The organism is Streptomyces sp. NPDC048504 (assembly GCF_043200035.1).
Taxonomy (GTDB): Bacteria; Actinomycetota; Actinomycetes; order Streptomycetales; family Streptomycetaceae; genus Streptomyces.
In genome coordinates, this window is sequence record NZ_JBICXA010000029.1 from 1 (window position 1) to 57671 (window position 57671).

42 protein-coding genes, 5 tRNA genes and 1 pseudogene (1 of these 48 running past the window's edge) are annotated in these 57671 nt (G+C 68.3%); 29 read left to right on the forward strand and 19 right to left on the reverse strand.

The features are described 5' to 3' along the window. The first annotated feature begins 141 nt into the window (after nt 1-141). From ACGFY9_RS46630 to purM, 4 genes are all read left to right on the forward strand, one after another. On the forward strand, nt 142-939 hold the full coding sequence (locus ACGFY9_RS46630; RefSeq protein ID WP_393764900.1) for a sterol carrier family protein: 798 nt from the start codon (nt 142-144) through the stop codon (nt 937-939). A 57-nt stretch (nt 940-996) separates the two neighbouring features. Then, complete coding sequence (locus tag ACGFY9_RS46635) at nt 997-1443, forward strand: META domain-containing protein (RefSeq protein ID WP_393764902.1); 447 nt, start codon at nt 997-999, stop codon at nt 1441-1443. 61 nt (nt 1444-1504) lie between these two features. Beyond that, nucleotides 1505-3031 carry an amidophosphoribosyltransferase gene (gene purF, locus ACGFY9_RS46640; RefSeq protein WP_393764904.1) on the forward strand — a complete coding sequence of 509 codons (1527 nt, stop codon included), beginning with the start codon at nt 1505-1507 and terminating at the stop codon, nt 3029-3031. 36 nt (nt 3032-3067) lie between these two features. After that, nucleotides 3068-4138, forward strand: coding sequence for a phosphoribosylformylglycinamidine cyclo-ligase (purM, locus tag ACGFY9_RS46645; RefSeq protein WP_393764906.1), 1071 nt, complete (start codon nt 3068-3070; stop codon nt 4136-4138). A 155-nt stretch (nt 4139-4293) separates the two neighbouring features. Here purM and ACGFY9_RS46650 read toward each other — a convergent pair whose 3' ends face one another. Then, complete coding sequence (locus ACGFY9_RS46650; protein WP_019061825.1) at nt 4294-4551, reverse strand: DUF3073 domain-containing protein; 258 nt, start codon at nt 4549-4551, stop codon at nt 4294-4296. Nucleotides 4552-4854: 303 nt separating this feature from the next. Further along, nucleotides 4855-5949, reverse strand: a complete 1095-nt coding sequence (locus tag ACGFY9_RS46655; protein WP_393764908.1) for a Leu/Phe/Val dehydrogenase — start codon at nt 5947-5949, stop codon at nt 4855-4857. A gap of 223 nt (nt 5950-6172) precedes the next feature. Between ACGFY9_RS46655 and ACGFY9_RS46660 the strand changes: the two genes are divergently transcribed. Both ACGFY9_RS46660 and bldC read left to right on the forward strand, forming a co-directional pair. Further along, on the forward strand, nt 6173-7018 hold the full coding sequence (locus tag ACGFY9_RS46660; protein WP_393764910.1) for a hypothetical protein: 846 nt from the start codon (nt 6173-6175) through the stop codon (nt 7016-7018). A 531-nt stretch (nt 7019-7549) separates the two neighbouring features. Beyond that, nucleotides 7550-7756 (forward strand): developmental transcriptional regulator BldC, encoded by a 207-nt coding sequence (bldC, locus tag ACGFY9_RS46665; protein WP_003949541.1) that lies wholly within the window; start codon nt 7550-7552, stop codon nt 7754-7756. A 402-nt stretch (nt 7757-8158) separates the two neighbouring features. On the opposite strand, the gene ACGFY9_RS46670 is transcribed toward bldC, so the two are convergent. The 9 genes and pseudogenes from ACGFY9_RS46670 to ACGFY9_RS46710 all read right to left on the reverse strand — a co-directional run bounded on the left by ACGFY9_RS46670 (nt 8159) and on the right by ACGFY9_RS46710 (nt 15728). Beyond that, the gene (locus tag ACGFY9_RS46670; protein WP_393764912.1) at nt 8159-8335 is read right to left on the reverse strand and encodes a DUF6274 family protein; all 177 of its coding nucleotides are present in this window, start codon (nt 8333-8335) and stop codon (nt 8159-8161) included. Nucleotides 8336-8637: 302 nt separating this feature from the next. After that, nucleotides 8638-8712, reverse strand: a tRNA-Asp gene (locus ACGFY9_RS46675). Between the two features lie 94 nt (nt 8713-8806). Continuing rightward, nucleotides 8807-12772, reverse strand: a complete 3966-nt coding sequence (gene hrpA, locus ACGFY9_RS46680) for an ATP-dependent RNA helicase HrpA (protein ID WP_393764914.1) — start codon at nt 12770-12772, stop codon at nt 8807-8809. A gap of 244 nt (nt 12773-13016) precedes the next feature. Next, nucleotides 13017-13265, reverse strand: a pseudogene (locus ACGFY9_RS46685) (hypothetical protein); the annotation flags it as partial. A gap of 70 nt (nt 13266-13335) precedes the next feature. After that, nucleotides 13336-13409: transfer RNA gene (locus tag ACGFY9_RS46690), tRNA-Phe, on the reverse strand. Nucleotides 13410-13433: 24 nt separating this feature from the next. Further along, nucleotides 13434-13508: transfer RNA gene (locus ACGFY9_RS46695), tRNA-Asp, on the reverse strand. 49 nt (nt 13509-13557) lie between these two features. Next, nucleotides 13558-13630 (reverse strand) — tRNA-Glu (locus tag ACGFY9_RS46700). A gap of 80 nt (nt 13631-13710) precedes the next feature. Continuing rightward, nucleotides 13711-15321 carry a metallophosphoesterase gene (locus ACGFY9_RS46705; protein WP_393764916.1) on the reverse strand — a complete coding sequence of 537 codons (1611 nt, stop codon included), beginning with the start codon at nt 15319-15321 and terminating at the stop codon, nt 13711-13713. A gap of 56 nt (nt 15322-15377) precedes the next feature. Next, nucleotides 15378-15728 carry a metallopeptidase family protein gene (locus ACGFY9_RS46710; protein ID WP_026179323.1) on the reverse strand — a complete coding sequence of 117 codons (351 nt, stop codon included), beginning with the start codon at nt 15726-15728 and terminating at the stop codon, nt 15378-15380. 287 nt (nt 15729-16015) lie between these two features. On the opposite strand from ACGFY9_RS46710, the gene ACGFY9_RS46715 reads away from it, so the two are divergent. The 5 genes from ACGFY9_RS46715 to ACGFY9_RS46735 all read left to right on the forward strand — a co-directional run bounded on the left by ACGFY9_RS46715 (nt 16016) and on the right by ACGFY9_RS46735 (nt 23706). After that, entirely contained in the window at nt 16016-16525 is a 510-nt protein-coding gene (locus ACGFY9_RS46715; RefSeq protein WP_393764919.1) for a hypothetical protein, read from the forward strand. A 220-nt stretch (nt 16526-16745) separates the two neighbouring features. After that, on the forward strand, nt 16746-18941 hold the full coding sequence (locus ACGFY9_RS46720) for a DEAD/DEAH box helicase (RefSeq protein ID WP_393764921.1): 2196 nt from the start codon (nt 16746-16748) through the stop codon (nt 18939-18941). A 165-nt stretch (nt 18942-19106) separates the two neighbouring features. Further along, nucleotides 19107-21872 (forward strand): FG-GAP repeat domain-containing protein, encoded by a 2766-nt coding sequence (locus ACGFY9_RS46725; protein WP_393764923.1) that lies wholly within the window; start codon nt 19107-19109, stop codon nt 21870-21872. Nucleotides 21873-21941: 69 nt separating this feature from the next. Beyond that, a complete protein-coding gene (locus tag ACGFY9_RS46730) occupies nt 21942-23501 on the forward strand; it encodes an amino acid permease (protein WP_393764925.1) in 1560 nt (519 codons plus the stop codon). 132 nt (nt 23502-23633) lie between these two features. Further along, a tRNA-Lys gene (locus ACGFY9_RS46735) sits at nt 23634-23706 on the forward strand. 128 nt (nt 23707-23834) lie between these two features. On the opposite strand, the gene ACGFY9_RS46740 is transcribed toward ACGFY9_RS46735, so the two are convergent. Both ACGFY9_RS46740 and ACGFY9_RS46745 read right to left on the reverse strand, forming a co-directional pair. After that, entirely contained in the window at nt 23835-24380 is a 546-nt protein-coding gene (locus tag ACGFY9_RS46740) for a flavoprotein (RefSeq protein ID WP_393764927.1), read from the reverse strand. Further along, nucleotides 24377-25648: a helix-turn-helix domain-containing protein gene (locus ACGFY9_RS46745; RefSeq protein ID WP_393764929.1), complete on the reverse strand. Its 1272-nt coding sequence runs from the start codon at nt 25646-25648 to the stop codon at nt 24377-24379. The genes ACGFY9_RS46740 and ACGFY9_RS46745 overlap by 4 nt, the downstream gene beginning before the upstream one ends. 176 nt (nt 25649-25824) lie before the next feature. Between ACGFY9_RS46745 and ACGFY9_RS46750 the strand changes: the two genes are divergently transcribed. The 7 genes from ACGFY9_RS46750 to ACGFY9_RS46780 all read left to right on the forward strand — a co-directional run bounded on the left by ACGFY9_RS46750 (nt 25825) and on the right by ACGFY9_RS46780 (nt 32167). Continuing rightward, on the forward strand, nt 25825-26256 hold the full coding sequence (locus ACGFY9_RS46750) for an ATP-binding protein (RefSeq protein ID WP_393764931.1): 432 nt from the start codon (nt 25825-25827) through the stop codon (nt 26254-26256). Nucleotides 26257-26295: 39 nt separating this feature from the next. After that, the gene (locus ACGFY9_RS46755; protein WP_393765007.1) at nt 26296-27579 is read left to right on the forward strand and encodes a UDP-N-acetylglucosamine 1-carboxyvinyltransferase; all 1284 of its coding nucleotides are present in this window, start codon (nt 26296-26298) and stop codon (nt 27577-27579) included. Then, the gene (locus tag ACGFY9_RS46760; protein WP_393764933.1) at nt 27576-28805 is read left to right on the forward strand and encodes a metallophosphoesterase; all 1230 of its coding nucleotides are present in this window, start codon (nt 27576-27578) and stop codon (nt 28803-28805) included. Before ACGFY9_RS46755 ends, ACGFY9_RS46760 begins: the two co-directional genes overlap by 4 nt. Beyond that, nucleotides 28802-29341 (forward strand): dCTP deaminase, encoded by a 540-nt coding sequence (dcd, locus tag ACGFY9_RS46765; RefSeq protein ID WP_393764935.1) that lies wholly within the window; start codon nt 28802-28804, stop codon nt 29339-29341. The genes ACGFY9_RS46760 and dcd overlap by 4 nt, the downstream gene beginning before the upstream one ends. Then, entirely contained in the window at nt 29338-29865 is a 528-nt protein-coding gene (locus tag ACGFY9_RS46770; protein WP_393764937.1) for a deoxycytidine triphosphate deaminase, read from the forward strand. Before dcd ends, ACGFY9_RS46770 begins: the two co-directional genes overlap by 4 nt. Further along, nucleotides 29862-30986 (forward strand): glycosyltransferase family 4 protein, encoded by a 1125-nt coding sequence (locus ACGFY9_RS46775; RefSeq protein WP_393764939.1) that lies wholly within the window; start codon nt 29862-29864, stop codon nt 30984-30986. Before ACGFY9_RS46770 ends, ACGFY9_RS46775 begins: the two co-directional genes overlap by 4 nt. Nucleotides 30987-31123: 137 nt before the next feature. Further along, nucleotides 31124-32167, forward strand: a complete 1044-nt coding sequence (locus tag ACGFY9_RS46780) for a serine hydrolase domain-containing protein (protein ID WP_393765009.1) — start codon at nt 31124-31126, stop codon at nt 32165-32167. Nucleotides 32168-32255: 88 nt separating this feature from the next. Here ACGFY9_RS46780 and ACGFY9_RS46785 read toward each other — a convergent pair whose 3' ends face one another. After that, complete coding sequence (locus ACGFY9_RS46785) at nt 32256-33503, reverse strand: hypothetical protein (protein ID WP_393764941.1); 1248 nt, start codon at nt 33501-33503, stop codon at nt 32256-32258. Nucleotides 33504-33651: 148 nt separating this feature from the next. Next, nucleotides 33652-37080, reverse strand: a complete 3429-nt coding sequence (locus ACGFY9_RS46790; RefSeq protein ID WP_393764943.1) for an AAA domain-containing protein — start codon at nt 37078-37080, stop codon at nt 33652-33654. A 601-nt stretch (nt 37081-37681) separates the two neighbouring features. Here ACGFY9_RS46790 and ACGFY9_RS46795 point away from each other — a divergent pair. The 9 genes from ACGFY9_RS46795 to ACGFY9_RS46835 all read left to right on the forward strand — a co-directional run bounded on the left by ACGFY9_RS46795 (nt 37682) and on the right by ACGFY9_RS46835 (nt 52148). Continuing rightward, the gene (locus ACGFY9_RS46795; protein ID WP_393764945.1) at nt 37682-38491 is read left to right on the forward strand and encodes a hypothetical protein; all 810 of its coding nucleotides are present in this window, start codon (nt 37682-37684) and stop codon (nt 38489-38491) included. Beyond that, nucleotides 38478-39647 (forward strand): helix-turn-helix domain-containing protein, encoded by a 1170-nt coding sequence (locus ACGFY9_RS46800; RefSeq protein WP_393765010.1) that lies wholly within the window; start codon nt 38478-38480, stop codon nt 39645-39647. Before ACGFY9_RS46795 ends, ACGFY9_RS46800 begins: the two co-directional genes overlap by 14 nt. Before the next feature lie 1204 nt (nt 39648-40851). After that, nucleotides 40852-42384, forward strand: a complete 1533-nt coding sequence (gene casA / locus ACGFY9_RS46805) for a type I-E CRISPR-associated protein Cse1/CasA (protein WP_393764947.1) — start codon at nt 40852-40854, stop codon at nt 42382-42384. Continuing rightward, entirely contained in the window at nt 42381-42998 is a 618-nt protein-coding gene (casB, locus tag ACGFY9_RS46810; protein ID WP_393764949.1) for a type I-E CRISPR-associated protein Cse2/CasB, read from the forward strand. The genes casA and casB overlap by 4 nt, the downstream gene beginning before the upstream one ends. Then, complete coding sequence (gene cas7e, locus ACGFY9_RS46815) at nt 42932-44248, forward strand: type I-E CRISPR-associated protein Cas7/Cse4/CasC (protein ID WP_393764951.1); 1317 nt, start codon at nt 42932-42934, stop codon at nt 44246-44248. The genes casB and cas7e overlap by 67 nt, the downstream gene beginning before the upstream one ends. Further along, on the forward strand, nt 44245-44988 hold the full coding sequence (cas5e, locus tag ACGFY9_RS46820; protein WP_393764953.1) for a type I-E CRISPR-associated protein Cas5/CasD: 744 nt from the start codon (nt 44245-44247) through the stop codon (nt 44986-44988). The genes cas7e and cas5e overlap by 4 nt, the downstream gene beginning before the upstream one ends. After that, nucleotides 44985-45647: a type I-E CRISPR-associated protein Cas6/Cse3/CasE gene (gene cas6e / locus ACGFY9_RS46825; protein WP_393764955.1), complete on the forward strand. Its 663-nt coding sequence runs from the start codon at nt 44985-44987 to the stop codon at nt 45645-45647. Before cas5e ends, cas6e begins: the two co-directional genes overlap by 4 nt. A 75-nt stretch (nt 45648-45722) precedes the next feature. Next, entirely contained in the window at nt 45723-48446 is a 2724-nt protein-coding gene (gene cas3, locus ACGFY9_RS46830; protein ID WP_393764957.1) for a CRISPR-associated helicase Cas3', read from the forward strand. A 2439-nt stretch (nt 48447-50885) separates the two neighbouring features. Next, a complete protein-coding gene (locus ACGFY9_RS46835; RefSeq protein WP_393764959.1) occupies nt 50886-52148 on the forward strand; it encodes a serine hydrolase domain-containing protein in 1263 nt (420 codons plus the stop codon). A gap of 97 nt (nt 52149-52245) precedes the next feature. Here the strand turns inward: ACGFY9_RS46835 and ACGFY9_RS46840 are convergent, their stop codons facing one another. Beyond that, the gene (locus ACGFY9_RS46840; protein WP_393764961.1) at nt 52246-52737 is read right to left on the reverse strand and encodes a hypothetical protein; all 492 of its coding nucleotides are present in this window, start codon (nt 52735-52737) and stop codon (nt 52246-52248) included. Between the two features lie 50 nt (nt 52738-52787). Between ACGFY9_RS46840 and ACGFY9_RS46845 the strand changes: the two genes are divergently transcribed. Both ACGFY9_RS46845 and ACGFY9_RS46850 read left to right on the forward strand, forming a co-directional pair. Beyond that, nucleotides 52788-53507 (forward strand): leucine-rich repeat domain-containing protein, encoded by a 720-nt coding sequence (locus ACGFY9_RS46845; protein WP_393764963.1) that lies wholly within the window; start codon nt 52788-52790, stop codon nt 53505-53507. Nucleotides 53508-53542: 35 nt separating this feature from the next. After that, the gene (locus ACGFY9_RS46850) at nt 53543-53989 is read left to right on the forward strand and encodes an NUDIX domain-containing protein (protein ID WP_393764965.1); all 447 of its coding nucleotides are present in this window, start codon (nt 53543-53545) and stop codon (nt 53987-53989) included. A gap of 78 nt (nt 53990-54067) precedes the next feature. On the opposite strand, the gene ACGFY9_RS46855 is transcribed toward ACGFY9_RS46850, so the two are convergent. The 3 genes from ACGFY9_RS46855 to ribA form a co-directional block, all read right to left on the reverse strand. Beyond that, entirely contained in the window at nt 54068-55015 is a 948-nt protein-coding gene (locus tag ACGFY9_RS46855; protein ID WP_393764967.1) for an SGNH/GDSL hydrolase family protein, read from the reverse strand. A gap of 178 nt (nt 55016-55193) precedes the next feature. Continuing rightward, a complete protein-coding gene (locus tag ACGFY9_RS46860) occupies nt 55194-57410 on the reverse strand; it encodes an MMPL family transporter (RefSeq protein WP_393764969.1) in 2217 nt (738 codons plus the stop codon). 169 nt (nt 57411-57579) lie between these two features. Continuing rightward, nucleotides 57580-57671, reverse strand: the end of a protein-coding gene (gene ribA, locus ACGFY9_RS46865; RefSeq protein ID WP_393764971.1) for a GTP cyclohydrolase II. 550 nt of this gene lie beyond the right edge of the window; 92 of the gene's 642 nt are visible here — the last part of the coding sequence; the start codon falls outside the window, past its right edge; it ends in the stop codon at nt 57580-57582.

Consider the following 57671-nt stretch of genomic DNA (forward strand, 5'->3'; position numbering starts at 1 on the left):
CCCCCCCCCCCCCCCCCCCCCCCCCCCCCCCCCCCCCCCCCCCCCCCCCCCCCCCCCCCCCCCCCCCCCCCCCCCCCCCCCCCCCCCCCCGACCCCACCCACCACCCCCGGCGGGCCCACCCGAGGATTAGGCTCCCCGCCATGCCCCCGGCCAAGAAGCGCGCCCGCACCTACGACCCCGCCAAGACCCGCACCGCGGTCCTGGCCCAGTTCGGCAACGTACGAAAAGCCGTAAGGACGCTCACCCCCGACCAACTCGCGCTCCCCACCCGCCTGGGCGACTGGACCGTACGCGAACTCGTCGCGCACATCGGCATGGCGATCACCGCAGTCCACCGCGCCCTGGACCGGCCGGCCCCGCCGACCCAGGACGCCGTGATCCTCGACTGGCCCTTCGCCACCGGAGCCAACTCCTCCGCCATCGCCGACTTCACCCGCGCGCTCGCCGCACAGCACCCCGACCTCGACGCCTACCTCGCCGACGTCGAGCAGTCCCTCACCACGCACCTCGACACCCACCCCGGCACCCGGCTGCTCGAAACCAACGTCGGCGCGATGCCCCTCGCCGACTACCTGGTCACCCGCACCGTCGAGCTCTGCGTCCACACGGACGACCTCAACGCAGCCGTCCCCGGCCTGGACATCCCCCTCGACCGCCAGGCCCTCGCCGCCTGCACCCGCCTCCTGGCCGACGCCCTCGCCGCGAAGGCCCCCGGCGGTTCCACGGAGGTGCGCATCCCCCCGTACGCCGTCGTGCAGTGTGTCGAAGGCCCCCGGCACACCCGAGGCACCCCGCCCAACGTCGTGGAGACCGACCCCCTGACCTGGTTCCGGCTCGCGACCGGGCGGACGCGGTGGAAGGACGCCGTAGAAGAGGCGAAGGTCAGCGCGAGCGGGGAACGGGCGGATCTGGGCGGGCTGCTCCCGATCATGGGGTGAAGTAGCCCGGGGGAACCCTGAAGGGAACCCGTCTCCCACCCCTCCCGTCCCACCCCCATGGACAAACAGCGATTCACCCTCGCCGTCCTGACCATCGTCCCGCTCGTGGTGGCGTGCGGCAGCGAGAAGGCGACCAGCGGCAGCGGATCCGTAGCGGAACAGCGCCCCGTCACCGGCGTCGACTGGCAGGTGCAGGGCATCACCGCAGCCGGCGCGACCACCAAGGCGCAGGGCAAGCCGCACCTCACCTTCGACGCCAAGAACGGCAAGGTCGGCGGCCGTCTCGGCTGCAACGCCGTCAACGCGACGGCCACCGTAGACGCCACGCAGATCACCCTCGGCCGCCCGTCCACCACCCGAATGATGTGCGACGCCTCACTCATGGGCACCGAACGCGCCCTGCTCGCCCTCTTCGACGGGCGGGTCGGCTACCGAGTGGATCACGACACCCTGACGCTGACCAGCGAAAACGGCACGACCGTGCGCGCCGTCGCCGACAAGTGATCCACTACCGACGAGTAACCCGAATTCGGACCAGTGGTCGATCTCGCCTACACTCGGTGCCGTGCCACGTGGTGACGGTCGACTCAGTCATGATCTGCTCCCCGGCGAGAAAGGACCCCAGGACGCTTGCGGCGTCTTCGGAGTCTGGGCTCCCGGTGAAGAGGTCGCCAAGCTCACTTACTTCGGGCTCTACGCCCTCCAGCATCGAGGCCAGGAATCCGCGGGAATCGCGGTCAGCAACGGCTCGCAGATCCTCGTCTTCAAGGACATGGGCCTGGTCTCCCAGGTCTTCGACGAGACCTCGCTCGGTTCGCTCCAGGGTCACATCGCGGTCGGTCACGCCCGCTACTCGACCACCGGCGCCTCCGTGTGGGAGAACGCCCAGCCGACGTTCCGCGCCACCGCGCACGGATCCATCGCGCTCGGCCACAACGGCAACCTGGTCAACACCGCGCAGCTCGCGGAGATGGTCGCCGACCTCCCCAAGCAGGAAGGCCGTACGCCCCGCGTCGCGGCCACCAACGACACCGACCTCCTCACCGCGCTCCTCGCGGCCCAGGTCGACACCGACGGCAAGCCGCTGACCATCGAGGAGGCCGCCCACGCGGTCCTCCCGCAGGTCCAGGGCGCCTTCTCGCTCGTCTTCATGGACGAGCACACCCTCTACGCGGCCCGCGACCCGCAGGGCATCCGCCCGCTGGTCCTCGGCCGCCTGGAGCGCGGCTGGGTCGTCGCCTCCGAGTCCGCCGCCCTCGACATCTGCGGCGCCGCGTACGTCCGCGAGATCGAGCCGGGCGAGTTCGTCGCCATCGACGAGAACGGCCTGCGCACCTCCCGATTCGCGGAAGCGAAGCCCAAGGGCTGCGTCTTCGAGTACGTCTATCTCGCCCGCCCCGACACCGACATCGCCGGGCGGAACGTCTACCTCTCCCGTGTCGAGATGGGCCGGAAGCTCGCCAAGGAAGCTCCGGTCGACGCCGATCTGGTGATAGCGACTCCGGAGTCCGGCACCCCGGCCGCGATCGGCTACGCGGAGGCCTCGGGCATCCCGTTCGGTGCGGGTCTGGTGAAGAACGCCTACGTCGGCCGTACGTTCATCCAGCCTTCGCAGACCATCCGGCAGCTCGGCATCCGCCTGAAGCTGAATCCGCTGAAGGAAGTCATCAAGGGCAAGCGCCTGGTCGTCGTCGACGACTCGATCGTGCGCGGCAACACCCAGCGCGCGCTGGTGCGCATGCTCCGCGAGGCCGGCGCCGCCGAGGTCCACATCCGGATCTCCTCGCCGCCCGTGAAGTGGCCCTGCTTCTTCGGCATCGACTTCGCCACCCGGGCGGAACTCATCGCCAACGGCATGACCATCGACGAGATCGGCACCTCGCTGGGGGCCGACTCCCTGTCGTACATCTCCATCGACGGCATGATCGAGGCGACCACCATCGCCAAGCCGAACCTCTGCCGCGCCTGCTTCGACGGCGAGTACCCGATGGACCTCCCGGACCCCGAGCTGCTCGGCAAGCAGCTCCTGGAGACCGAGCTGGCGGCCGGTCCGGCCGCCACGGCCGCGGCCGACGCGATCCGTCGCCCGTAGAAGCCCCGTATCAATCAACGCGAAAGATCCCAGGCAATGTCTGAGACCCCCTCTCCCGGTGCTTCCTACGCGGCTGCCGGCGTCGACATCGACGCGGGCGACCGCGCCGTAGAACTCATGAAGGAGTGGGTGAAGAAGACCCAGCGCCCCGAGGTCCTCGGTGGCCTCGGCGGCTTCGCCGGGCTCTTCGACGCCTCCGCCCTCAAGCGGTTCGAGCGCCCCCTGCTCGCCTCCGCCACGGACGGCGTCGGCACGAAGGTCGACATCGCGCGCCAACTCGGCGTCTACGACACGATCGGCCACGACCTGGTCGCCATGGTCATGGACGACATCGTGGTGTGCGGCGCCGAGCCGCTCTTCATGACCGACTACATCTGCGTCGGCAAGGTGCACCCCGAGCGTGTCGCGGCGATCGTCAAGGGCATCGCCGAGGGCTGTGTGCTCGCCGGCTGCGCCCTGGTCGGCGGCGAGACCGCCGAACACCCCGGTCTGCTGGGCCCGGACGACTTCGACGTCGCCGGCGCCGGTACGGGCGTCGTGGAGGCCGACCGGCTGCTCGGCGCGGATCGCATCCGGACGGGTGACGCGGTCATCGCGATGGCGTCCTCGGGACTTCACTCGAACGGGTACTCGCTCGTCCGGCATGTGCTCCTGAACCAGGCCGGTCTCGCCCTGGACGCGCGCATCGAGGAGCTCGGCCGCACGCTCGGCGAGGAACTCCTCGTGCCCACGAAGATCTACTCGCTGGACTGCCTGGCGCTGACCCGCACGACCGATGTGCACGCCTACTCGCACGTCACCGGCGGCGGACTGGCCGCCAACCTCGCCCGGGTAGTCCCGGACGGCCTCCACGCGATTGTGGACCGCTCCACCTGGACCCCGGCCCCGATCTTCGACCTCGTCGGCAGGACGGGCCAGGTCGAACGCCTGGAGCTGGAGAAGACCCTGAACATGGGCGTCGGCATGATCGCGATCGTGCCGGAGGAGTCCGCGGACGTGGCCCTGGAAACCCTGGCCGACCGCGGGGTCGAGGCGTGGGTCGCGGGCGAGATCACCGAGCGGGGAGATCACGCGACGGGCGCGGAGATGGTCGGCGACTACGCGTAAATCGGCCTAAAACCAGCCCCTCCGGCCTTGAGGAGCGGGGTCCGGGGCGGAGCCCCGTGGCGGCAGCACAAAACCCGGTCCGGTGTTACTGCCCCGGACCGGGCGAGGTGCAGTCAGCTGACGGGAAGTTTTAACCGCTGAGCGCGCTGCAAGCGTTACGCACCGCGACGTTGAGACTGGGGACCGGACTCGTCGTCCTCGTCCTCGTCATCGTCGTTATAGAGATCCGCGTACTGAGCGTACGGGTCGTCTTCTTCCTCGTCGTCGTCCTCGAACGGCTCGCCATTCGGCGGCTGGCTCGAAGTCGAAGCGCCCAGCTCATTGGCCAGACGCGAGAGGTCAGTCCCGCCGCTGCTGTACTTCAGCTGGCGGGCGACCTTCGTCTGCTTGGCCTTTGCCCGGCCGCGCCCCATGGCTCGACCCCCTCGGATACGGGGCTCGGTGGCCCCAGAGTCTTGACACGCGTTCATGATCTGGAACGGACTCTCCGTGGAGAGACCGGTCCGTAGGGCTTCCACGGTACCTGAGCCCGCGCCCATACGGTACGTCGCCCGCAGCACGTGCCGGGCTCCAGGACCCGCGAGGTGCCCTGTACTCGCTGGTCAACCGCGATTTTAACCACTTCTTGGCAGGCGACCCGCCGACGAACGTGAGAGTTCTCTCTAAGTCGTCGCCGACGGGTACCGAAGACGCCTGCCGAGCGGCTTAACGGAACCTCAGCGTCCGCGTGCGCCGGCCGCCTCGTGCATCCGCTGCTCGGCGATCCGGTCGGCCGCGGCGGCCGGCGGAATACCGTCCTCCTTCGCACGTGCGAATATTGCCAGCGTCGTATCGAAGATCTTCGCGGCCTTCGCCTTGCACCGCTCGAAGTCGAACCCGTGCAGCTCGTCGGCGACCTGGATCACGCCACCGGCGTTCACGACGTAGTCCGGCGCGTAGAGGATCCCGCGGTCGGCGAGGTCCTTCTCGACGCCCGGGTGCTCCAGCTGGTTGTTGGCCGCGCCGCACACCACCTTGGCGGTCAGCACCGGCACGGTCGCGTCGTTCAGGGCGCCGCCGAGGGCGCAGGGGGCGTAGATGTCGAGCCCCTCGACCCGGATCAGCGCCTCCGTGTCGGTGACGGCGCTCACGCCCGTCGGGTGCTTGTCGAGGATCCGTCGTACGGACTCCTCGCGCACGTCCGTGATCACGACCTCGGCGCCCTCGTCCCGCAGGTGCTCCACCAGGTGGTGCCCGACCTTGCCGACCCCGGCGATGCCGACCGTACGGCCGCGCAGCGACGGGTCGCCCCACAGGTGCTGCGCGCTGGCCCGCATGCCCTGGAAGACGCCGAAGGCGGTCAGCACGGAGGAGTCGCCCGCGCCGCCGTTCTCGGGGGAGCGTCCGGTCGTCCAGCGGCACTCGCGCGCCACGACGTCCATGTCGGCGACATACGTGCCGACGTCGCACGCGGTGACGTACCGCCCGCCGAGCGAGGCCACGAACCGGCCGTAGGCGAGCAGGAGTTCCTCGGTCTTGTCGCGCTCCGGATCGCCGATGATCACGGCCTTGCCGCCGCCGTGGTCAAGACCGGCCATGGCGTTCTTGTACGACATCCCGCGGGCGAGGTTGAGCGCGTCGGCGACGGCCTCCTCCTCGCTCGCGTACGGGTAGAAGCGCGTACCGCCCAGGGCGGGGCCCAGGGCGGTGTTGTGGATGGCGATGACGGCCTTGAGGCCGCTGGCCCGGTCCTGGCAGAGCACGACTTGCTCATGACCGCCCTGGTCGGAGTGGAACAGGGTGTGCAGGACGCCGTTGTCTACGTCGGTCACGGTGGTGACTCCTGGGTAAGTGGCGGCGGTTGGAGACAGGCTTCCGTAGGGGTGGCGGGTGCCTGTCGCATGAGCGTAGAGCCTGCGTCGGGCCGCCATCCGTGCAGTGTTCAGGATCACCTACCGAAGGGGGGTGTCCGTGCGACGATTTGCATAGTTTTCCCGCGCGTTTGTGAGCGGGTTCCGAAGGTTTTCCCGACGGCCGGCGGGGGAGGGAGCAGGCGTGCCCAAGAAGGTGTCCTCGGTGATCGTCCCGTACGCGACGTATCTGCGCGTCTACGAGCCGCTGGCCGCCTTCCCCGAGCCCGAGCGCGGCCACTGGACGCGCTACGCCCGCCGCACCGACCGCCCGTCGTACCAGGACGAACTGCGCCGCGCGCTGGCCGACTTGCTGCCCACCCCGCCGGTCCCGGTGCCGGTGCACGAGAGCGCCGACGCGTTCGTGGTGGAGGTCGACGGCGTGGTCTGCGTCTGCCCCTGGCGCACCCGGCTGCGCGGCTGGCAGGCCCTGGGAGACCTCGCGGAGGAGCTGCCGCCGCCGGTCCTGGACGCCGTACTCCCGCCGCTCGTACGGCACCAGGCCACCCAGGACTACGAGCGCTGGCTGGCCCGGAACCCCGATGCCCGGCCGTGGATCCGCACGGCGACCTGGCAGGTGCCGCTGAACTGGTTCGTGCTCGTCGGCGACGAGGAGCGCCGCTACGACCAGGCCTCCGGGGACGTGCCGCCGATGCTGCGGTACCGGACGCCGATGGTGCAGGCGCGGCGGCGGGTGGCGCGGGCGCTGCGGGCCCTGAAGGACGCGATGGACGACGGGCCGCTGATCGAGGGTCTGGTGGACGTGGGGCGCTGGCTGGAGGAGTTCCATCCGCGGTCCCTGGTCGAGCTGGACTACGGCGGCCTCGTGCACGTCGTGCCGGCCGGCGAGCTGGAGGACGACCACTCGGCGGCGGACGTGGCCGCCGGCATCGAGGCGCTGCGGACCGGGGACGGGGCGGCGGCGGGCGAGGCGTACGGGCGGCTCGTGGAGCGCTGGCGGTCGGTCAGGGACCGGCGCTCGGCGAACTGACGTGAAGATCGACGCGGTCTGCGCTCTCGAACGCGGCTGACATCTTCGAACAGATGCGCATAGGATTCTTACGGTTCGTCAACACGGGACGTAGGTCCCGATCCGGACGTTTGATGCCAAGCGTGACGGACCGCACGTGCAGATGCCTTGCGCCGCTTGCCCCTCCTCATGCCAAAATAGGACAAGGAGTCCGGGGAGGACTCCATCCGTCATGCTTTGGGCGGAATCTCGGCATTGCGCGCTTTGGGGGGTCTGGATGACTCCTGATCGCCCCTGTGACTGATCGTCACAGTGGTGTGACTGTCCGCTATGGCATGGTCCATCGGCTTCCGTCGCTGATGGACACCTGGGAGGGCAATTCCATCGGTTTGGCCTACGCGGTTGGACAGATGGTGTAGTTGTAGTGCCGAGGACAAGCCGTTCGTCCTATAACCGACTCGACCCGCACACGCCATTTCGGGCAACGCGGGTCAAGGTGCAGAATTTAGAGGAAAGAACCGAGAAGGTTCGGTTCTCCCGAGGAGGCCGCTCATGACCGCTCGCACCCCTGATGCCGAGCCGCTGCTGACCCCGGCTGAGGTCGCCACGATGTTCCGTGTGGACCCCAAGACGGTCACGCGGTGGGCGAAGGCCGGCAAGCTCACTTCGATTCGCACGCTCGGCGGACACCGCCGTTACCGCGAGGCGGAGGTCCGTGCCCTGCTCGCGGGCATTCCGCAGCAGCGCAGCGAAGCCTGACCAACTGAATAAGGGCACGACGGCTAGTCCCCCAACCGGCCACGGTGCCCGACAGCACAGCTCCAAGCGACGCGGGTTCTGCCCCAACAGGGCCCACGCCCAACGCTTTTGAAGCAACTTGAACAGGGTGCGTCGTAGATCGCGCTGGACTCCGCCGGGTCCAGCGCGATCTTTTTTGTGCCTGGTCGTGGGTCCGTGCGCGCAGATCGCGGGGTCCTGTGAGGGACCTTGTCGGAGTCTGGGGAGGGGTGTCGGATCTCCTGTGGACCATCCCTCGTAGGAGTGCAATTGCACATATTAAATTGACCAGTTGTAGGCGAGTCGTAAGTTCCGCCGTTTCAAAAACTTATGCGGTGACACCCGTCACATGCCAGATGGCTTGTTGCCTCTGACCTATGTGCGCTAGGAGGTTCCGCTCTCCGGGGCGTCTTCCGGTTCCCGCGGTGGAGGGGCGTCCAGGGCCAGTCGCAGCAGGCGGTGACAGATCGGGCAGTGCCGGGTCACATGGCGGTAGGAGCTGGCGGCCGACAGATGTGCACGGAGCAGGGCCCGAGTCTCGTGCCTGACCGAAGCCGCCATGCGCCACCTCCGCGGCCCGCGTGGAACGGGACCTGGTTTCTGGGTACCTGGAGGGTTGGGCGGCGTCAAGGGGGCGTAGGGCTCCGCCGGACAGGGGGCTCGCGGGCACTGTCCCTGGGGGCTGCGCCCCCAGACCCCCCTTCGGCCTGAACGGCCTCGTCCTCAAACGCCGGACGGGCTGGATGGTGCGGGCCGGTGCCGACAGGCTGACGTGCGGACACGAAAAGACCCGCCCCCGGGAGGGAGTGGGCACGACAAAGGCCCGCCTCTCCGAAGAGATGCGGGCCTTTGTCGATCACATGCGGTCCTGACGGGATTTGAACCCGCGGCCTCCACCTTGACAGGGTGGCGAGCACTCCAAGCTGCTCCACAGGACCTTGATTCGCGGCGCTTGATGGTGCGTTGTGCCGCGAGATGAGACTGTACAGGAGGGGGCCCGCCTGGTCGAACTCACTCGGTGTGCAGGCGCTGTTACGGTGCGGCCGCGTCGATCGCCTTCACGATCCGCTTGTCGGAGACGGGGTACGCCGTGCCGAGCGCGTGGGCGAAATAGCTGACCCGGAGCTCCTCGATCATCCAGCGGATGTCCCGGACCGAGGACGGAACCGGGCGGCCCTGCGGGAGTTGTTCCAGGAGCCACGCGTACTCGTCCTGCATCTCGTGGACCTTCTCCATGCGGGTGGTGTCCCGTTGGACCCCGGTCGGCATTTGCTGGAGACGACGGTCCGCGGCCACCAGGTAGCGCATCAGGTCGGGCAGGCGACGTATCCCCGCCGCCGTGACGAAGCCCGGCTTCACGAGGGCGTCCAGCTGGGCGCGTACGTCGGAGAGGTTCGCCAGCAACGCGGGGCTGCTCGCGCCCTTCAGGCGGCGCTCACAGGCCTGCCAGGCGGCCAGCACCTGCTGGACCTGGCCCACCGCCCGGACCGTGGTGTCGACGATCTCGGCGCGCACCTTCTCGTAGAGCTTCCGGTACGACTCCTCGTCCCACGCCGGGCCGCCGAAGTCGCCGATGAGTTTGTCGGCGGCCGCCAGCGCGCAGTCGTCGAACAGGGCCTGGATCGAACCGTGCGGGTTCGCGGACAGGGCCAGCTTCTGCGCGTTGGTGAGCTTCTCGGACGCGAACTTCGCCGGATTCACCGGGATGTTGCGCACGATGAGCCGGCGCGTGCCCTTCCACATCGTCTCCGCCTGCTCCTCCTCCGTGTCGAAGAGCCGTACGGAGACGGTGTCGCCGTCGTCGACCAGCGCCGGGTACGCCTTCACCGGCTGGCCGGCCCGGCGGGTCTCGAAGACGCGGGTGAGCGAGCCGATCGTCCAGTCGGTCAGGCCCTCGCGCTCCAGGGACTCCCCGCCCTCGCGCTCGGCCGTCGCCGCGGCCGCCTGTGAGATGGCCTGGCGCGCCTTCGGCTTCAGCCGGACCTTCAGCGCCTCCAGGTCCTTGTCCTCGGCGATCTTGCGGCGCCGCTCGTCCACGATCCGGAAGGTGATGAGGAGGTGGTCCGGGACCTTCGACCAGTCGAAGTCGTCGGCGGTGAAGGGGACTCCGACCATGCGCTTCAGTTCACGCGCCATCGTCGTCGTCAAGGGCTCCTGCATGGGGGTCGCCGTCGCCAGGAAGCGCTGGGCGAAGTTCGGGGCCGGGACGTAGTTGCGGCGGATCGGCTTCGGGAGGGAGCGGATGAGTTCGGTGACGACCTCCTCCCTCAGCCCTGGGATCTGCCAGTCGAAGCCCTCGTCCGTGACCTGGTTGAGGACCTGGAGCGGGATGTGGACGGTGACACCGTCCGCGTCCGCGCCCGGCTCGAACTGGTACGTCACCCGGAACTTCAGCCGCCCCTGATGCCAGGAGTCCGGATAGTCGGCCTTGCTGATGTCTCCCGCGCGCTCGTTGATGAGCATCGAGCGCTCGAAGTCGAGGAGTTCGGGCTCCTCATGCCGCTTGTGCTTCCACCAGGAGTCGAAGTGGGCGCCGGAGACGACGTGTTCGGGCACCCGCTGGTCGTAGAAGTCGTAGAGCGTCTCGTCGTCGACCAGGATGTCCCGGCGGCGGGCGCGGTGCTCCAACTCCTCTACCTCGGTGAGGAGTTTGCGGTTGTCGGCGAAGAACTTGTGGTGCGTGCGCCAGTCGCCCTCGACCAGTGCGTTGCGGATGAACAGCTCGCGGGACGCCTCCGGGTCGATGCGGCCGTAGTTCACCTTGCGCTGGGCGATGATCGGGACGCCGTAGAGCGTGACCTTCTCGAAGGCCATCACGGCCGCCTGGTCCTTCTCCCAATGCGGTTCGCTGTAGGTCCGCTTGAGGAGGTGGCCGGCGAGGGGCTCGACCCACTCGGGCTCGATCTTGGCGTTGACGCGGGCCCAGAGGCGTGAAGTCTCCACCAGTTCCGCCGACATGACGAAACGCGGGGTCTTCTTGAAGAGCGCCGAGCCGGGGAAGATCGCGAACTTGGCGCTGCGGGCGCCGAGATACTCGTTCTTCGCGCCGTCCTTCACGTCCTTCATGCCGATGTGCGAGAGCAGGCCCGCGAGGAGCGAGACGTGGACGCTCTGCTCGGCGGCATCCTCCTCGTTGAACTGGATGCCCATCTGCTTTGCCACCGTGCGGAGTTGGCTGTAGATGTCCTGCCACTCGCGGATCCGGAGGAAGTTCAGGTACTCCTGCTTGCACATGCGACGGAACGCGGAGGAGCCGCGCTCCTTCTGCTGCTCGCGGATGTACCGCCACATGTTGAGGAACGCGAGGAAGTCGCTCGACTCGTCGCGGAAACGGGCGTGTTGCTGGTCCGCCTGCGTCTGTTTGTCCGCCGGGCGTTCGCGCGGGTCCTGGATGGAGAGCGCGGCGGCGATCACCATGACCTCGCGCACACAGCCGTTCTTGTCGGCCTCCAGGACCATGCGGGCCAGGCGTGGGTCCACGGGGAGTTGGGCCAGCTTGCGGCCCGTCTGCGTGAGGCGCTTGCGCGGGTCCTTCTCGTCCGGGTCCAACGCGCCCAGTTCCTGGAGGAGTTGGACACCGTCGCGGATGTTGCGGTGGTCCGGCGGGTCGATGAACGGGAACTTCTCGATCTCACCGAGCCCGGCCGCGGTCATCTGCAGGATGACGGAGGCGAGGTTCGTCCGCAGGATCTCCGCGTCCGTGAACTCCGGGCGGGCGAGGAAGTCGTCCTCGGAGTACAGGCGGATGCAGATGCCGTCCGACGTACGGCCGCAACGACCCTTGCGCTGGTTGGCACTTGCCTGGCTTACCGCCTCGATGGGCAGCCTCTGCACCTTCGTTCGGTGGCTGTAGCGGCTGATCCGGGCGAAGCCGGGGTCGATGACGTACTTGATGCCCGGGACGGTGAGCGAGGTCTCGGCGACGTTGGTCGCCAGAACGATCCTTCGCCCGGTGTGCTGCTGGAACACGCGATGCTGCTCGGCGTGCGAGAGGCGGGCGTAGAGGGGGAGGACTTCCGTGAACCGGTAGTTCTTCTTCGTCAGCGCGTCCGCCGTGTCGCGGATCTCCCGCTCGCCGGAGAGGAAGACGAGAATGTCGCCCTTGCCCTCGCCCTGAAGCTCTTCCACGGCATCGCAGATCGCGGTGATCTGGTCGCGGTCGGAGTCCTCGGACTCGTCCTCCAGCAGCGGGCGGTACCGCACCTCCACCGGATACGTCCGGCCGCTCACCTCGATGATCGGGGCGTCGCCGAAGTGCCGGGAGAAACGCTCCGGGTCGATGGTCGCCGAGGTGATGACGACCTTCAAGTCCGGCCGCTTGGGCAGCAGTTGGGCGAGATAGCCGAGCAGGAAGTCGATGTTGAGGGACCGCTCGTGGGCCTCGTCGATGATGATCGTGTCGTAGGCGCGCAGTTCGCGGTCGGTCTGGATCTCGGCGAGCAGGATGCCGTCCGTCATCAGCTTGATGAACGTCGACTCCTGGTTCACCTGGTCCGTGAAGCGGACCTTCCAGCCGACGGCCTCGCCGAGCGGGGTGTCCATCTCCTCCGCGATGCGCTCGGCGACGGTGCGCGCGGCGATACGGCGGGGCTGGGTGTGCCCGATCATGCCGCGGACGCCGCGGCCGAGTTCGAGGCAGATCTTCGGGATCTGGGTCGTCTTGCCGGAGCCGGTCTCACCGGCCACGATCACGACCTGGTGATCGCGGATCGCGGCCGCGATGTCGGCCTTCTTCTGGCTGACCGGCAGCTGCTCCGGATACGAGATCGCCGGGATGCGGGTGCGCCGCGCGGCCATCCGCTCCTCGCCGCGGGCCACCTCGGCCTCGATCTCGGCGAGGACGGCGGCGCGGGCCTCCGGCTTACGGATCCTGCGCGCGCCTTCGAGCCTGCGCCCGAGCCGGTGCGCGTCGCGCAGGGTCAGCTCGGTCAGGCGGGGGGCGAGGTCGCCGAGGGCGGGGGCGGACGTGCCGGGCGCGGAGGCGGGGTGCGTAGACATACGCCGTCCAGGATCTCACCTCGGCGAAATTCCTGGCGAACGAATTGTCCGCGACGGCCTCCGGCGGCTCGGCAGGGGGCGTGCGGGTGAGTCAGGGTGCCGTTGTCGGAGTGGTGGGGGTGGGGACAGTGGGCGTTCCCGGGGGCTCCGCCCCCAGACCCCCGTCGGCCTGGACGGCCTCGTCCTCAAGCGCCGGACGGGCTGAGTTCTGCTGGCCGGCGTCCTGCTGCTGGCGCTCGGCGTCCTGCTGCCTGCCGGCCTCCTTGGACATCGACTGGGCCGTGTTGGATACGGCCTTGATGCCCAGGTACGCCGTCGTCAGGCCCGCCATCGCCGTGAACGCCGAGGTCAGGACGCCCACGATCACCGCGCGGTCGCCGTCCAGCTGCCATACGCCGAAGACCGCCACCGCCGTGATCGCGATGTTGCTGCCGACCACCGCGAGCAGTCCGTACCGCGCCCGTATCTTCTCCAGGTCGATGTCCTGGCCCATCGCGCCCCACCCTGTGTAGTCCGGGTTACGACGAAAGCCCCGTCCCGGTGGGACAGGGCTTTCGATCCGGTGGCTGGGGCCGGGGTCGAACCGGCGACCTATCGCTTTTCAGGCGATCGCTCGTACCAACTGAGCTACCCAGCCACGAGATTCCTTGCGGAACCTCAGCGGTCCTGACGGGATTTGAACCCGCGGCCTCCACCTTGACAGGGTGGCGAGCACTCCAAGCTGCTCCACAGGACCTTGCTGTTGCGCGCGAACTGGCGGAGCCAGTGTCGCACACGGTGTTGCGTGCCCCCAACGGGATTCGAACCCGTGCTACCGCCTTGAAAGGGCGGCGTCCTAGGCCGCTAGACGATGAGGGCTATCGGCCCGCCTGGGCGCTTCTCAGCGCGTCGGGGACGTGAGAAGCATATGGGATGGCGGGAGGTATCGCCAAAACGGTTTACGAGGCCGACGGGGAGGGGCGCGGGGAGGGCGTCCCGGACGTACTCGGAGACTCACTTGAGGACGTGCTCGGGGACGGACTTGGGGACTGGACCGCGCCCGGCAGGTTCTCCTTCGGGAGGTGGCGGCTCACCTCGGCCGTCGTCAGGCCCAGGCCGCCGAGTTTGATCTCGTCCCAGGCCTGGAGGCGGTGGGTGTCGCGGTCGATGTAGAGGATCGACGCCTCGATCGGGTCGGGGTACTTGCCTTCCACGGCGCGCAGGCCGCTGCCGCCCGTCGAGCCCTCGATGCGCAGGCGCGTGCCGTGCTTCATGACCTCGGTGCCCTCGTGGTGGAGGTGGCCGGCCAGGACCAGCGGGACCGTGCCGTCGGTCTGGCGTGCCGCCGAGGGTTCGTGGACCAGGGCGATGTCGACCGGGGTGCCGGCGGCCTGCTGGTCGCGGAGGGCGGAGGCGAGCTGGTCGCCGGCGAGTTCCTCCGCGTTGTCGGCGCCCGGTGCGGTCGAGCGGTCCGGGGTGAACTGGGGGTCGCCGATGCCCGCGAAGCGTATGCCCGCGACCGTTTCCGCCCGCCCTTCGTCCAGGACGTGCACGTTCTTGATGTGTTCGAGGTAGCGCTGGGTGGCGAGGGAGTCGTGGTTGCCCCTGACCCAGACGTAGGGCGCGCCCAGGTCGGCGATGGGGTCGAGGAAGCCGTTCTCGGCCGTCGTGCCGTGGTCCATGGTGTCGCCGGTGTCGACGATCACGTTCACCTTGTACTGCTCCACCAGCGACGCGATGATCTTCCAGCTCGCGGGGTTCAGGTGGATGTCCGAGACGTGCAGGACGCGGATCGTGGTCGGGTCCGGCTGGTAGGCGGGGAGCGTGGACGTGACGTCGTAGAGCTTCGTCACGTTCGTCACCAGGCGGGCCAACTCCTTCTGGTAGACGTCGAATTCGGTGACGATGTTGCGCGCGTTGCCGACCAGGGACGGGGCGGAGGAGAGCAGGCCGGAGAACTTCGGCTCCAGGATCGACTTGGGGTTCCAGGTCGCGTACGCCGTCGCTCCGGACGCGGCGAGGAGCGTGAGGGCCAGGCCGCCTGCCGCGAGGGCTCGGCGGGGGCGGCGGTAGACCGCGAGGCCCAGGGTCGTGGCGCCGAGGACCACGGCCGTGCAGGACCGTACGGCGAGGTCGAGGGTGCCGTGTTCGACGTCACGGGCGACCTCGTCCTGGAGGCCGGAGAGGCGCTCGGGGTGGTCGACGAAGGCCTGCGAGCGTTCCGGGTCGAGCTGGTCGACGTTGACGTCCAGGCGGACCGGGGCGTGGTGGCTGTCGAGGGACAGGGCGCCGAGCGGGGAGACGTTGATCTTCGTGCCGCCGGTGAGGGACGGGCGCAGGGTCATGGTCGTGTTCATGGGACCGACCTGGGCCCGTACGTTGCCCACGATCAGCAGTCCGAGCCAGGCCCCGATGACGACGACCATGACGAGGCCGAGGGCGCGGGGCCAGGGGTGGGGCTGGGGGACGAGTTCGACGGTGGGGCGGGGGCGGCGGGCGCGGTACTGGCGGATCAGGGCGTGCTGGGCTCGGCGGAGGCGGTTCAGGGCGGCGACGGGGACGCTGGCCATTGGTCCCGTATGCCCAGGGGTGGGGGCAGGTATGCGGGACGGGTCGTGGGAGTGGGTCAGCCCCAGCCGAGTTCGTGCAGGCGCTCGTCGTCGATGCCGAAGTGGTGGGCGACTTCGTGGACGACGGTGACGGCGACCTCGTGGACGACGTCCTCCGTGGTCGCGCAGTAGCGCAGGGTCGGGCCCATGTAGATCGAGATGCGGTCGGGGAGGACGCCGGCGTACCACTCGCCGCGTTCGGTGAGCGGTGTGCCCTCGTAGAGGCCGAGCAGCTCGGGGTCGGACGGGTCGGGTTCGTCCTCGACGAACACGGCCACGTTGTCCATGACCCGCGTCAGCTCCGGCGGGATCCGGTCCAGGGCCTCACTCACGAGCTCTTCGAACGCCTCGCGTGTCATTTCCAGCACAGGTCCATTGTCCGGGACGAACGCGGGTTCGGGGCTGCGGGCGCGGGGCCGCCGGCCGGGCCTGTCCGGTTTGTGCTCGAAGTCGGTTCCGGGGGAGGGGAGTTGGGATGGCGCGGTGGGTGCCGTAACGGCGATTCCCGGTCGGTGAGGGGCCGGAACGGGACGGGAACCGGTCTTCTCCGGCCAGGAAGCAGGGGGCGTCGGTGCGGCGCGTGTCTTCCGGTGGGCGGTGGGAGTTGAGAGGGGGACTCCCTTTTTCCGCCCTCGGAGGTGGCCCCGTGCGCCCCATGTACGTACCCGTCCGTCTGGCCGCCGCGGTCGCCGTCGTCGCCGCTGCCGCCGGCTGTATGAGCGTGGGCGACGACGCGGGCGGCGGTGCCAGGCCCTCGCACTCCGCCGGGCAGCACGGCGGTGCGGCGCCGGACGGTGGTTCGGGGATGCCGGGGGGCGGGATCGGGTTCGGCGGGTCGGCGGGGGACGGGAAGCACGGGCACGGGAAGCCCAAGCCGGGGGAGTCCGCCTCGGGTTCCGCCTCGCCGTCCGCGCCGGGGGGTGCGGCGAGTCCGTCCGCCTCCAGGGCGCCCGGACCGGGTGCGAGTCCGAAGCCCGGGGCGCCGACCACGGCCGCGCCGCAGCCGACCCCGACGCGGACTCCTCCGCCCGCCGACCCGTCGCCGAGTCCTCCGCCGCCGTCCCCCGACCCGACCGTCGCGGAGCCCTCGTCCTCGGCCCACGAGGACCCCGCACCGCAGCTGGTGGACCGTGAACCGGCGCCGGCGGCCGGGTCGCCGGCGTAGCGACGGGTGTGACGCACGTCAATGAGGGCCGGTTTGCGTTGGGGGGTGGTGGGTGCGTAAGGTGGTAGATCGTTTGATCCCATTGCCCGGCGCCACTGTAGAGCGCGCCGTGTGGCGCGTACTCTCCCTTGCCGTGGCGGACCGCATTGAGGCGGTCGATAGCGAATCACGGAGTTGACGGGCGCGTGCCGACGGATACTCCGGAAGGTTTCGCATTCGCATGTCCATTTCCAGTACTGATCACATCGTCATGCCCGAGAACGAGGGCGACGCGACGGCCGTGGAGGCCACCACCGAGGCGGCCCCCGAGGTCACCTTCGCGTCCCTCGGTCTCCCCGAGGGCATCGTGCGCAAGCTCGCGCAGAACGGTGTGACAGCCCCCTTCCCGATCCAGGCGGCGACCATCCCGGACGCCCTGGCCGGCAAGGACATCCTCGGCCGCGGCCGCACCGGCTCCGGCAAGACCCTCTCCTTCGGTCTGCCGCTGCTCGCGACCCTGTCCGGCGGCCGCACCGAGAAGAAGCGCCCGCGCGGCATCATCCTCACCCCGACCCGCGAGCTCGCGATGCAGGTGGCGGACGCCCTGCAGCCCTACGGCGACGTCCTCGGCCTGAAGATGAAGGTCGTCTGCGGCGGCACGTCCATGGGCAACCAGATCTACGCCCTGGAGCGCGGCGTCGACGTCCTCGTCGCCACCCCGGGCCGCCTGCGCGACATCATCAACCGCGGCGCCTGCTCCCTCGAAGACGTGCGGATCGCCGTCCTCGACGAGGCCGACCAGATGTCCGACCTGGGCTTCCTGCCCGAGGTCACCGAGCTGCTCGACCAGATCCCGGCCGGCGGCCAGCGCATGCTGTTCTCGGCGACCATGGAGAACGAGATCTCCACGCTGGTCAAGCGCTACCTCACCGACGAGGTCACGCACGAGGTCGACAGCGCGCAGGGCAACGTCACGACGATGTCCCACCACATCCTCATCGTGAAGCCCAAGGACAAGGCGCCGGTCACCGCCGCGATCGCCTCCCGCAAGGGCCGCACGATCATCTTCGTCCGCACCCAGCTGGGCGCGGACCGCATCGCCGAGCAGCTGCGCGAGTCCGGCGTGAAGGCCGACGCGCTGCACGGCGGCATGACGCAGGGCGCCCGTACGCGGACGCTGGCGGACTTCAAGGAGGGCTACGTCAACGCGCTCGTCGCGACCGACGTCGCCGCCCGCGGTATCCACGTCGACGGCATCGACCTGGTCCTGAACGTGGACCCGGCCGGCGACCACAAGGACTACCTGCACCGCGCGGGCCGCACCGCGCGTGCCGGCCGTACGGGCACGGTTGTTTCCCTTTCTCTCCCGCACCAGCGCCGTCAGATCTTCCGGCTGATGGAGGACGCGGGCGTCGACGCCGGGCGTCACATCATCAACACCGGTACGGCCTTCGAGCCCGAGGTCGCCGAGATCACCGGCGCCCGTTCGATGACCGAGGTCCAGGCCGAGTCCGCGGGCAACGCGGCACAGCAGGCCGAGCGTGAGGTCTCCCAGCTCACCAAGGAGCTGGAGCGGGCCACGCGCCGCGCCGCCGAGCTCCGCGAGGAGTCCGACCGCCTGATCGCCCGTGCCGCGCGCGAGCGGGGCGACGACCCGGAGGCCGCGGTCGCCGAGGCCGCAGCCGTCGTAGAAGCCGCCGCCGAGGCCGCGGTCGCGGAGCGGGCCGAGGCGCCGGTGCGCGAGGAGTCCTCTTCCTACGACCGTCCGCGCCAGCAGCGTGACGACCGCGGCAACTACGAGCGCCGTGACCGTGGTGGCGACCGTGGCGGCTTCCGCCGCGACGACCGTCCCTCGGGTGGTTTCCGCCGTGACGACCGCGGCGGCAACGACCGCGGTGGCCGTTCTTTCGACCGTGACCGTCGTGACGACCGTCCGTCCGGTGGCTTCCGCCGCGACGACCGCGGTGGCAACGACCGCGGTGGCGACCGTGGCGGCCGTTCTTTCGACCGTCGTGACGAGCGCCCCTCGGGCGGCTTCCGTCGTGACGACCGTGGCGGCAACGACCGCGGTGGCGACCGTGGCGGTTTCCGCCGCGACGACCGTCCCTCGGGCGGCTTCAACAACGACCGCCGTGACGGCGACCGTGGCGGCCGTTCTTTCGACCGTCGTGACGACCGTCCGTCCGGTGGCTTCCGCCGCGACGACCGCGGTGGCAACGACCGTCCCGCGTCGGGCGGTTACCGCCGCGACGACCGTCCCGCGACCGGTCACCGGGGCAGCGACCGCCCGTTCAACCGTGACCGCCAGGGCGACCGCCCCGGCTTCCGCGCCGGCGGCCACGACCGTCCGGGCCACCGCGGCACGACCGGCACGGGCACCGGCACGGGTTCCTTCGGCCGCCGTGACGACAAGCCGCGCTGGAAGCGCAACGGCTGACACCGAGTGAGGTGACAAAGGGCCCGTACGAGACTCTCGTACGGGCCCTTTCGCATGCCCCGGAAACCCCGGTGGCCCCAGGACCGCTCACTGATACGCTCCCGTGGCCCGCTCAGGGCATGCACATTTCATTCACAGGCATGGGTCGAGGGGCCGGGGGGTTCCGTGAAGGGCCGCAAGTTCGTACGGCGGCGGCTGCTCGGGGGCGCGGCGCTGGCCGCCGTTCTCGCGCTGGCCGTGGGTTCACCAGGGGTGGTCGGGGCGGCGTCGGCCGCCGGGGTGGCGGGTGAGACCGTGCTGCCCTCCGCGATCAGGACCAACCCGCGCAACGCCGTACTGGAGGGTTACGGCGACACCGGTCTGCTCTCGCAGCCGGAGGGCACCGCCCACCAGCAGTGGACCGACTACGCGACGGGACAGACCCGGGACGTGACCGAGCTCGCCCAGTGGGACGGTATCCAGGGCCCTCTCGGACTGGCACAGTCGGACACGGCGTACGAGCTGACCACGGGCAGTCCGTACGTCGTCCGGTTCCACGACATCGGCACGGGCGCGGACCGGGGCACGGTCACCCTGCCCACCGGCCTGAGGTGGGCCGGCACGGCGGGCGTGGCGGTCGTCGCGTACGAGGGCTCTCTTGTCAACGTACGCTCGCTGCACCTGCTCAAGCCGGCGGCCGACGGCGGCACCTCCGACGAACCGGTGACGGGCTTCCCCGAGGGCGCGAAGATCCTGGCGGTGAGTGCCAAGGACGCCCGCTCCCTGCTGCTGCGCTACCGCATGCCGACGGACGACCCGCAGGTCTTTCTCGACCAGCTCGTGCTCGTCGACGTCCGGGACGGGACCCTCACCAAGATCTTCGCCCCGTACCCGGCCACGTCCGCCAGGGTCCCCTTCCTCAGCCACGACTACGTCGGCTGGTGGTACCCGGGAGCTGGCGCCCGCCTGGTGCGCCGGGACGACCCGGCCGGCCCGGTGACCCAGGTCCCCGGCGCCCCCACGGTCGGCAAGGTCTCGCTCTCCGTCGTCGGAGACCAGGTGGTGGCGGTCGACGACGAATCCCGTGAGCTGCTGACGATGCCTCTGACCGGGGGTACGTGGCGGCAGCTGTTTCCCGCGATGGATGGATTCCTCCGGGAGGCGCCCGACGGGTCGCTCATTGTCGAGGCGGGCTCGGGTCCGCAGGACTGGGGCGTGCGGCGCCTCACCGAATCACCCGAGGGCGAGGTGGTGTCCCGGGAGATCATCGACCTTCCGCCGGTGCCCGCGCCCGTCGACGGACTGACCCTGGCCGGCGGCACGCTCACGTACACCGATCAGACCACGTCGCCGTCGTACGACGTCATGTGGAACTCGCGGACGGTCTCGGCGGGTTCACCGCCGCAGGTCGGACCGGTGCGCCAGGCCGGCGGCTGGGTCAAGCAGTGTGGTGTCGCGTACGCCTGCAACCGCCCCTTCGGCCTGACGGACGGATCCGTCGTCTACGACGACGGCCCCGGCTCGACCGGAACGATCCACCACCGCACGTCCTCCGGCCTGGTGGACAGCGTGTCCTTCGACGGGGCCCAGGTGGTGACGGCGGACGGCTCGTACACGGTGATCTCCGGCACCGCGCACAAGCAGTACGTCTACGACTGGACGCATCACCAGGTCGCCGCCACGCGCACGGCGGCCACCGCCACGCTCCGGGACGGTCAGCTGTGGACCACCGCGTCCACCGCCGGACATCTGACGATGACCCGGCTCGGCTCCACCACACCGGCCGTGGACGTCAACATCGGCTCCGCCTGCACGCCCAACGAGCTGCAGGTGTACGCCCGTTGGATCTACTGGACCTGCGCGACCCAGGGGAAGGCGGGAGTGTTCGACCGCTCTCGCGGACGCTCGGTGGCCGTGCCGACCGGTGACGCCCTGCTGGCCGACGGCTTCCTGATCCGGCACGACACCGCCCGCGGCAAGCTGGTCCGCACCGACGTCACCTCCGGCAAGGCAGTCACCGCCGATGTGGCCGACCTGCCCGTGACAGCGAACCTCGACGAGCGCGCCGGCGGCTCGGACCGGCGTATCCGCTGGACGCTGGACCCGTACACCAACCGTGTGGCCTACGTGGACTCCGCCGAGCGCATCCACCTCCTGACCGCCGGCACGCCTGCCGCGCCCGTGCGGCGGGACCACGTCGGCCGGGACGGCATCGCCGACCTGCTCACCCTCGACTCCTCGGGGGCACTGGCCTTCCAACAGGGCACGGGGACGGGCACGTTCGCCGGGAAGGTCAGCGGCACGGGTTGGCCGACGAGCGTGAAGGCGGTCCCGTTCGGCGACCTGAGCGGCGACCGCTGCAACGACGTCCTGGTCCGCCTGAGCAGCGGAGCGCTCCGCCTGTACAAGCCGGTCTGCGATGCGGCGCTGAAGCCGTCGACGTCGTACACGTCACTCGGCACCAGCGGCTGGAACCAGTACGACGTGCTGACCGCGCCCGGCGACATCAGCGGCGACGGCCGCCCCGACCTGATCGCGCGGGCCGCCTCGTCCGGCACCGTGTACCTCTACAAGGGGACGAGCACGGGCAAGCTGTCGGCGCGCGTGAAGCTGTACGCCGACTGGAAGACGTACAAGAAGATCGTCGGCGTCGGTGACATCAACGGCGACGGCATCGGCGACCTGATCGCCCAGGACAGGTCGAACACCGTGTACCGCTACTACGGCACCGGCCACGGCACGTTCGGCGCACGGGCGAAGCTGTTCACCGCGTGGGGCGGTTCGTACAACGCGGTCATCGGTGTCGGCGACATCACCGGGGACGGAAAGGCGGACCTGGTCGAGCGGGACTCGGCGGGCAACCTGTTCCGCAACAGCGGTGACGGCAAGGGGTCGTTCGGGGCGCGGGTGAAGATCTCGGGCGGGTGGCTGGGCTACAGGGGCATTTTTTAGCCACATCGAGTCCTTATCGATTCCTTAAGTGGCGCATGTCACGCCCCCGGCGAGGGAATCGCTGGGGGCATGACAGATGACGCCATAGCGAGTGGGCTGTCAAAGGGAGACGCTCCCGGTCTCTCCGACGAGGAACGCCTTGCCCAGCTCGGCTATACGCAGGTTCTCGCCCGCCGCATGTCGGCGTTCTCCAACTACGCGGTCTCCTTCACGATCATCTCGGTCCTGTCCGGCTGCCTGACCCTCTACCTCTTCGGCATGAACACGGGCGGCCCGGCCGTGATCACCTGGGGCTGGGTCGCCGTAGGCCTGATGACGCTCTTCGTCGGCCTGTCGATGGCCGAGATCTGCTCGGCCTACCCGACGTCGGCCGGCCTGTACTTCTGGGCCCACCGGCTGGCGCCCCCGCGTACGGCGGCGGCCTGGGCGTGGTTCACGGGCTGGTTCAACGTCCTCGGCCAGGTCGCCGTGACGGCCGGCATCGACTTCGGGGCGGCGTCGTTCCTGGGCGCGTACCTGAACCTCCAGTTCGACTTCAAGGTGACGCCGGGCCGCACGGTCCTCCTCTTCGCGGCGATCCTGATCCTGCACGGGCTGCTGAACACCTTCGGCGTGAAGATCGTCGCCCTCCTCAACAACGTGAGCGTGTGGTGGCACGTGCTGGGCGTCGGCGTGATCGTCGGCGCGCTGACCTTCGTCCCCGACCACCACCAGTCGACGACCTTCGTCTTCACGAAGTTCGTGAACAACACGGGCTGGGGCAGCGGCGTTTACGTCGTGTTGCTGGGCCTGCTGATGGCGCAGTACACCTTCACCGGCTACGACGCCTCCGCCCACATGACGGAGGAGACCCACGACGCGTCGACGGCGGGCCCGAAGGGCATCGTCCGCTCGATCTGGACGTCGTGGATAGCCGGCTTCGTCCTCCTCCTGGGCTTCACGTACGCGATCCAGTCGTACAACGGGGAGTTGAAGTCGGCGACGGGCGCACCCCCGGCCCAGATCCTCCTCGACGCCCTGGGAGCGACGTCCGGCAAGCTCCTGCTCCTGGTGGTGATCGGCGCGCAGCTCTTCTGCGGGATGGCGTCGGTGACGGCCAACAGCCGCATGATCTACGCCTTCTCACGCGACGGCGCGCTCCCGTTCTCCCACGTCTGGCACACGGTCAGCCCGCGCACGCGGACGCCGGTGGCGGCGGTGTGGCTGGCGGCGGGGGGCGCGTTGGTGCTCGGCCTCCCCTACCTGATCAATTACACGGCGTACGCGGCGGTGACGTCGGTGGCCGTGATCGGCCTCTACATCGCGTACGTCATCCCGACGCTGCTGCGGCTGGGCAAGGGGGACGACTTCCAGCGCGGGCCGTGGCATCTGGGCCGGTGGTCGCGGCTGATCGGGACGGTGTCGGTGGTGTGGGTGATCGTGATCACCGTGCTGTTCATGCTGCCGCAGGTGTCGCCGGTCACCTGGGAGACCTTCAACTACGCGCCGGTGGCGGTACTGGTCGTCCTCGGCTTCGCGGCGGCCTGGTGGTTCGCCTCGGCCCGGGAGTGGTTCCTGAACCCGGAACACGCCCGCACGAAGGCACGGGTGGCGGCGCGGGCCGGGGCGCCCGAACCGGTGGATCCGTAGCACTTCCGGACCAGTCGGTCCCTCGTCCCGGCCCTGCTCGCACCCTGTTCTGCCGTCCGGCGCGGCCGTGTCCCCGATACCCGATCGGAGACACGGCCACCTCCCGCTATGCTCGGGGAGGCAACATCGCGAGGACCCTTAGCTCAATTGGCAGAGCAGTGGACTTTTAATCCATTGGTTGTGGGTTCGAGTCCCACAGGGTCTACCGGTGGTGGGCGGAGGATATCCCCTCTGACCTGCTGTGCGGCGTCCGGGTCGGCTTCGGCTGGCTCGGGCGCTGCTTCGTTTTCGGGGGTTTGAGTGAGCGGGTGCGCGGTGTGGCATGGGCACGCATCACGACCGCGCGGACAGCTTGGGGGCGAGCAACTCCAGCGCTTCCTCCCAGCGGTAGCGGTCGGCTCCGCCGCCAGCCTTCGGCCGATGAGGCTCGTACGACCCGATCAGGACGCCCATCTCACGCAGCCGCTCCAGACTCTGCTGGTAAGCGGGGTGGGCGGCCTGGGCCGAGTTCAGGTACGGCAGCACGGCCACCGGTACGCCCATGGCGGGTGCTTCGCAAAGGATGCCCAGCGCGAGGTTGTCGGAGATCCCGGCGGCCCACTTGTTGACGGTGTTGAAGCTGGCCGGGGCGACCGCGATCGCGTCCGCGGGGCGGGTCGGGCGCGGTTGGTCCGGTGTTCGCCAGGCCGAGCGGATGGGGAGACCGGTCTGCGCCTCGACCGCCTCGACGTCGAGGAATCCGAGTCCTTGCGGGGTGGCGACGACACCGACGTCCCAGTTCCGTTCCTGTGCTGCGGTGATCAGCTTGCCGACGTCGGTGGCGACTCCGGCCGCGCAGACGACGATCTGGAGGAACGGCTTGTCGGGCTGGTCACTCACGCGGGCACTCCCAGTTGGCGGCTGAAGTGGTGCAGCTCGGGCAGTGCCCGGCGGCGGTCGCGGGCTGCCATGTCGGCGACCAGTTCGCGTACGGCCGGGCGGCGGATGTCCTGTGCCGCACAGCTCTCGGCGATACGCAGGGCCTGGTAGCCGTCGGCGAGTCTGCCCTGCTGACTGTAGGCGCGGGCGGTCTCCACCCAGAGCGCGGCCCGGCGCTCGGGGACGGGAATGTGGCGCCGCATGAGGGGGCGCGCGGTTTCCAGGGCGATGCCGGCGTCGCCGAAGGAGACGGCCGCGCTGATCTCGTGCAGGGCCACGTTGGTGGGGCTGAAGTTTGCCCACGCGTCGGGTCGGTCGAAGGAGACGTAGCGCGCCACCTCTTTGGCCTCGGTGAGGAAGTCCTGGGTGGTGGCGCGGTTGCCGTTTCTGCTGGCGGCGGTCGCCCCGCGGAGCAACAGCAGACCGACCGCTGCCAGGTACCGGGGTGAGCGCTGGTCGTAGGAACCGGTGAGCTGGTCGGCAGTGTGGCGGACCATGTTCACGGCCTGGGCGGTGTGCTTCTCGCGCACGAGGACGTGGGCGTGAACGCGCACACTGGCGGCGAGGACGATGGGATCCCCGGATCGTTCCGCCTCGGCCATGGCCCGGCCGGCCGCGAGCCAGGCGTTGCCCTGATCGGCTCGCTTCAGCAGCAGACTCACCGACGTCTGGTACGCGGTGGCGAGCAACCCGGACGCCTCCGCCGAGCCGGATGAGCCGCCGGCGGCATGACGCAGGTCGGCGATCAGACCCGGCAGCGTCCGCTCCAGATCCGTGTAGTCGCACGTGCAGAACATCCGGCGTACGTCCCGTGTCCGATCCCGTAGCTCGTCGATTTCCAGGGCTTGCCCGGTAGCAGCAGGGATAGTGCCTGGCAGCAGGACCTGTACCAGGTCGAAATGTGCTGCGGTGGACGACGGCGGAGCCGCGAGAGCTGCGACGCTCGCGGCCAGGAAGGTACGGCGGTGCATGTCCTCTGTTCCGGGGTCGGCGGGGCTGGTGTCGGAGGAGGCGGCGAGACCGAGACGGTCCAGTGGAATGTCCAGCACCTGCGCGATCTCGCGCAGCGTGCGCACGTCCTCGGTGCCCCTGCCGCTCTCCAGACGGCTCACCTTCGACTGGTGGTACCCCAGGGCGGCGGCAACCTCCGTCTGTGAACGCCGCTGTAACACGCGGGCCTGACGGATCACTTCGCCGATCCGTCTCGCTTCACTCTGTGCCTCGGCCATCTGTGCCACGGCCCCTTCTGCCGTCGCCGATCCTGCCTGCTCAACCGAGCGTAACCGAGAGGCAATTGACTGCGATGCAGCTCCTGCATAAGTCATGCGGCGCTGGCACACGGCGTGGCCTCGCCTGCCTCCGAAGCGGTTGCGTGGAGCTGCCACACCGATCCAGGAGGCCGCTCATGGAAGCGCATCAGATCCATTTGCCCGTTCACGGCACACCTGTTGCCGCCAGCTCCGCGCGGCAGCAACTCGCCATCGGGATACGGGCCTGGGACGCCTCTCTCGATCAGGAACTCCTGGAGACAGCGGAGTTGGTCGCCGCAGAGTTGCTCGCCAACGCGGTACGGCACGCGGGGCACGGCCCTATCTCGGCCGGCGCTCGCTTGAACGACGAACGCCTGCTGATCGAGGTGACCGATGCCAGCTCCAAGGCCCCACAGGTCGGACTGCCGGACGTGGACGAGGAGGGCGGACGCGGCCTGTTCATCGTCGCCGCCCTCGCGGACCGCCACGGGATCGACCTGCTGCCGTCCGGCAAGCGGTGCTGGGCCGAGTTCAAGGTCAGTGGCCCGGACCAGCTCTCACGATGCCTTCCCCTGCAAAGGAGTTGACGGTTGACAGCCGTAAGGATTCCCCCGGTCGCCGCCGAAGTGGTCGCTATCCGGCCCGGCACCTCTCTCACCGGTTCCGTGACAGTCGACGGGTCCAAGAACGCGGCCCTGCCCCTCCTGGCCGCTGCCGCGGCCCTGCACCGTCCGGTACACCTGGGCAACGTCCCGGCGAACACCGACGTCGAAACGATGCTCACCCTGCTCCAGCAGTCCGGCTGGCACACGGCCCGCCCCGTCACCGATCCGCACACCGCGGTCATCCTGCCCAGCGACAGGCCGCAACCGGGGCCCGACCCCGAAACCGCCGCACGCATCCGAGCCTCGTACTACCTCGTACCAGCGTTGCTCGGCGCCTACGGTCGGGCCCGACTTCCCTGGCCAGGCGGGTGCCGGATCGGGGAACGCGGCATGGAACAGCACTTCACGGTCTACGAGCACTTCGGCGACCGTACGACCGTCGACGACCGGGGCTACCTCGTGGAAGCAGCCGCCGCACGGACCGGAACGGTCTCGATCATGCTGCCCTTCCGCTCCCGAGGCGCGACCATCGCCGCCGTCCTGCGCGCCGTCGTGGGCGGACGGCCACTGCGGCTGGGAGGACCCAACCTCTCGCCGGAAGTCCTCAGCGTCGTAGAGGCGCTACGGCTGGCCGGATGGCAGTGCCGAGTCGGCGAGTCCCTCCTCTTGCTCGCACCACCAGCGTCTGCCCCTGCGGAGCCCATCGCCTGGAAGGTGCCCGGCGACAAGATCGAGGCAGGCACGCTGGCTTGTGCGATCGCAGCAACGGGCGGCTACGCACATATCTGTGGCGTTCGCGGCGGCGACGTCGTTCCGCTGATCAGGGCCCTGCGGCAGCTCGGTGTGCCAGCCAGCACCGACGACGACGTACTGACCATCCATGCCCACGACACCCGGCTCACCAGCAGGCCGCTACGAGCCGTCGCTTCCCTCGCCCCCGCCGGCCTGGACGCCGACTTCGAACCGTCCCTGATGGCCTTGGCTCTCACCCGCCCCGGCACCCACCTCTTCTCCGACACCATCAACCCCGGCCGCCACGGCAACCTCCTGCCCCAATTCGCCCGCCTCGGCGCCGAGATCCACGACCTGTCGCCCACCAAGTGCCGTCTCACCGGCCCGCAGCAGTTGACCGGCACCGGAGTGGAGGCCACCGACATCCGCACGGGCTCCGCCCTCCTCATCGCCGGCCTCACCGCACGCGGTGTCACCACGCTGGGCGGCCTCGACCAACTCCGCCGCGGACACGCCGACCTGCCCACCAAACTGCACGCCCTCGGCGCCGACATCTGCGAGGTCACCCCATGAGCCGACAGTTACGGAAGATCATCGCTACGACCGACGTCCACTCGGCCTTCGACGCGACCACGCCGATGCTCACCCACCTCCACGCCGCCAGGGCCGAGAGCCTGATCATGGACTGCGGCGACTTCTTCGAAGGAAGCGGCTACTACCGCTTCGGCAAAGGCCAGATCGAGCGCGAGATCCTCACCAGCCTGTACGACCTGCTCGCACCCGGAAATCACGGCTGGCCGCACTACTTCGAACCAGGGCTGCACGAGATGACCGTGTGCGCCAACGCCTCCGACGCCAACGGCAAACCCCTCTTCGACCAAGTACGCATCAAGCGGATCAGCGGCCAACGGGTCGCCATCACCGCGGTGATGGGCCCCCAGGCGTTCAACACGATCCCCACCCGCGACCGCACGGGCCACCACGTCACCAACCCGGCTCATGCCCTGCGCGAGGTGATGCTGGAGAACCACCACCGAGCCGACGCCTGGATCGTGTTGTCCCACTCCGGCTTCGAGGAGGACCTGAAGCTGGCCGCCGCCTGCCCGTTCGCGGACGTCATCTTCGCCGGCCACTGCCACAGCGACACCTACGGCCCTGTGCGCATCGGCAACACCTTGGTCGTCAAGGGACGCGAACTCGGCGTCGGCTACGCCACCGCAGAACCGGGCGGCAGCGGCTGGGCCGCCCGCACATGCACCTTTCCCAACGCCACCGCAGTTCCCGAAGACCTCGCCACGGTGCGGGAGAGGATCTCCCTCTTCAGCCGGAAGCTGGCGAGTCCGCTCGGAACCGTGAACGAGCCCTACCGCAATGGGGAGTTGGACCGCAGCCGTCTGCTGCGAGAGATCGCCGGCCGACTCCACTCCGGCCTCGGCGCAGACGCGGTGATCCTCAACGAGACCGCGCTCCGTTCCGTACCGCTCGGCGAAGTGCTCACCCTCGGCGACCTGTTGGCCATCGAGCCCTTCGACAACCAACTCGTCCACGCCGTCCTTCCTGACGAGCACGCCCAGGACCACGACAAGCTGCTCACGCAACTCGCTGAATGCGTGGGCCCGTTGGTCATCGCTCCCACGCCTCTTCCGTCGGCGATGAGCAGCGTGCTGACGACGGGCTACCTCGCCGACAGCCATCTGGGCGGCCGAACACATCAAGCCGGGCTCCGGCTCAGCCAAGCAGTACGCCGCGTCCTGGCCACCACCTTGCCCGGCGGCGCCACCTTGGGAGGCGAGCAGTGATCCTCACCGGCCCCGAGATCACCGCCGCTGCCCGCGACGGTCGCCTGACCATCGACCCCTTCGAGTTGGAACAGGTCAACCCCAACAGCTACAACGTCCGCCTCGGTCCCACCCTGCTGACCTACGTGGACACCGTGATCGACTCCCACCACCCCAACTCCACCTGTGAGATGGAGATCGGGAAGGACGGGTACGTGCTCCAGCCCGGCGAGTTGTACCTCGGGCACACCCTCGAACAGGTCGGCTCCAACTCCTTCGTACCGCTGCTGTTCGGTCGCTCCTCGGTCGGCAGGCTCGGCCTCTTCGTCGAAATCACCGCCCCCATCGGCGACATCGGCTTCCACGGCCAGTGGACGCTGATGCTCTCGCCAGTCCGTCCGCTACGGGTGTACGCCGGCATGAAGATCGCGCAGATCATGTTCTTCGTCTCTACCGGTGAAATCGACCCCTACCAAGGCAAGTACCAGGCCGCCACAGGTCCGCAGCCGTCGAGGTACTGGCGGGACGTCGCTCCGGTGAAGGCGGTCGCCTCGTGATCCTGACCCGCCCCGCGATCAGAGCCGCCCTTCAGGCTGGCGAGATCACGATCGAGCCGTACGATCCCGCCCGTCTCTCCCCGAACGCCTACGACTGGCGGCTCGGCGACACTCTTCGCGTCTGCGCCGGTGAACTGGACGCCGCCGCCCCCACCGCATTCGTCGAACAGGTCATCCCCGCAACGGGCTTGGTGCTCAAGCCGGAGGTGCTCTACCTCGGTGTCACGCTGGAGAAGACCGGTTCGGAGACGTACGCGCAGATGCTCAACGGCGACCGCACCATCGGCGCACTCGGCATCTGGGTCCACGTCTCCGCCCCGCTCGGCCACCAAGGCCACGCCATTCGCTGGACGTTGGAGATCCGCGCCGCCAAGCCCGTCCGGGTCTATCCGGGGATGACCTTCGGCAAGCTCGTCTTCCTCACCGCCTTCGGCACGCCAGCCAGCTACCAGCAGCAGCTTTCCAAGTACGCGGCTACCGACGGCATCGACATCTCCCGCCTCTACGAGGAGATCCCCGGATGAGTCCTGTGAGTCCCCGCTCAGCCGCCGGGCCACTGGCCGCCACCCTGCTGGACCTGCCCGCCGGAAGTCCTGGCGGCAGCGTCGAACTCTTCCTCGACCTCTACACGGGAGACCGCCCCCTCATCCCCGCACGCGCGTTCATGCTCGGCCCGTCCAACCCGAGTCGCCTTCCCCCCGCTGGGCTCGACCTATTGCCCGTGGCCGGCAAATGCCTGGAAGGCCCGGCCTTCGGCAACTACGTCACAGCCCTACGCAGGGCCCTCACAGCCGCGATCGACCCAAACCAGATCGGCGTCCTGCACCTCCAGCACCTGGCGTTCGGCGCCACCCCAGCCCTGATCCGAGCCCTGCCCCTGCATCCCCGCATCGCCCTGGTCCACGGCACCGACCTGATCTTCGCCGAGACCCACCGCGATCAACTCCGAGTCCTGCGCGAGACCGCCAGAGCCGCCGACGCCATCGTCGTACCGACAGAGGCAATGGCCGACCGCTTGCTCAAGCTCGCCCCGCAGACCGACCGTCGGAAGATCACCCACATCCCCTGGGGCATCCCCGACCACCTGCTCACCGCTCCGCCGCCCCGACCAACCCACGCCTCCACCAGCCACCTACGACTGCTGTACGCAGGACGGCTGACCGCCGAGAAGGGCGTGGCGGCCCTAATCAAGGGCTTGGCCCCTGTGCCAGGTGTCGAGCTGAGCATCGCCGCGCCCCGGGCCCAATTCCACGCCCTGGCCCCGCTGTTGAAACGGGCTGGCGTGAGGGCCCACTACCTCGGGTGGCTACCCCGTCAACAACTGTGGAAGGCGTTCGCCGAGCACGACGTACTGGTCATGCCGTCCACCACCTTGGAGGCCATGGGCTTGGTCGCGCTGGAGGCCCAAGCCTGTGGACTGCCCGTCCTCTACCAACCCGTACCGGGCCTCAGCGAGGCCCTCGCCGCGACCGGCGTAGCCACCGACTTCACCAACTCGGCCGCCCTCGCCCGCGATCTGGATCGGCTGCGAACCTCTCCCGGCCTGCTCTCCGCGCTGCGGCAGGCGGGCTACGCGAACGCCACCCGTTACCCGCTCTCGACTACCGCGCAAGCCCTCATCGACCTCGGCCACCAACTCTCCTGAGCAGGTTCAGAAACGGGACCGTTCGGCACAGGAGGTAACCGGCCTGCCATGAGGGCAGCTCAGCACGCCGTTCCTCCACTCATCCCATCCGCGTCACTACGCTGACCGACGGGATGCCCACTGCGAACAGGGAGACCATGACGTACCGCACCGACCGCATCGAACAGCTCCTGAGCGAAGGCGTCCGCGACAAGGTCTACCCCGGCGCTGTATGGGCCGTCGGAGACGCCGCCGGAACTCACGTCCACGGCACCACAGGGGTCCTCGACCCCGAGCAACCGGACGCGCCGATGCGGCCCGACACCGTCTTCGACGCCGCCAGCCTCACCAAGATCCTCGCCGTGTGGTCCTCCATCGGCTCCCTCTGGGAAGAAGGCAAGCTCGACCTCGACTCTTGCCTGGGCACCTTCTGGCCCGAGGCCGAAGGCCACGCGCTCGGATCGGTAACCGCCCGCCAGTTGCTGACCCACACGGCCGGCGTCCCCCTGCGGGCCCAGCTCAGAAACCTCTACGGCAGCGACCCGCAGGACATCCGCGATGGCGTACTGAGGGAAGCACTGCACCGCCAGCCCGGAGAGGCCGTCGAGTACACCGACCGGGCTGCCCTCATCCTCGGCTATCTCGCCGAACACCTCTCGGGCCAGCGCCTTGACCAACTCGCCACGGAGCGGATCTGGCAGCCGCTGGGTATGAACACCACCCGGTTCGGGCCGCTGTCCTCGGAGATCGCCGCGCGGTGTGCGCCGACCGAACTCGACCAGGACACCGGCACTCACCTCAAAGGCGTCGCCCACGACTTCTCTGCACGACTCCTGGGCGGCGTGTGCGGCATCGCCGGTGCCTTCACTGTCCTCGACGATCTCGCTGTTTTCCTGCGTTACATGCTGGGCGGAACTTCTGCATCTGAGCAGGCCATCTTCGGGCCGGCGTGGGCGGCTGAGTCGCTGACGATCCAGACCGGTGAACTGGAGCCCGTACGCGGCCTGTTCTGGCACCCAGCTTCCGGTACCGAGCCGACGCAGGATGTCTGGGTGCACTACGGCTTCACCGGAACCGGCATGTGGATGTCCCCCGGCCAGGGGCGATGGGCCGTACTGCTGACCAACAAGCTCTACTACACCCGCGACCGCCAGCCCCTCACCGAGATCCGCAACGCCTTCCGCGAACTCACCTTCGGATGAGACAGCGGCCCGCGACTTATGCCGCCGACTCGAAGGAGACTCCAACTGCAGGTAGTTAGGCGAAGGTTGAGGTGGCGCCTTGGCCGAGTTATCGGCGCTGGTCGGCGATCAGCTCAAGGTAGCGGGCGTACTGGGTGTCGGCGATCTGGCGGTTGCGGACGAGGCTTCCTTCTTCCATGCGATAGGTGCGTTCGGGGTCACCTTTGAAAGAGAGCCAGTTGAAGGACGTGGTCACCCAGACGTCGTCGTAGACGAGAACCTTTGCGTGGGTGCTCTTCAGACGTGTGAAGTTGAGTTTGTCGCGGTAGCGGTCGGCCAGGTTGGTGAGTTTACGGACGGAGGCCGGGTCGGTCTTGGTGTCGTTCTCCTCGTAGCCGTATGCAATGTCCACTTTGACGCCTCGTTTGACCCGTCGTTCGAGTTTGCTGAGGAAGTCGGTAGTGATGATCGCGTTCTTGATCCACGGTGAGATAATCAGGAGTCGGCGGCGAGCGTTGGAGAGGGCGTCGTCGAGGACGTCCGGGTGCTCGAAGACGCCGATGGCTCGGATCTCGTCTGCCTGTGGCTGTTGAACTTCCGGCGGACCCGGCGTGGGGGCGTGAACGCCGAGCTGGAATGCGGCCTGTTCTGCACGCTGCTGGGTGACCTCCAGCAGCGGTACGCGGGCCTTTTCAAGGTCGGGGTCCAGGAGAGGGCGTTCGGGGGGCGGCGCGACGGTGATGCCGAGGGCCTTGGCACCACCTTGGCCGATAAGGGCGAGTTCGTGGGCCTGACTGAGTTCGCCGTCGACAACGATGCCGACTTCGACGTCGGTACGGTCTGCGTCGGCGTACACCAGGAGTTTGACCGGCAGGACACGGCGGGCTGGGGCCTGGGAGATGCCTTTGACCTGGAGGACTTCGCGTTTGTTGTTGCCGTTCTCGCGGAGCAGAGCGGTGATTTCGGCTGCGGTGATGTCTCCGTCGTTGACAGGCCCGGACCTGGCGACGGGCAGCATGATCATGCCGTTTTCCTCGGCCTGCCCGCGCGGGACGGTGGTGCGGCGGTCGTAGGGCGCTACTTTCCACAGCATTTGGTCGTAGACGAGAGGCTGGTTGACCCGCACGGGCGCTACCGCGGCGGCCTGCTGGGCGGTGAGATGGCCCTTGTCTGTGAGCCGCAGGCTGGGGGTCCGGCTTGCATCTTCGGCGGTGGGGCGGCCCCATTTGAGGTCGTCCGAGCCGAACAGCACGGCGACGGTCCGGTCGACCATGTTTTCGGGCAGGCCGAGTAGGCCGGCGATGCCCCGCGCGCTGCTCACGTTGTGGTCAACCAGCCGCAGTACGAATTCCTCCATGAGCGGGAGGTCCTTGCTGTCCTGGGCGAGGACCTCGGCGGTGATCCGGGCGACAGGCAGTGCGGCGTCGGCGATCTGGATGAGTTCGAGTCCGGGACGGGTGTTGTGGAAGCGGAGGGCCAGGAGGCTGTCGTCGCCGAAGGCGGGGCTAGAGGTAGGCATTGCGGATCTCGCAGTCTTCCGGGTGGCCGCTCATGTAGTCGAGTACGTCGCGCAGGGCGCCGGGCTTGCTGCGGCAGAAGCCAGCGTCGCCGACGATGATCAGTCCGTAGCGGGCGCGGGATAGTGCGACGTTGATGCGGCGCCAGTAGGGCTGGCCGAGGAACCCGAAGCGGCCGCTGACGTTGCTGCGGGTCACGGAGAAGACGACGAGATCGCATTCTCGACCCTGTACCGCGTCGACGGAGAGCACTTCTGGAGCGATGTGCTTGAGCCTCAGGGAGGCTAGGCGTTTGGTGAGTTCTTCGACCTGGCGGCCGTAGGGGGCGATCAGCAGGACGTCGAGGCGCTTGCCGTCGGGAGTCTTGATCACCCCCTTGTCGATGGCCCGGTCGATGACTTCCAGGCGTCGCATCGCGAGTTGGCCCTCAAGGCGGTTGGAGATGCTGGTCTGTGCGGCGGACTGCTCGTCTTCGCGGCGGTTCGGCAGGGCGCTGGTGTCCAGCCACAGGACGGGTTTGTTGACCGTGCTGTAGCCGGGGAGGACATGGTCGTTGGGCGAGATCAGTTTGTTGTCGTAGAAGCAACTGCTGATCATGTTGCCGATCGCCGGGGTCATCCGGTACTGCTCGCGCAACAGGTGCTTGACGGGTGACTTGGTGGAGTTGGCGAAGTATTGGAACAGGGTGGTTTTCACCAGCTCGGGGATGAGCTGGTGATCGGCCATGATCTTTTCGTCGCGCAGCAGATCTTCATCGATGGGAGGCAGCTGGTTGGTGTCGCCGACCAGCACCCACCTCTTGGCCCTGGCCATTGGTACCAGCGCCTCAGTCGCGGTCGCCTTGGACGCCTCGTCGAAGATGCACAGGTCGAATTCGAGATCCCGGGCCGCTGGGTGACCGAGGAAGCCGAGTGCGGTTCCGCCGATGACGCGCCGGGTGCGAAGGAAGCCCGCGATCAGGTTCTGGTCGGTGCCGATTCGCTGCAGCCATTCGCCCTGAAGACGCAGCAGATGCATCAGTTCCCTGCCTGTCCCGGCCGGGCCGAGGAGCACCTCGACGACGTCGCGGACGTCTGCGGCACTCATTTCCTCGCGGAGGGTGAGTTCGCCGTCGAGCATGGACTGCACTTCGGCAAACAGCTCTGCCCGTTGTTCGAGGAGTTGTTCTCGGCGGGCCCGGGTGGTGACGACTTCCTCGCCGAGCTCCCTGGCGGAGGTGGTGCGCTCAGGTACAGGCTGGTTCGCCAGCTCGTCGAGACGGGTCGTCACATGTGCTAGGTCGGCGGCCACGGCGGCGAGTTCTTCCAGCACCAGGGCCGCCTTGAGGTGGTTGGGCTGCTGGCCGCTGTTGGCGGCCACGCTCTCCAGATGCCGCTCTGCGCGCGTCCGGACACCCTGGGTCCACTTCTTGACTTGCCGGTCGAGCAGCAACGGCTGGGCGCTTTCGGCGACGCGTGGATCATCGACGCGGCCGAGGCGGACGAGTTCGGTGATGCCGGCGTCTTCAAGGCGCTTGAGGGCGTTGTCGATGGCGATGTGGGTCTGGCTGACGATGAGGATGCGGGCGGTGGGATGCCTGCTGAGGGTCTGCTCTACGATCTCAGCGATCACGGTGGTCTTGCCGGTGCCGGGTGGTCCCTCGACGAGCAGTAGGTCCTGAGTGCCCAGGGCGTGGGCGACGACGTCTCGTTTGCTCTGGTCGAGATCGGCACGGACCCAGGTGGTGACCTCGGTGGGCGGGCCGACCTTGAGGGCTCCGGGGTTATCGATGATCTGCCGTAGGTCGAGATTGGCAGTCTGCCCAGCGGCGACTGCGGTAAGTGCGTCGCGCTGCCGGTTGATCGCGTTCTGGCTGGGTCCAAGGAAGGGCAGCAGTACACCTCGGGCGGGCAGGACGGCCTGGGGACGCGTCATCCGCAGGACGACGGTGTCGTCAGTGCGGTTGGTGATCTCGCCACGGTCGATGGGCCGGCTGTAGGGGTACTCCGCGACGGACCACTCTTCGCCGATTTCGGCAGTGGTGTCGGGCGAGGCGAGATGGAAGACCCGGGTGCGGCCACCACCTTCCAACCGTTCGTACTGGATCGGCTGCCGCCCGTTGGCCGCTACCTCCTCGCGAGCTTCCAGGACACGGCGCCAGCCGTCGAACAGGTCGCCGAGTTGCTGACGCTTGCCCTCCTTGGCCACGGCCTCGCGCGCGTCCAGTTCCGCGTTGAGGTTGTCCAGCAGCAGGTTGAGGCCGTCGTACGCCGGGTCCTCACCCGGGTCGTTGAACGTCCAGGTAAGGATGGGGTCGAATTTGAGGGCGGACGCACGGCGCTTGGCCATCCATTCCTCTGCCCGTTCCTCCGCCGAGACGATGACGCACCGGTCGCGTTGATCCTCGTCGTGGACCAGACGCAGAAACAGACTCTGGCCGAACACCCGCACCGTGCCGGTGTCGACCTCGTCGCTCTGCGCGTTGTAGCCGTAGTCGACGTGAACGGTGCCGGAGATGTCCGCCAGCACCGTGTTCTTCACCGCATCCCAATCGATCTCTTCTCCGGCTGCGGCTGCGCTCAGGCTTTCGGCCGCGCGGCGGGTCATCTTCAGCCAGAGCGCGTTGCGTTGGCGGGCATCACGGTTTTCGCAGACCCGCTCGGCCTCCAGGAGCCGGTGTTCCAGGACGATGGCGTTGGCCGGCCGCTTCTTGGGGTCGAGGTCGATGCAGGTTCTGAGGACGTTGCGAATCTCGGTGTCGAGTTCCAGACCGTCAAGTACCGTCGCCAGATCGTGGTAGTCATGCGCCTGACTGCGGGAGAGGACCTGAATGGCCAGGACCGCGTAGGCGTACACGTCACGGACATACGGGACTGCCTCGCTCTGCTCGGGCGGCGAGTACAGGGCGGATCGGAAGTCCGCGACCGTCTCGTCGGTCACGGCCGCGGCCTTGGACAAGATCTTGGCGATCCCGAAGTCGGCGAGCTTGACCGTGCCGTCACTGGCCAGCAGGACATTTCCCGGTTTCAGATCACGATGCTCGATCTCCTTCTCGTGGGCATATGCGAGAGCGGAAGCCAGTGGTCCGCCTATGTGTGTGAAGTAGGCCGGCCAGTCAAGGGGACGGCCATCTGCCATCTCGTCCTTGAGGCTGCGGTCGATCCACTCCAGGGCGATGAAGTACCGCTCCAGCCCTTGATCCCAGCCAGAGTCGAGCATCCGCACGATGTGGGGGTGGTTCAGTGCCTTGAGCGCCGAGGTCTCCCGCTCAAGGAAGATCCGGGTGATCGCGTCGTCCTCGCGCTGTTTGAGCAGCTTCACAGCGACGTGGTCACCGCCAGCGCTCTTGATGTCCACGGCTTTGCGGACCTCGGACAATCCCCCCGGACGCGCCTCCTGAGGGAGCAACAGAAACCGGCCGCTAATCGTCGTCCCCACCCACTGCTCCTTGCTCCCCCGACTGCCGCGCAGTCCATCCAAGTGGCCATTTTGCCAGCGGTTTCCCATCGGATCAGCAGTTTGTCCCGAGGCGATGTGGACTTGGCGAGTAATGGTCCTCGCGGAGTGGCTCTGCGAGAGGACGCCTCCCTTGGGCCAAGCCACGAGCCGTGATTGGAGTCAGCCCCTCGGCCACGGTAGGACGCCTTGACGTGCGTGAGTGATGCGTATGCGGTCGGTGCGGCGGTGGACGTGAGGGATCGGATCGAAGGTCACGCCGAACCTGGCCTGACGAGGTGGTTCCGGACACCGAAGTAGAGTCCGGACCCCCCACCAAGATCACGCCATGAACTGGACTCCGAGAAGCCCGCCTCGCGGGTTGCCGCTGGCGATGCTGACTTGCAACTGGCCAGCGGATAGCTGTACCCGGGCCGATGCTTCTCCGTGGCTGACGGACATGCGGTGGTCCTGGGGCAAGAGTTACTTCAGCGAGAGAACTACGTACGACAGAGAAGTGCTTGTGCAAGAACTTGTACATCAACTAAAGTCTGCTCGGTGGTGCAGTGCTCCAATCCGAAGTCGGACCAGAGGAGTCGTCCGCATGAGTGTGTCTCTTTCGCCCTGGGCGACCGAGGTGTTCGGCAAGCAGGCGCTGGCAGTTCGAGCGGGTGTTGGCCAGGCCCTACGGAACATGCAGGCCAACGCGCAGGCTGCACAGGAGCAGGCGGAATCGCGTACCAACCACACGTACGGCTCGGCTCGGTGGCAGGGGCAGTTCGAGCGGGTGTGGGAGGAGCTGAAGGATCTGCCGGGAGCCACTCCCGTGAAGCCGTTCGGGTTCCCGTTCGAACTGATGGTCGTCGGGAACGGTCTGCTCTATCCGTTCCTCTACTCGAAGACCTTGTCGGACGTGCGCACGGCGCGCATTCCGCGTGAGTCCCGTTTGGTGAAGGAGCTGTTCACGTTCGCACCCGACCCGGCTGAGGTGCAGGGCGCGTTCGACTTCGAGGGCTTCGACGAAAGCGGTCAGGTGGTGGAGCCGCGAGGTGGTCTCGCATCTGTGCCACGAGGCACCCGTCTGATTCTTGTTCCCTTCGCCTGCAATGCCTCCGAACTCCTGGAGGCGTACTGGGGTATTGCGGCGCTGGGTGCTGAGCGGCGCCTGGTGTGGGAGTCCGTCCCTGAGCCACTCGCCCTGCCTGACACTGTTACGTCCCACGGACAGCACCTGAGGAGCATCCCCAAGCAGGCCACGGCGTCCGAGCGGGAACTGACCAGCTTCGACGGCGGAGCAGAGCCGACCCTTACGCTGTCGTCGCGTACGAACGTTGATCAACAGCGCGACGTTCCGCCGCTGACAGAAGCAGAGCCGGCCGACGACCAGACCAGCGAAGATGATGCGAACCAATAAGCAAGACCTCATCCTGGGCCTGGAGGAGCGGGGCACCACGCCCCGTGCCATCTCGGACGGCTTCGATCCCGCCCGGCTGACACAGGCACGTCGGCTGGCCGAGAAGACGAAGAAAGATGTCGCGAATGCCCTCGGGGTGACCCCGGCGGCGGTGGGCCAGTACGAGACAGGGGTGTCCCGCCCTCGCCCTGACCTCATCCCCCGTCTTGCTGAAACACTCGGCGTACCGGCCACGTTCTTCCTGGTCGGCCGTCCAGTAAACCGGCTCGACGCCTCCATGGCCCACTTCCGCAGCTTGCGCAGCACGCCGAAGTCCCAGAGGGAACGAGCCCTCGCCTTTGCCGAACAGGTATGGGAGCTCACCTACGCCCTGGAACGGCGGATTCAGCTACCCCTGGTGAACCTGCCCGGTTTCGCCGGGGGCGAGGTCCACCCCGGAGCTGAACTGCCGGCGAATCCTGCCGGGGCAGCACAAGAGCTCCGTCGCCGTTGGGGTATGGGCGATGGACCCGTCACCCACCTCGTCCGACGCATGGAGTCCCACGGCATCGTCGTCGTGATGCCTCCGGCATCCGACCCCTCGGCCGCCACCGTGGACGCCTTCTCCACCCGAGCGGCACGACCCCTCGTGGTCCTCACAGCCAACCGGGCCGACGACGTGTACCGCCATCGCTTCACCGCTGCCCACGAACTCGGGCATCTCGTACTCCATGGCGATGCCACTGGTGACAGCCGTCAGGAGAAGGAAGCCGACGCCTTCGCCGCCGAGTTCCTCACTCCCCAAGACAGCGTCCTTCCCCTCTTGCCCAAGCGGATGGACCTCGCACGACTGGCCGAACTCAGGCAGGTCTGGGGCGTCTCCATCCACTCACTCGTCTACCGATGCCGTGAACTTGGGCTCATCTCCGATGCCACGACCAGCCGCACATACCAACGCTTGCGTGCGCTGGACGGCCAGCCCGGTTTCATCCCCGAATCGGTCTCGAACTACTCCGGCGAACAACCGTCTCTTCTGGGCCAAGCCTTCGAACTGGCCTGCAAGGAAACGGACTTGTCGGTGGCCAGACTGGCGCATGAGCTGGCCTGGACGACCGAGCGCGTCCGAGAACTGCTCGATTGCCAGGAACAGCGCCCGGTACTACGGCTCGTGCAGTAGCCCTTCAGCGCATCTTGATGCCGGATTCGGGTCACCTACGCGTATGCGGAGCGAACGTCGCCTATCAAGCCCCCCGCTACTACCGCGATGGAATACCTTCGCTGGTGCGAAGCGAACGTGGTTGTGCTCATCGTCTATCTGGCGATGATTGGGCGACCTCCGCAGGCACGGAGCAAAGTAGAACCTGGATGTTCCGTGCCGCATGTACTTCGGGTGACCTCCATGGTCGCGGAGCGAACATCTACGACGCAGGTATCAAGGCGGCGCAGGGCGAGTAACCTCCGCACGCGCGGAGCGACTCCCGTGGACCTTGGTGATAGCGGTGTGCTGTAAGGGCTACGTCCGCAGGTGCGGACTGAACGCGAACTTCGCCGGGATCGGCGCTTGTTTGTCCGGGGCACATCCGCGGATGCGGAATGAACTCTAGCTACCTCCACGCGTGCCGAGCGAACCTTATGCCCACCTTGCCGCCAGCGGCCGTCGGGTGACTTCCACGGGTGCCGAGCGAACCTGTATGACCCCGGCAAGTAGGCAGCCAAGGGTGGGTGACTTCTGCGGCGTGGGACGGGCAGGCTGGTCGGCATCAGGAACGTCGGGTCCAGTGGGTGACCGCCGCAACGGGAACGGCGCCACGCAGATGCAGGGCGTCGGGCTACCTCCGCATGCGGAGAGTGGACGGTTAGCTGTATGCGAACGCGGTCACCGAGGACGGACTACCTCCGCATGCACGGAGCGAACGAAGGCGGCCATTCACTGGGGTCCTTGTCGGCCGGACTACCTCCGCATGCGCAGAGCGAACCCGCTCTGACATGGATCGTCAGAACGGCCTTGCAATTCCATGGTCATCGATGGGAACCAGGGTGCCTGCCCATGTGGCCGCTCTGCGGTTGTCGGAGCTTGCTTTCAGGCCATTCCATCCGGGATGGGTGGAACCCTGCCCTCCGCCACTACGGAGCGATGCTCTTTGTGTTGTTTTGCCCCATGAGTCCCTGGACTACCTCTGTCTGCGCAGAGCATGCCCAGATGGACATTATCTGGCGGCTCTGACAATTGCGATGAGTCTTCCGTTTCCGGTTGCGACGTCCCATGGATGACCTTTAGCGTCACTCCCTGCTTGAGGTCGGCGACGTTGTGTGAACTTGTCGATGTTCAGGCGACGTTGGCGTTCTCAAAACGGAGGGGAGAGATCTTGCGCGCTTTCTGCGTGGCTGACCAGCCGTGCGTCGCGCTTGTGTTTCGCCAGGATGCGGATCTTCAGGAGTTAGCAGACCTGGTGCCTGGGGCCGAGCCGGGTGGCCGTCAGGAGGTCGGTTTGCGGACGGCGCTTCTGGTAGCTCATCTCGCGGCGGACATCGAGGTTGCGAATCCGGCGGTGGAGTCGATGCTGCGGCGTCTGCTGATGGCGCTTGCGGTGCGTTCCGGTGGCCTTGACGTTCCTGACTTGGATGCGTGGGAGGACCAGTTCGACGCGCTGTTGTCCGCCGGCCGGTTCGACGAGGGGGCTGTGGGGTCCTATTTCGATACCTGGCAGCACCGATTTGATCTCTACGACGCACGGCGGCCGTTTCTGCAGGACCCACGTCTGGCCGCGGAGTGCTCGCGGCAGGCGCCGGCCGGGAAGCTGGTCATGCCGCGGCCGTCGGGGTCGAACCAGCCGTGGGTGGACCGTACTCCTCAGGATGTTCCGGTGGCGTCGGGCGAGGCGCTCGGCTGGTTGCTGGCCTGGCGTGGATACGGCCCGTCGGGCACGGGTGCTCAGCGCCGGCACGGCGAGGTGGACTCCAGGATTATGAAGGCCGCGCCGTTGCGGTCGTTGGTGTCGTTTCACCCGCTGGGCGAGAGCCTGTTCACGTCGCTGATCTTGGGGTGCCCACCGCCCATGGGGGGAGGGGATCCGGCGCAGGATCTGGCGCCGTGGGAGCGCGGTGAGCTGGAGGACCCGCTGCTGCCGTCCCCTGTCCGCGGCCCGGTATCGCTCTTGACCGGTCGGAGTGCCCATCACGTGCTCCTGTCCCCGGACGAGACCGGAGCGTGGATGACGGACTGCTGGGTGGCGTGGGGGACGCGCACGGACCTGCCACCGGCGAGGGATCCGTATGTGGTCGACCGTGCCAAGGGCGGTCCGGTGCGGGCGAGTTGGCGCCGCTCACTTCTGCGCGACTTCGATGCTTTCATCCACGCCAAGAACCCCGCCGAGTCCGGGATCAAGGGTCAGATCCTTCCGGGCTGGCTGTCGGTGTTCGCCGATCTCCCGGCCGATGTGCTCGACGGGCTGGGGCCGGTGCGGGTGCGAGCCCTGGGATGTCATCAGGAGAAGCAGGAGAAGGACGAGCACTGGTACGCCGTGACGACCCCGGCGAGCATCGCTGGCTTCCTGTCCTCCCGGCATCCGCAGCGCGCCGCCCGGGTCGCCGACGCGCGTAAGGCGGCGGAGGCTGCTGCGACTGGTCTGGCCAGGGCGTTGCGTGCGGCGTGGAAGCAACTGGCGCCGGGTGAGAAGAGCTGCTCGTGGGCGGATGAGGCCATCGCGGAGTTCTGGGACCGGGCCGAGCCGTTGTTCTGGACGGCGATCACCAGGGACGGCTCGGACCTGCCGAAGTTTCACCGTCTGGCGCTGGAGATCTTCGACGCGATCACGCGCCCGGCAGCGACCACCCCACAGGGTCTGCACCCGGTGGCCTGGGCCCGGGCCACCCTCACGCACCCTCGTAACGGAAGGACGGCGAAGGCCGCATGACCACTGAATCACCACCCGCCCGGGCGGGCAGGAAGGGCCCGCTGGAATCTTTCGAGCGGTTCATGCGTACCGTCCGCGCTGCGTGTGCGACACCGGGAGGCCGGGCGGCACTGCGCAACGGCCTGGCCGACGAGTTGGCCTCCCCGTGGCAGTTGTACATGCATCTGCTGCCGGCCGGAGGAATCCCGGCCTACGCATCCACCCGCGATGCGGAAGTGCCGTACCTGCTCGTCGCCTGCCTGTACGCGGTCCATGACGCGCCCAACCCCCGCACGGCGAAGACGAATCCGACGCCTCGGGCGAAGCCGGCCGAGGTATGGCAGAACCTCGGCTGGTCCTACGCCTGTGCCGTCAACACGGGCGTCATGCGCCGGGCGAACGCCGCCGACGCGCTGTCGCACCTGGCCGAACTGGGCCGTGACGACCTCGTCCGGGAACTGCCCGGAGCGATCTCACTCCTGCGCTCGCAGCGGATCACCGTCAAGTGGCCGGTACTGCTGCGCGACTTGACCCGCTGGCCGAAGTGGGCGGACGACGTCCGCATCGAATGGGCCCGTGCCTTCTACACCCCTGCCGCCCGAACCACCCGCACTGTCGAGGAGAAGAGCAAGTGATCCATCTTGGCCCGGGAAGCCTGCACATCGATGTTCACCTGATCCAGTCGTACCCGTATTCGAACCTGAACAGGGACCGGCAAGGAGCCCCGAAATCCGCGAAGTACGGTGGCGTAATGCGTGCGAGGAACTCCTCGCAGAACGCCAAGCGGCACACCCGCCAAGCCGTGGAACGCGCGACCGGCATCCGCGCGGTACGCACCCGCGGCGTACCGCAAGCCGTCGCCAAACGCCTGACTGAACGTGGCTGGAAGCCGGAACTCGCCCTGGCTGCAGGCCAGATGCTGATCCTCGCAGCCGGCGTCAAGGGACTGGGCATCGCCGACAACCAGGGCACCAACGCCCTGCTCTTCCTGCCCGACAGCGCCTTGGACGACCTGGCGGAACTCGCTGACACGCACCGTGGAGACATCACCCAGGCCGTCTACGACATCGAGGCCGAAGAGGCGAAGGCGGCGAAGAAGGCCAGCAGGAAGAAGACGGACGCGGACATGGAAGAGCTGGAGGTCGAGGACGAGCCGGCCGTCGGCGAGGGGAGCCTGCTGGCCAAGTATGCGGCGAAGGTCCTGCCCAAGGCAGCGGTGCTGGCCATCCTGCATTCCAGGAACGCCTCGGTGGCCGCGTTCGGCCGGATGCTCGCCAACCAGCCGGAATCCATCGTGGACGGCGCCGTGCAGATGGCGCACGGACTGAGCACCCACGCGGCCAGCACTCAACTCGACTACTTCACCGCGGTCGACGACATCCTCCAGGACGAGGGCACCGAACGCGGCGCCGGACACATGGGCGACCAGCGCTACAACTCCGCCACCTTCTACCGCTACACGTCCCTGAACGTCACCGAACTCCTCAAGAACCTCGACGGCGACACCCCTAGCGCCCAGGCCGTACTGGCCGAGTTCGTACGCGCCTTCGTCACCACGGTGCTGCCAGCCAAGTCCTCCGGCACCGCCGCGTTCACGGTCCCGCACCTGACCTACGTCGCGGTACGTACGGACCGCCCGGTCAGCCTGGTCGGCGCGTACGAGACCCCGGTGCCCGACAGCACCGACGGCTATCTCCCCACGTCCTTGGCGAGGTTGAATGCCCACGCTCAGGCCCACCATCGCTTCCTGGGCACTGGGGGGCTGGTCACCCACGCCCACAGCGGTCTGACTGACGACTCCTTCGACGCGCTCGGCGACCGCCTCGACGGCCTGGACGATCTGATCGCCCGCGTCAGCGACACGGTCGCCAAGGAACTGGCATGAGCGGATTGGTCCTCCATCTGTCCGGGCCGCTACAAGCCTGGGGCTCGGAGGCGGACTTCGAGGTACGCACCACCCACCGCTGGCCCACGCGTTCCGGTCTTACCGGATTGCTCGCCTGCTGCCTCGGCCGCTCCCGGGACGCGGACCACACTGACCTCGCCGAACTGTCGTACACGATCCGCGTGGACCGGCCGGGCCAGCGGGAGATGGACTTCCACACCATCGGCGGCGGTTACCCCCGCCACCTCACCCCGCCCACCGCTGACGGGAAGTTCCGCAAGCTGGGCGAGGGCACCATCCTCACCCAGCGCTGGTATCTGACCGACGCGGCTTTCACCATCGCTGTTACCGGCCCCGAACTCACGCTCACGCGGTGCGCGGCGGCCCTGGCCCGGCCCCGGTTCGCCCCCTATCTGGGGCGGCGATCCTGCGTCCCGGACACTCCCGTCCTGATCGCGGCCCACGTCGCCGATCCGGTGGCCGAACTCGATCGCCTGCCGTTGCACCGCATCCCGCCACGTGCTGGCGACCGCGAGTCGGTGACCTTCCTCTACGACACCGCCCCCGAACCAGGAGCCAAGCAGGACACGGAAATCCGCGACAAGCCCGGCCCGCACCGCCGCTTCACCGGCCGCCCCGTGTGGGAGCGACAGCGAGAGCTGCCGGAGGCCCAGGACGCAGGCCGCGGTACCGACTGGCTCACCGCACTGCTCGACTACCGAGAGGCAGCCGCCGCATGAGTACATCCACCGTGACAACGCAGACGGTCCACCTTGCCCGGCTCCATCTGGAAGCCCGCAGCCGCGAGGTCCACCGCGACCTCAAAGACGCCACCCGCCTGCACACCACTGTCCAGGCACTGTTCCCCGACGCCCTCGGCGCCGCACCCAGGACGGCCACAAACACCCTCCATAGGGTCGAGCGAGAGCAGACCGGCGCGCTGCTGATGATCCAGTCCACCCTGCCCATCAACCGCAACGCCCTCCCCACCGGCTACGCCAGTCAGGTCGAATACCGAGACCTGACCCCTCTGCTCACCTGGCTGGCGGAAGGCCGCGTCGTGCGGTTCCGGATCGACGCCAACCCGATCAAGAGCGTGGTGGTGCCCGGCGGCGGACGGGGCAGGCGGGTGCCAGTGTCGGGGGAGGAGGCGCTCGCTTGGTGGGAACGCCAAGCCGCCCGCGCCGGACTGGCCAACGAGCTCGTCCTCGACCTTCCGCAGCCCGACGTGCTCGGCTCGCGCAGCGAGGCCAAACGGATCCGGCTGCGCGCGATCCGCTTCGAAGGCGTCGCCACCGTCAGCGATCCAGAAGCCCTGCGCACCGCGATCACCACCGGCATCGGCCAGGGCCGCGCCTATGGCCTTGGCCTGCTGTCCATCGCCCCCTACCGCGCCTGACCCTCGCTGTTGCGCTCTCGGCCTCGGCAGCAATCGAGGCCGCTCGCTCTCCCGTAACGAAAGGAACCAAGGCGCGTGTCCGCTCCGTTCGAGCCCCGGTTGTGGGGCAAGGAACGCGGTCTTACCCACCCCTACCCGCTGGGCTGCCACGCCATCGACGCCGCCGTCATGGCCGCAGCCCTGTGGGACCGCTACCTCACACCCCGCCAACGCGCAGTCATCGTCGACGGCTGGGGGCTGACCGAGCCCGAGGCCCGCACTTTCGTCATCTGCCTCGCCGCCCTCCACGACCTCGGCAAGATCACACCCAGCTTCCAGAGTTGCGTGCCGAGCGCTGACCAACTCACCGGACAACCCGGCTACGAACCCTCACCCGTCACCGCGAGCAGTCCGAGCCACCAGCGGGCAACTCACCTCGTCCTACCGGAACTTCTGCACCGCCTGCACTGTCTGCCGATCACAGGCCGCCCCACCCGCAGCCTCGCCCACCAGATCGGCCAATTGCTCGGCGGCCACCACGGCACCTACCCGATCGCCCTGTCTCACCAGGGAAACGAACTCACCTGCCCGCTCACCGCCGCACCCGGCCTGGGGGAGAAGGCGTGGGACGAGCAGCGCGAGTACCTCATCCACCTGATCTACGACCTCTTCGGAACCCCCGCATGGCCCGGCCACCCGCCTACCGGCCCCGCTGCAGTGATCACCACCGGACTGGTGATCCTGGCCGACTGGCTCGTCTCCCAACTGCCCTGGATCCGCGCCCGCCAGAAACGCTGGGACCGCGACCACACTCACAACTGGCAGGCCCACGTCCGCAGAGCCCGCCGCGCCGCCCCGAAGACCCTGCGCGAGGCGCAGCTCACCCCACCCACATGGCGCCGTACCCGTACCTTTCACAAGCTCTTCCCCCACCTGAGCGGCAAGACCCTGCACCCACTGCAGTCCAACCTCGCTCAGTCCCTGCCGACCCTCGCCAAGAGCAGCCCTGGCCTGCTACTGATCACCGCGCCGCCCGGCGAAGGCAAAACCGAAGCAGCCCTGTTCGCCGAACGCATCATGGGCCCGGCCGCCGGCACCAAGGGCCTGGCCTTCCTACTGCCGACGATGGCCACCACGGACGCCATGTGGGCTCGCATCCGTGCCTACGCCCGCGCCAACTGTCGTACTCCACCCCCCATTACGCTGCTTCACGCGATGGCCTGGCTGGACGCCGACTACACCCCCGACCAGCTCGCCACCGCCACCAACAACCCTGACGTGGTGGCCGAATGGCTTCGCGGCCGCCACCGCGGCTTCCTCGCCGGCATCGCCGTCGGCACCTGGGACCAAGCCGCCCTCGCCGTCCTCCCGCACCGCTTCATGGCCCTGCGCTGGCTCGGCCTGTCCGGCAAAACCATCGTCATCGACGAAGTCCACGCCTACGACGCCCACGGCCACGCACTGACCCTGCGCCTGCTCGAATGGCTCGGAGCCCTCGGCGTCCCCGTCATCCTGCTTTCCGCCACCGTCACCGACGACACCGCGGCAGCCCTCATCCACGCCTACCGCTGCGGCGCCGGACACCACGACACCCCGGACATTAACCCCAGCTACCCCGGCTGGACCTACACCGACCACGCCACCGGAACCATCAACACCTCACCCACCGTCAGCTCCAACCGAGCCCACGCTCTCACCATCAACAGCATCACCTGCACCCACACCCACAACCCCGACCACGAACGAGGCCGCGCCCGCGCCGTCCTCGGCCTGCTCACACCCCTCGAACAGGCCCACGCCGGCTGCGCGTTGATCATCTGCAATACCGTGGCCGATGCCCAGGCCACTCGCGATCTCCTCGACAACACCTGGGCGACCGGCACCGACCGTCCGCTTGTACGGATCCTTCACGCTCGGATGCCCGCTCGGCAGCGCACCGCGATCACCCGCCGCATCCAACGATGGACCGGCCCACACGGCAAACGCCCCAGCCGCCCCTTCGTCGTGATCACCACTCAGGTCGCAGAACAGTCCCTCGACGTCGACTTCGACCTCGTTATCAGCGACATGGCCCCTATTGCCCTGCTCCTCCAACGAGCTGGCCGCGGCCACCGCCACCCCCGCACAGACCGCCCCACTTGGGCGACCCAGGCGCGCCTCGCTGTCCTCATCCCAGGCGGCCAACTTCCGCCTCCTGCTTGGGGAGACGTCTACTCAGCCTCTCTCCTGCGTCGTACCCGGGACCTCCTCGCCAGCCTCAAGGGGGAGCCGGTCAACGTCCCCAGGGACGTCCAACGTCTCGTCGACCAGGTCTACGGACCGGAATTCGCCAATGCCGACGACACAGACCGGCTTGCTGACGACATGCAACGCACCGCCACAGCTCACCTCACGGCCATCCCCACCCCGACATCCGTCCGCGACCTGCACCCTCTCACCAACACCGACGAAAACCCCGACAAGATCGCCACCCGCCTCGGCGCAGACAGCATCCGCATCCTGCCCACCTACCTCACCCCCGACGGTCACCACTGGCTCCACCCCACCCACCACAGCCCACGAACCGCCCTACCCCAACGCATCCACCCCAATGACCGCCCCACCATCCGACGACTCATGCAAGCCAGCATCCCCATCAACAGCCAATGGCTCACCGGCCGCGGCCCGGCCACCAATATCCCCGGCAGTTGGTCCGACATCCCTGGCCTACGCGACCTCATCCTGCTGCCCCATACCGTCACCCCAGCAACCATCAGCCCCTACCGGGCCGCAGGAAGAGCCATCAGCCTCGACCTACAAAACGGCCTCCTACGCCACTGACCCTGGCTACCTCCTGCGGCCACGAGCCACGTACGTTGATAAGAAAATGGCAAAGCCAACCTGCTAATGCAGGTCCGCAAGGGTCCGCTCCGCTCTTGCGGAGGTCGCCCGAAGGCTCTGGGTATCCACTCACCTTCGCGGGCGTTCGCTCCGTACTCGCAGAGGTCGCGCGCAGACCATTTCGCGGGTCAGTAGGTCGATGCCGTCCGGGTCCGCGCTCGTGGAGGTCACTCGACGGCATGGCAGACGTTTCGGAATGCGCTTAAACCTGCTCCGTTCCTGCGGAGGTCACCCGCAGACGTCCCAGCCTCGCACCTGCGCGGCGCGGTTTGCTCAGCCCCTGCGTAGGTCACCCGGACGGCACTGCGGTGGACAGTTCCATGCCGATTTCAGCTCCGCATCTGCGGAGATATTCCGGAATCTGTGTGCCCGCACTTTTTGACCATTGGCTCCATTTTCATAGAGGTTCCTGTACCTCGGCAACATGATGGTTGAGTTCAGACAGGCCATCTTGCTGGTTAGGAGGCCGTCCGCAGACCTACCGCCTCCGTGTACAGACCGAAAGCTGCTCCGGATGGGCGGAGGTCACACAATGACGGGCGGAGCCAGCGGCCTTAACACGACACTTGCTCCGTGCTCACGGAGGTGACCCCGTGCCTGCCGTCTGCCCAGCACCAGCGTTTGTGTTCGCTCTGCATCTGCGGAGGTTCTCCAGTGACGTACACCTGCTCGCCCGGGTGGCCAGAGTCTGCCTCGCATTTGCGGAGGTCACTCGCTGGCGGCGAGCGGGTTCGATGACCTGGCCCAATCTGGTCCGCACTCGCAGAGGTCACCCGATCCGGGCGGCGTTTTCCGGGAACATCGAGTCGTCTACTCCGCGCTCGCAGAGGTCACTCGCCGGCCTTCGCCAGTTCCACCATCAAGTCGGCGTCTGTTCCGCACAGGCAGCGGCCACCCGTAGGGATCTAACGGGATCCGGCTCATGACCGAGGCTGCTCCGCATCCGCGGAGGTCACTCACGGACGCTGGTCGCCGAAGATGCGTTCCATAGCGTGTGGAGGTTGACCGAGGTTTCCAGGGCCGTTCGATGCCGCGGCACCGCATGCTCCGCGCCTGCAGAGGTCACCCGACACCGACCGCGAACTTGGCCACGAACGGTGCGTTTGCTCCGCATCCGCAGAGGTCACCCGGACACCACCGGCCAGTACCTGTGGCGGCCGTCGTTCGCTATGCGCCTGCGGAGGTACTCCACAAGTCGTCCCACCAAACCCAGCCCGGTTTGCGCGCTTGCTCTGAACCTGTGGAGGAACACCGGTAGCGGCCTCGAATTTCATCTGCCACAGCAGGGCTGCTCCAGACTCGTGGAGGTCATCCAGGGTGCCCGACGTTCCGGGGCTACGACGTGGAATCTGCTCCGTGTTTTCGGGAGGTCATCCGGATCCCACGGTTCAGGCTGTGGGCATCGGCGTATCTGCTCCGCACTTGCGAGGTGGCTCGGAATTCAACCTGCGTGCCCGCGAAGCTACCTCGTCTGCTCTGCTCTCGCGGAGGTCACCCGTACCCAGAGGGTTGTGACCTGCTACACACCGTCTCTGTTTCGAACTTACGGAAGTCATCTCACGGGAGGCGCGCCAGGTCAGATCGAGGCGAAAACAGTTTCATACTGGCGGAGGCGTTCCGCCGAAGGGCACTGGTTTCTAGCCCAGACATCGGCCTTGTCCGCTCCGCGTCTGCAGTGGTGTTCCGTGCTGGCGGTTTGGCCGATGCCCGCATTGGCGTCAGCTCCGCGTCTGTGGAGGTGCCACGGCGGGGGTGGCCGCGTTGCCGCGGAGGAAACTTCTGCCCGCGGCCATGGAGGTCGCCGCTAGTTGCCCAGCTGATCTGGCTCCGCGCCTGACGCTACCTTGAGACTGCCCGGAGAGCAGAGCCGTACCAGAGGGAGCGAACGCGCTGGTGAGCGGTCTCTTCTGCGTGAGCGATGCGTGAGCGGACGGTGCAGCACCAGCCATCACAAGACAGATTGCCCCTCGCCATGAATGTGCTATGAACAGGTGGTTCCGGACACCCAAGCAGCGTCCGGAACCACCCAGCAAGATCACGCCAGGACTTTTAATCCATTGGTTGTGGGTTCGAGTCCCACAGGGTCTACCGGTGGTGGGCGGAGGGTATCCCCTCTGACCTGCTGTGCAGCGTCCGGGTCGGCTTCGGTCGGCTCGGGCGCTGTTTCGTTGAGGAACGGTTTGTCGGGCAGACCGCTCGCTCCGGGCCGCCCCAGCTCCGACGACCAGCGATCTTCCCGGAACCGGAACCGGAACCCGTATCGCGGCCGTATCGAAAATCGCATACGCCCCCGCAACAGTCCCCCGCCTTCAGTGGAGGCACGAACCACCGTGCCTCAACGGTCGGTTCGTCCATCGGGAACGGGGAGGGACTGTGAGCGTGGACTCGGATTCCGTACGCGGTGTCGGTCGGCGGCGGCTGCTCGGGTGGAGCGGGCTGGCGGCCGTCGGCGGGGTGGCAGGCGCGTCGCCGGCGGGCGCCCAGCCCGGTTACGCCGACCAGGCGTCGAACGACCAGGCCTCGAACGACCACGCCCCGACCGACCCGATCCCGCCCGCCGCCCGGCCCGGCGGGGCCTACGACCGGTATGTGGCCAAGCTGGCCGCCGAGGGCAGGTTCTCCGGCGTGGTGCTGCTGTCGCACCGGGGCCGGACGGTGCTGTCCCGCAGTTACGGCATGGCCGACGAGGAGAAGGGGATCGCCAACCACGAGGGCGTCGCGTTCAGCCTCAGTTCGGCGGGGAAGCCGTTCGGGGCGGTGGCCATGTTGCAGCTGGCGCAGCAGGGCAGGGTGAAGCTGTCGGACACGGTGGGGACCCATCTGAAGGGCCTCGCCGAGGAGATCGCCGAGTGGGTGACCATCCACCACCTGTTGTCCGGCACCTCCGGGCTGGACGTCCCGGATGAGGACGTGCGACGGGTCTTCCGGAGCCGGGACGAGGTGCACGCGTACTACGAGCAGCGGGCCCGGCAGGCCAGACTCGTGGGTGTCCCGGGCGTTCCCGACACCGACCACGAGGAGGCGGAGGTCACCCTTTCCGCACTGATCGTGGAGGCCGTGACCGGCAGGACGTACTGGGACTACGTGCGGGAGAACATCTTCGGGCGCTGCGGCATGACCGGCTCGGGGTTCCGCACAAGGCCGCAGTGGCTCACCGACGAGCACATCGCGCACCCGTACATGGAGCTGGCCGACGGCAGCGTGGTGGACGCCGTCCGCAACCTGGACAGGAGCAGTCCGGATCCGGACGTCCTCGGCAAGAATCCGGGCCGCGCCTTCGTCGATGCCCCCGGGGACGGCGGTTTCGCCACCGCGCCGGATCTGGTCCGGTTCGCGCACGCGCTGGGCGACGGCACGGTGCTGGACCGGCCCTGGGCCGACGTGCTCACCGCCGCCAAGGTCCCGCATGGACCGGCGTCGTTCGGGGCGTACGGGATTCCGGTCTCCATCGTCGACGGCCAGTGGATGTACCAGCGCGCCGGCGGCAACCCCGGTGTCGGCGCCAACTGGGACATCTACCCGGACACCGGCTGGGTCGGTGTCATCCTCAGCAACCGCGACGGCGTGCCGCTGGAAGAGATGATCGGGCAGGAGATGCGGGCCGTCACCGGGGCTCCGGCCGACGGGGGTTCTGGGGGCTGAGCCACCGGGGATTGCGCGTACACACGGCCGGTGTCGTGTGCGGTGGGCCGGCTGTGCCGAGGCCGTCATCGAACTCCGCACCCCGCGGGCAACGCCCTCACCCTCGGCGAGCGGCGCCGTCCGGCCATACGACGTCCACCGGGATGCCCGCCGCTCGTGCTTCGAGGACGGTGTCGGCGGTGCCGCCGCCCTTGCCGGTGGGGGGTGCGCCGTTCCATACGGCGACGAGGCGGTCGGCGCGTTGGAGGAGGACGGTGTTGGCGGCTTCGTATGCCTGGCGGTTGGCCGTTGTGTGCGGGAGTACGAGTACTTCCTCGGCTGATTCGACGAAGTGGTCGAAGAGGGGGGCCTGGTCGGGCTTGACCTTGTGTCGGCGATAGTCCTGGGAGGGGATCACGGCGATCAGACGGCCGCCGGCGGTGAGGACGGCCTCGGCGAAGAGGGAGTCGGCGCCCTCGGCGAGGCAGGAGACGCCGATGAGCCGGCCGTCGGTGGCGTACCGCGTGAGCAGGTTGGCCAGTGCGGTGCGGATCAGCGGGGTGCTGTCCTCGGTCAGGTCGATGTGGCCGGTCACCGCGAGGGTCGTCACGGTCGCGTGTTCCCTTCGTCCGCCGCGCTGTCGAGAAAGGCGAGCAAGTCGTGCCCCACGTACTGAACCTTTGGCGCCAACAGCTGGGAAAAGTACCGGAGTCGGTCTGGCGACGCACCGAACTCCAGGTCCTCATCCTCGCGGACAACGCACTCACCGACCTTCCGCCCGGGATCGGACGACTGCACCGGCTGACCACCCTGGACCTCGGTCACAACCACCTCACCTCGGTGCCCGACGACCTCGGCGACCTGACCGCCCTCGACGGCTGCCTCTACCTGCACGACAACGACCTGGCCCAACTCCCGGACGCGCTCGGGAACTTGACCCGGGTGCGCTATCTCAACGTCGGCGAGAACACGCTCACCGCCCTCCCCGAGGCCATCGGCCGCATGGCCGGTCTCATCGAGCTCCGCGCCCAGCACAACCGGCTGACGACGCTGCCCGACAGCATCGGGGCCCTCGGCAACCTGCGCGAACTCTGGCTCAGGGGCAACGAGATCACCCGCCTGCCGTCGTCCGTGGCCGGCCTCCACGAACTGCGTCACCTGGACCTACGGGAGAACGCCCTCACCGAACTCCCGCAGGAACTGGCCGACTTGCCCCTCCTCCGTCAACTCGACCTGCGGAGCAATCGCCTCACCCTGCTGCCGGACCGGGTGTTGGGCCTGCCGTCCCTGGAGAAGCTGGACCTGCGGTGGAACGACTGTGACCTGCCCCCGGCACTGCTGACGGAGCTGGAGCGGCGCGGGGTTGTCGTCCTCCGGTGAGGATCGTCCGGGAGGAGCGTGCTTTCCTCTTCTCCATGACTCTGCTCGTCGCCGCCGTCATCGTCCACGACAAGGCCGCGGGCCGGGTCCTTCTCCTCCAGCGCGGTGAGTACGCCAAGTTCGGGCGAGGGATGTGGGATCTCCCCGCAGGCAAGAACGAACCCGGCGAACCCGTCACCGAGACCGCAGTGCGCGAACTGTACGAGGAGACCGGCATCGTCGTGGAGACGGAGTCGCTGAAGGTCGTGCACGTCATCCATGCGGCCCTCGGGGTCGAGGCGCCCAGCGGGTTCCTCACCGTCGTCTTCGCCGCCGACAAGTGGACCGGCGAAGCCGAGAACCGCGAGCCCCTCAAGCACGCGCAGGTCCGCTGGGCCCAAGTCGACGCCGTGCCACAGGAGTTCGTGAGAGGCAATGGGCTGGCCCTTCAGCAGTACCTCGACGGTGTCGAACCGCAGCTGTCCGTGCACGGGTGGGCGTAAGCGCCGGCTGACCGTGTCGGCTCGGTGTCAGTACTCCGTCACCCGCCCCTCCAAGTACTTGCCGTGACTCACAGTGCGCTACAGCGCCGACTTGATCGTGTGCAGCACCGCGTCCGCCATGCCCCGCTCACCCCGCGCGTTCGGATGCACCGGCGCCGCCGGGCTCTCCGGTACGAGCGGTTCGATCCAGCGGGTGCCCTTCGCCGCGCAGGCGTTGTGGTCCGCGGAGGGCGTGTACGTGTCGACGTAGCCGGCCCCCGCCTCCGAAGCCCGTTGCCGCAGCATCGAGTTGAGCTGTTGCTCCTTCTCGCGGAGGAAGGTCACGTCGCCCGGTGCGAGGGACATCTCCCGGCCGCAGTCGGCGCTGTCGGCCGGCAGGATCGCCGGGTAGGAGACGACGTAGACCCGGGCCTCGGGGGCGCGGCGCCGGACCTCGGTCAGGACCCGGGTGAGGCGTTCGCCCGTCGTGGCGATCTTCTCGCGTACGGCGTCCGAGTCGCCCGTGACGTAGTTCTGTTCGCAGGGCGCGTCCTCGTGGAGGTACTTGCCGCTGCCCGTCATCTCGTACAGCGCGCCCATCGCCACGCACCGTTTGATCATCGAGCTGAAGTCGATGTCGTTGCCGCCGATGCCGACGGTGACCAGCCTGGTGGTGGACGAAAGTGCCCTGAGCTGGGGGGAGTTGGTGCCGTCGTTCGTGTGCTGCGAACCCGCGAGGTCGGCGGTCGTGGCGCCGCTGCAGCTCACGTCGCGGAAGTCCCGTCCCTTCAGGCCGAGTTCGGCGGCGACGAGGGCCGGGTAGTTGCCGGCGGAGCGGTCGCAGCCCGCGGGGGTGCCGGTAGGGTCGGTGATGCCGGGACCGGCCGTGTAGGAGTCGCCGAGGGCCACGTACGGGCCCTTGGACGGAGCCGAGTAGGCGATGCCGCTGTGGCTGTCGTCGTCGCCGTCGCGGGTGACCAGGACGGCGGTGAGCAGCGTGCCGCAGGCGAGGAGCCCGGCCACGCCTGCCTGCACTGAGGTTTTCATCGAAGTGCCCTCTCTGGTGGGCCAGTTGGTGACGTGGTGGGGTGTGGACGTCCGCGGGCCCGGCGACGGGCGGGGGGAGTGCCCCGTCGCCGGGCCCGGGACTTGCGCCGGTCCCCGTCCCCACGGGATCCGGCACCGCGAGGCCGCCTCTGCTCTCGGCGGCCCCGGTCTGGGGGAGCTAGGGGACCGGAGTGAGACGGGCGGTGGGAGTGTCGGCCACCGGCGCCGGGGCCTTGCGGCTCAGGGCCTCGCCCTCGACGTCCATGCGGGGCAGGACCCGGTCCAGCCAACGCGGCAGGTACCAGGCCTTGTTGCCCAGGAGGGAGAGGACGGCGGGCACGATCGCCATCCGGACCACGAACGCGTCGAACAGCACCGCGATGGCCAGCCCGAAGCCGATCATCTTGATCATCGAGGCGCCCGCGCCGATGAAGCCCGAGAACACCGCCATCATGATCAGCGCGGCGGCCACGACCGCCCGGGCGCTGTGCCGGAACCCGGAGACGATCGCCTGACCTGGCCCGTCCCCGTGGACGTACGCCTCACGCATCCGGGAGACCAGGAACACCTCGTAGTCCATGGCCAGTCCGAAGACGATGCCCACCAGGAAGATCGGCATCAGGCTCATGATCGGGCCGGTCTGGTCGACGCCCAACAGCGAGGCCCCGTGGCCCTGTTGGAAGACCGCCACGACCGCGCCGAGCGCCGCGAGCACGGAGAGGAGGAAGCCGAGCGCCGCCTTCAGCGGGACGAGGAGGGAACGGAAGACGAGGAGCAGGAGGACGATCGCCAGGCCGACCACCAGCGCCAGGTACGGGATCAGCGCGTCCTGCACCTTCTGCGCCACGTCGATGTTCAGCGCGGTGGTGCCGGTGACCTCGAAGCTCGCGCCCGCAGCGGAGGAAATACGGGGCCGTTCGTCGCGGATCGTCTGGACGAGCTGCTTCGTCTTCTCGTCGGTGGGGCTGGTGGCGGGGGTCGCGCTGAACACCGCTGTGTCGCCTGCCGAGTTGAAGCGCGCCGGTGAGACGGAGACGACTCCCTCGGTGGCCGCGATCTCCTTCGAGATCGTCGCTACGGAGCTCTTCGCGTCGTCCGCCTTCCTGGCGTCCACGACGATGGTCAGGGGGCCGTTGAAGCCGGGGCCGAAGCCCTGGGCGAGGTCGTCGTAGGCGCGGCGTTCGGTGGTGGCCGTGGACTTGGCCTCGTCGCCGGGCATGCCGAGCTGGAGGTTGAGGGCCGGGAGGGCCATCGCGCCGAGGCCCACGACGCCGAGCAGCAGGACGGGGATCGGGCGGCGGACGACGATCCGGGCCCAACGGCTGCCCCCGTTCTCGCCGTTGGCCTTGCTCCGCCCGGCCTTGGCCTTGCCCTTCCGTTCGCGGCGCGACAGGACGGCGTTCGGCCAGAAGCCGAGGACGGCCGGGACCAGGGTGAGGGAGATCAGGACCGACAGGAGGACCGCGCCCGCCGCCGCCAGGCCCATCTTCGTCAGCATCGGGATGCCGACCACCGACAGACCGGCCAGGGCGATGACAACGGTCAGACCGGCGAACACCACGGCCGAACCCGCCGTACCGGCCGCGAGTCCCGCCGCTTCGCGCGGCGCGTGGCCCTTCTCGCGTTCCTCCCGGTAGCGGGAGACGACGAACAGCGCGTAGTCGATACCGCAGGCGAGGCCGAGCATCGTGGCCAGTGTGCCGGTGGTCTCGGAGAGGCCGAAGGCGCTGCCCAGGGCGAGGACCGCGGACATGCTGATGCCGACGCCGAGGATCGCGGTGAGGAGGGGCAGGCCGGCCGCGGCCAGCGAACCGAAGGTGATGAGCAGGACCACGGCCGCTATCGCGATGCCGATCGCCTCCGCGCTGCCGCCCGCCGCGGGCTGGGTGGCGAGGGCGTCGCCGCCGACCTCGACGGTCAGGCCCGCCTTCCGGGCCGTGTCGATGGCCCGCTCCAGGTGGGTCTTGGCGGCGTCGGTGAGATCGTCGGCCTTCACCTTGAAGGTGACGGTGGAGTACGCCGTGGACGCGTCCTTGCTCACCGCCTTCGCGGCGAACGGGTCGACGGCGGAGGCGACTTGGGAACCGTCGGCCGCCTCCGTGACCAGCTTCTCGATAGCCGCCCTGTTCTCGGTCGCGGTGACCTTCTCGCCGTTCGGGGCGACGAAGACGATCCGGGCGTTCGCGCCGTCCGCCGCGGTGCCGGGGAAGCGCTGCTCCAGCAGGTCGAAGGCGCGCTGCGACTCGATGCCGGGCATCGTGAAGCCGTCGTCCGGAGCGGCCGGGGCCTTGGCGGCGGCGAATCCGACGGCGCCGAGGACCGCCACCCACACCAGGGTGACGAACCAGCGCCACCGGAAGGCCACACGGCCCAAGCGATAAAGGAGAGTTGCCATGGCTGGGGAAGGCCTCCACGTCGGCGGTCGGTCGAGATCCGGATCGAGTGCGTGATCGTGGTCTCAAGCCTTCCGGCGACGGCCCTGCGGCACGAGGGAGTGCCCTCCCGAATGGATGGTGTAGCCCGCTACACCATCGCCGAGCCGCTCAGCCCCTGCTCAAACTCCTTCAGCCCGCGTTCAGCTCAGTCAACTGGCCCAGCGGCAGCGTGTGTTGGGTCTGGAGGACCTTCGCGCGTAGATACCGGACGTTGTGCGGGG

What these genes read in the sequence shown, in the direction of transcription:
- ACGFY9_RS46630 (WP_393764900.1), top strand. Translation starts at nt 142, where the DNA reads ATGCCCCCGGCCAAGAAGCGCGCCCGCACCTACGACCCCGCCAAGACC.
- ACGFY9_RS46635 (WP_393764902.1), top strand. Translation starts at nt 997, where the DNA reads ATGGACAAACAGCGATTCACCCTCGCCGTCCTGACCATCGTCCCGCTC.
- purM (WP_393764906.1), top strand. Translation starts at nt 3,068, where the DNA reads ATGTCTGAGACCCCCTCTCCCGGTGCTTCCTACGCGGCTGCCGGCGTC.
- ACGFY9_RS46650 (WP_019061825.1), bottom strand. Translation starts at nt 4,551, where the DNA reads ATGGGGCGCGGCCGGGCAAAGGCCAAGCAGACGAAGGTCGCCCGCCAG.
- bldC (WP_003949541.1), top strand. Translation starts at nt 7,550, where the DNA reads ATGACCGCTCGCACCCCTGATGCCGAGCCGCTGCTGACCCCGGCTGAG.
- ACGFY9_RS46670 (WP_393764912.1), bottom strand. Translation starts at nt 8,335, where the DNA reads ATGGCGGCTTCGGTCAGGCACGAGACTCGGGCCCTGCTCCGTGCACAT.
- hrpA (WP_393764914.1), bottom strand. Translation starts at nt 12,772, where the DNA reads ATGTCTACGCACCCCGCCTCCGCGCCCGGCACGTCCGCCCCCGCCCTC.
- ACGFY9_RS46705 (WP_393764916.1), bottom strand. Translation starts at nt 15,321, where the DNA reads ATGGCCAGCGTCCCCGTCGCCGCCCTGAACCGCCTCCGCCGAGCCCAG.
- ACGFY9_RS46715 (WP_393764919.1), top strand. Translation starts at nt 16,016, where the DNA reads ATGTACGTACCCGTCCGTCTGGCCGCCGCGGTCGCCGTCGTCGCCGCT.
- ACGFY9_RS46720 (WP_393764921.1), top strand. Translation starts at nt 16,746, where the DNA reads ATGTCCATTTCCAGTACTGATCACATCGTCATGCCCGAGAACGAGGGC.
- ACGFY9_RS46730 (WP_393764925.1), top strand. Translation starts at nt 21,942, where the DNA reads ATGACAGATGACGCCATAGCGAGTGGGCTGTCAAAGGGAGACGCTCCC.
- ACGFY9_RS46745 (WP_393764929.1), bottom strand. Translation starts at nt 25,648, where the DNA reads ATGGCCGAGGCACAGAGTGAAGCGAGACGGATCGGCGAAGTGATCCGT.
- ACGFY9_RS46750 (WP_393764931.1), top strand. Translation starts at nt 25,825, where the DNA reads ATGGAAGCGCATCAGATCCATTTGCCCGTTCACGGCACACCTGTTGCC.
- ACGFY9_RS46760 (WP_393764933.1), top strand. Translation starts at nt 27,576, where the DNA reads ATGAGCCGACAGTTACGGAAGATCATCGCTACGACCGACGTCCACTCG.
- ACGFY9_RS46775 (WP_393764939.1), top strand. Translation starts at nt 29,862, where the DNA reads ATGAGTCCTGTGAGTCCCCGCTCAGCCGCCGGGCCACTGGCCGCCACC.
- ACGFY9_RS46780 (WP_393765009.1), top strand. Translation starts at nt 31,124, where the DNA reads ATGACGTACCGCACCGACCGCATCGAACAGCTCCTGAGCGAAGGCGTC.
- ACGFY9_RS46785 (WP_393764941.1), bottom strand. Translation starts at nt 33,503, where the DNA reads ATGGAGGAATTCGTACTGCGGCTGGTTGACCACAACGTGAGCAGCGCG.
- ACGFY9_RS46795 (WP_393764945.1), top strand. Translation starts at nt 37,682, where the DNA reads ATGAGTGTGTCTCTTTCGCCCTGGGCGACCGAGGTGTTCGGCAAGCAG.
- ACGFY9_RS46800 (WP_393765010.1), top strand. Translation starts at nt 38,478, where the DNA reads ATGCGAACCAATAAGCAAGACCTCATCCTGGGCCTGGAGGAGCGGGGC.
- casB (WP_393764949.1), top strand. Translation starts at nt 42,381, where the DNA reads ATGACCACTGAATCACCACCCGCCCGGGCGGGCAGGAAGGGCCCGCTG.
- cas7e (WP_393764951.1), top strand. Translation starts at nt 42,932, where the DNA reads ATGGGCCCGTGCCTTCTACACCCCTGCCGCCCGAACCACCCGCACTGT.
- cas5e (WP_393764953.1), top strand. Translation starts at nt 44,245, where the DNA reads ATGAGCGGATTGGTCCTCCATCTGTCCGGGCCGCTACAAGCCTGGGGC.
- cas6e (WP_393764955.1), top strand. Translation starts at nt 44,985, where the DNA reads ATGAGTACATCCACCGTGACAACGCAGACGGTCCACCTTGCCCGGCTC.
- ACGFY9_RS46850 (WP_393764965.1), top strand. Translation starts at nt 53,543, where the DNA reads ATGACTCTGCTCGTCGCCGCCGTCATCGTCCACGACAAGGCCGCGGGC.
- ACGFY9_RS46855 (WP_393764967.1), bottom strand. Translation starts at nt 55,015, where the DNA reads ATGAAAACCTCAGTGCAGGCAGGCGTGGCCGGGCTCCTCGCCTGCGGC.
- ACGFY9_RS46860 (WP_393764969.1), bottom strand. Translation starts at nt 57,410, where the DNA reads ATGGCAACTCTCCTTTATCGCTTGGGCCGTGTGGCCTTCCGGTGGCGC.